This is a genomic window from Mesorhizobium sp. J18, from assembly GCF_007829525.1.
In the GTDB taxonomy this organism is placed as follows: Bacteria; Pseudomonadota; Alphaproteobacteria; order Rhizobiales; family Rhizobiaceae; genus VLJP01.
This window is the reverse complement of the sequence record NZ_VLJP01000017.1, coordinates 1-55,043: the sequence shown is the minus strand read 5'-3', so window position 1 is coordinate 55,043 and position 55,043 is coordinate 1. Positions and strand designations below refer to the sequence as shown.

Genomic DNA, 55,043 nt, shown 5'->3' with positions numbered 1-55,043 from the left:
AAACCGGTTTCCACTTTTGGGGATCGTGCTATAGAGACCCGCGCAAATTCGCACCACGCCAAAACATCACTGGAGACCAACGTCATGGCTTTTCTTGCCGACGCCCTTTCACGCGTGAAGCCCTCCGCCACCATCGCGGTGACCCAGAAGGCTCGTGAACTGAAAGCACAGGGTCGTGACGTGATCGGGCTTGGCGCGGGCGAACCAGATTTCGATACGCCGGACAACATCAAGAAAGCAGCCATCGAGGCGATCAATCGAGGCGAGACGAAATATCCGCCCGTCTCCGGCATCCAGCCGCTGCGCGAGGCGATCGCCGCCAAGTTCAAGCGCGAGAACAATCTCGACTATGACTGGAAGCAGACGATCGTCGGCACCGGCGGCAAGCAGATCCTGTTCAACGCGTTGATGGCGACCCTCAATCCCGGCGACGAGGTCGTCATCCCGGCGCCCTATTGGGTCAGCTATCCGGAAATGGTGGCGCTTTGCGGCGGCACGCCCGTCTTCGCCGAAACGACCATCGACAACGGCTTCAAGCTTACCCCGGCCGCGCTCGACAAGGCGATCACGCCGAAGACCAAGTGGCTTATCTTCAACTCGCCTTCAAACCCCTCCGGCGCGGCTTATACGGAAACCGAATTGAAGGCGGTCGCCGAAGTGCTCCTGAAGCACCCGCATGTCTGGGTGCTGACGGACGACATGTATGAGCACCTGACCTATGGCGATTTCACCTTCCGCACCATTGCGGAGGTGGAGCCACGGCTATACGAACGCACCCTGACCATGAACGGCGTGTCCAAGGCCTACGCCATGACCGGCTGGCGCATCGGCTATGCTGCGGGACCCGTCGAGCTCATTAAGGCCATGGATGTGATCCAGGGGCAGCAGACTTCCGGAGCCTGCACGATTGCCCAATGGGCTTCCGTCGAGGCCCTCACCGGCCCGCAGGACTTCATCGCCCGGAACAAGGAAATCTTCCAGGGCCGGCGTGATCTGGTCGTGTCCATGCTGAACCAGGCCAACGGCATCACCTGTCCGACGCCCGAGGGCGCCTTCTATGTCTACCCGTCCTGCGCCGGAGCAATCGGCCGCAAGGCACCCAGCGGCAAGGTGATCGAGACCGACGAGGACTTCGTCTCGGAGCTTCTGGAGGCAGAAGGCGTGGCGGTGGTGCATGGCTCCGCCTTCGGGCTCGGTCCCAATTTCCGCATCTCCTATGCGACATCGGAGGCGCTGCTCGAGGAAGCCTGCGCACGCATCCAGCGCTTTACCGGCAATCTCAGCTAAGACATCTGCTCCTTGCGGGGCGGACGCGACCTGCGTCCGCCTCGGATTTTGTCAGCATTGATCGCCCCTTCGGCTTGCAACGGACAAGCGGAATTGTTTCTGTCGCGTGAGCGCTGACATGAGGGAGCCGACATGGAACGATATTATCCGGTAGCTGTCGTAACGCTGCTGTGTTGCCTTCTCCTCTTCGGAATGGCGCTCACGGTCGCGAGAACCCATTCGAAAACCGGCATACTTGCTCCCGCCATGACCGGCGATCCGCTGCTTGAACGGGCGGTCCGGGCCCATACCAATTCGCTCGAGTGGCTGCCCGTCTTTCTTCCGTCGATGTGGCTCTTCGCGATCTACTGGAGCGCGTGGTGGGCAGCCGCCTTTGGTGCTCTATGGATCATCGGCCGGATCGTCTATTTCGTCGGCTATCTGGAGGCTCCGACGAAGCGCTATCCGGGCTTCCTGATCCAGGTGGTGGCGACCTTTGCCCTTCTGCTCGGCGCTCTCGGAAGGATCGTCTATCTCTGGCTGACAGGATGAGCCATAGGCTTTCGGCTCCCTGACGTCTCGGGATCATTCCCCATCGTCGGGTATCTTAAGCTTATGGCCGCAGGCCTTGCAGAAGACGGCGTCAACGTCGTGCCGCTGGAGACCGCATTCCGGACAGGGGAAGAAAACCTTGGCCGGTCTGAAGATCGATTGCGCCAGTTTGACGAAGAGCGATATGCCCACGATCATTGTGACGATCGCGGTAAGCTTGCCCCAGGTGCCAGGCAGCACGATGTCCCCGAAGCCGGTGGTGGTGACTGTCGCCACCGTCACGTAAAGCGCGTCTATATAGCCTTCGATCCCCCCCGTCCCGCGGAAGAAGCTCGTGTAAACGAAGCCGGTCACCACGAAGAGGAAGGTGAGAAGGTTCATCACCGCATGGATGGGTTCGCGCCATTCGCCATAACCGTGCCGCTCCAGCGGTCGCCAGAGCGTGCCGCTGCGCGACAGCGACCAGAGCCGCAGAATGCGCAGGAAGCCCAGATTGAATAGCGTGTAGGGAAAAAGCAGCGTGATCAGGATGAATATGTCGACCAGCACCGTCGGCTGGCGCAGCCAGCGCGGTATGTTGGTTGAAGCCAGCGCCCGTGCCGTGATGTCGATGCCCAACAGCGCCGCCACGGAATAATCCAGCCACAGGAATGACGGCCAGTCGCGCAGGGCCGGCGCCAGGATGAAGAAGGCGATGGCGGCGAGATCGACAACGATGATGGCGAGCTGAAAGCGAAGCGCGGCCTTTGTCTGGCCGTGATAGAGCCGGCGCAGGAGGTCGCGCAGGGCGTCGAAGCCGGAGATCGGTTCGGAAACGGTCTTTTCGCTGCTCATCCGGTTCCGGTTCCTCCGTTTCAGATCGTTCTGCTCGACCCTCGCCGTACCGAGACGGCCCTTGCCGAAAGTTCAAAGCCGTGTGACGATAGTTTCGGGATGGGGGTGCCGCAAGAAGCACCCGCCGCGCGACGGCCGCCAAAGGATCACCTGGGGCCGGCCGCCGCTCATGGCGAGATACGTGAGAGGAGGTCGGTAATCATGGGTAAACGCGCCGGAGAAAGATGCACGGGACCGAAATGCATCGCCATTGTCGGTCCCTTCGCCAGCGGCAAGACCACGCTCCTGGAAGCCATTCTCGCCCGCGCGGGGGCAATTCCGAAGCAGAATCCGGTCGGCTCCGGCAACAGCGTAGGGGACCACTCGGCCGAGGCCATGGCTCACGCCATGAGCGTCGAGGCCACCTTCGCCACCACGGATTTCATGGGAGAGAGCCTGACCTTCGTGGACTGTCCCGGCTCGGTTGAATTCGCCTTCGAGATGGAGCCGGTGCTGGCTGCCTGCGATCTGGCCGTGGTGGTGGCGGAGGCCGATGAGAAGAAGATCCCGGCTCTGCAGCTCGTCATGCGGCGGCTCGATGAATTGAGCATTCCGCGCATGCTTTTCCTCAACAAGATCGACAAGGCGAATACCGGCGTGCGTGACACCCTCAAGATGCTGCAGCCGGCAAGCCGTACCCCACTTCTCCTGCGCCAGATCCCCCTGCGCAAGGAGGGGATCGTGATTGGCTCGATCGATCTGGCTCTGGAACGCGCCTACATCTATCGCGAACACGCGCCGAGCGAGATCGACGAGATTCCCGATGACGAAAAGGCCCGCGAAGTGGAGGCTCGGTTCTCCATGCTGGAGACCCTGGCCGACCACGACGACCAGCTGATGGAACAATTGCTGGAAGAGATCGAGCCGCCGCGCGATGCCGTCTTCGACGATCTGTCGGCCGATCTGCGCGAAGGCATTGTCACGCCGGTCCTCATTGGCTCGGCCGAAAAGGGCAATGGCGTCTTCCGGCTTCTGAAGGCGATCCGCCACGACGCACCCGACATATCGGCAACGCGCGGGCGGCTTGGGTTGGAGCCGGCGGGAGATACGATCCTCCAGGTCATGAAGACGATTCACACCTCGCATGGCGGCAAGCTGTCGGTCGCGCGCGTGCTCGCCGGCAGCATTGCCGATGGAGCCGAAGTGCGCAGCGCCAGGGCGAGCGGCAAGGTTTCAGGCATGGCGACCCTGCTCGGCAAGGACCAGACGAAGGTGACCTCGGCTCGTGAAGGCCAGACGGTGGCGCTCGGCAAGCTCGATGATGTCGAGACCGGAGACACGTTGACGACCGGCCGCGGTCCTGCCGCCCAACTGGCCAGGCCGGAGCCGCCGCAGCCGGTATTCGCTATTGCGCTGCGCTCGCGCGAGCGCAAGGACGACGTGAAGCTCTCCGCAGCCCTGCAGAAACTGGTTCAGGAAGATCCGTCGCTCAAGCTGGAGCAGAACCAGGAGAGTGGCGAGACGATCCTTTCCGGCCATGGCGAAATGCATCTGCGCGTGGTCATCGAAAGGCTCGAAGGAAAATACCAGATTCCTGTCGCCTCGCATCCGCCGACGGTTCCCTATTGCGAGACCATCCGCAGCGGAACCACCCAGCGTGGACGCCACAAGAAACAGTCGGGCGGACACGGGCAATTCGGCGATGTCGTGCTCGATATCAAGCCGCTTCCGCGCGGCAGCGGATTCGAATTCACCGACACGATCAGCGGCGGCGTGGTACCGAAGCAGTATATCCCCTCGGTCGAGGCGGGCGTTCGCGATTTCCTCAGGAGCGGCCCGCTCGGCTTCCCGCTGATCGACCTCAAGGTCAATCTGGCGGACGGCTCTTATCATTCGGTCGATTCGTCCGACATGGCTTTCCAGATGGCGGCAAAGCTCGCCATGAAGGAAGGCGTGGCCGCCTGCAATCCGGTGCTTCTGGAACCTATCCTGAAGGTGGAAGTCTACACCCCTTCCGACGCCACCGCCAAGGTGACCGCCATCATCTCCCAGAGGCGCGGCCAGATCCTCGGCTTCGATGCACGGCCGGGCTGGGACGGCTGGGACGTGGTGGAGGCGATGATGCCGCAGGCCGAGATCGGCGACCTCATCATCGAATTGCGATCGGCAACGGCGGGCGTCGCCAGCTACCGCGCAAGCTTCGACCACATGTCCGAACTGACCGGACGCCTCGCCGACGAGGCAACGCATGGCCGCAGCCGCACCAAGGCGGCATAGCGATTGCTCCTGACCTTAGATAACTTGATTGTAAAAAAAGAGCCGGATCAAAGGATCCGGCTCGAAGTGTGGAAGTGCCTATAAGGCGAAACCTCCAGAGGGGAACACTCGCGGGGGCTAATGGGAGGAGAACGCGCCCCGTGAGTGATTTCGATATGGGCGCTCCGTGCTCAAATAACAAGCACTCTAATTTGCAAAGCTCCCATGCAAAAATGCATAAGCCGGTCGGAATACTCCTCCTGTGCCGGCTCAATAGGACCAAGTGCGCGACTTGGAAATCAAAAAGTCCCGAAAAACCTGTAGCTTAGCCTGATTTTTCATCGCATCCGGATAACAGAAATAGGTGTCGAATGACGGCACTTCCGTCTCTGGAAGCAATTGTACCAGATCGTCTTCTTTGCTGACCATATAATCAGGAAGCATGGCGATACCCGCTCCGCGCTTCACCGCGAGCTTGATCGACATGACGTTATTGATCTGTAAAGCAGCGATTCGCTTCGATCCGTCCGGCCTTCCAGCCGTTTCGATCCAGTTCATGTCAGCCAGATGCGAGGGCACCGCTTCGCCGAAGGAGATGATGCGGTGGCGGTCGAGATCGGCCATCGAAGAAGGGCGGCCGTGACGGTTCACGTAGGAGGGCGCCGCATAGAGATGCAGGTGGACGGTAAACAGCCGCCGCTGGATCAGGTCCGGCTCCTGCGGCTGGCGCAGCCTGATGGCGCAATCAGCCTGCCGCATGGTAAGGTCCAGTTCCTCATTGGCGAGAATGAGCTGGATCTGAATATCCGGATAGAGCTCGATGAATTCCGGCAGCCGTTCCGTCAGCCAGCCGGTGCCCAGCCCCACCGTCGTCGTCACCTTGAGAAGGCCGGAGGGCCGGTTCTTGGTCTCCGTCAGCCTGACCTTGACGTTTTCCAGCTTCATCAACACGTCGTGGGCGGTACGATAAAGCAGTTCCCCCTGTTCCGTCAGCACGAGTCCACGCGCATGCCGATGGAACAAAGGCACGCCTACTTCCTGCTCGAGCGCGCTTACCTGGCGCGAGATGGCCGATTGCGAAAGATGCAGAAATTCCGCCGCATGGGTAAAGGAACCCGCCTCCGCCGCGGCGTGGAATACACGTAGCTTGTCCCAGTCGAACGCCATGATCCCCTCGTATCGGCGTATGACCGCATTCTTTGGCGGCCTGTTATTCCGCGGCTTCGCGGTGCGTTTCGAGCCCGGCCAGGTATCTTTCCGCTTCAAGCGCGGCCATGCAGCCTAGCCCGGCGGCCGTCACCGCCTGCCGGTAAACCTCATCCGTCACATCGCCGGCCGCGAAGATACCTGGCACATCGGTCTGCGTCGAATCCGGCGCGGTCCACAGATAGCCGCTCGGCTTCTGTTTCAACTTTCCGACGAAAAGGTCAACCGCAGGAGCATGGCCTATGGCCACGAACACGCCGTCTATGGGCATTTCCGATTTCTGCCCCGTCTTGACATTCTGCAGCCTGATCCCGGTCACCGAAGGCGGCATGGGCGGCTTGCCGGGAGCGCCGATGATCTCATCCACCACCGTGTCCCACAGCACCTTGATATTGTCCTTCTGCCGCAACCGTTCCTGCAGGATGCGCTCGGCGCGGAACTCAGCACGGCGATGGATGACGGTGACGCTCTTGGCGAGGTTCGCAAGATAGAGGGCTTCTTCGACGGCGGTGTTGCCCCCTCCGATGACGACGACATCCTTGCCGCGATAGAAAAAACCGTCACAGGTGGCACAGGCCGAGACACCGAAGCCCATGAAGGTCTGCTCCGACGGCAGGCCCAGCCACTTCGCCTTGGCACCGGTAGCGATGATGAGCGCGTCGCAGCTGTATTCCGTCCCGGAATCGCCCTTGAGCCGGAATGGCCGGCTCTCCGTATCGACTTCCACGATCACGTCATTGACGATCTCCGTGCCCACATGCTCGGCCTGCAGACGCATCTGTTCCATGAGCCACGGCCCCTGGATGACATCGGCGAAACCGGGATAGTTCTCGACATCCGTCGTGATCATCAACTGGCCGCCCTGCTCCAGCCCGGATATGAGCATCGGCTTCAGCATGGCGCGCGCCGCATAGATCGCCGCGGTATAACCGGCGGGACCCGACCCGATGATGAGCACCGGCGCGTGGCGACTGGTCATGGCATGCGATCCTTTCAGATTTCGCGCCGCCCCGGGCAATCCGCCGGAACGCAAATAAAATTTCCGTACCGATCTAAGTATTCCATACCCACTTCTGCAACCTGTATGCCGGTTTTCCAACAACTAGGATTGCGCTACTCCGCCGGCATTGGAACCTGAGGGCAAACTCCAGGCAACGCTTCAAGTCAGGACCCTGCTTGGCGAGCCCCTCCTCTTAGCCTAGTTTCGCAACCCAGGCGCGACAGATTCGTGCACGAAATTCCGAATAGAGGGAAGAATATGCCTCTGAAAGCCGAGTTGGACGCGATAGACTGGAAGATCCTTCGCGAGCTTCAGGATGATGGCCGCATCACCAATGTGGAGCTCTCGCGCCGCGTCGGCATATCTGCCCCGCCCTGCCTGCGCCGGGTCAAGCGGCTGGAGGATGCGGGCATCATCCGCGGCTATCGCGCGCTGCTCAACACACCCGTGCTGGGTTACGACGTGGTGGCCTTCTGCCTCGTCGGCCTGCATCATCAATCCGACGCCGAATTGAAGATCTTCGCCGAGCGATCCAGGAACTGGCCCATCGTGCGGCGCGCCTGGATGGTCTCGGGCGATTCAGACTTCCTGCTCCACTGCGTGGCAACCGATCTCGGCAGCTTTCAGAGCTTTGTTATCGAGGAACTCACCTCCACCCCGAATGTCGATACCGTCCGGACGGCGCTGACCATCCGGCAGGTCAAGGATGAGGGGCTGGTGGCGATCAACGAATAGAAGGGGCGAGCGATCGACGCTTCGCGCAAGGAACGGGCAGGCGCTGCCGTCATACTTTTTCCTGCCAATTTCGGCGAATAATTGCCAAAATCGTGCGGCGTCCATTCTTCGGTGTAGCGTTGATCAGCAAAACAAACAGGCCGATCGGCAGATATCTCGTGAAGCTCTGTTTCGATCTTCTTGCAGGTCGAAAGCATTCTCACGAGCAGGATTGGTGGCCGGGCGTCCGCTTGGCCTTTCCCGAGGGCAATCGTCCGGGAGAGATCGTCTACAAGGGCCGAACGATCGCCGCCCTCTCCCCTTTCGACATCCTTGCTGCTCCAAGGGACGAGATAACGATCATCGGGTCGGGACCATCGATTTCCGGCCAGGACTTCTCCCGGCTTCCCGACCATTCGGCAATCCTGCTGAACGGTGCCATCCACCTGCTCGACGACAGGCTGCGCAATCCGCTTGCCGTCATCGTGGAAGACGAACGGTTCGTCTGGCGTCATTTCAGCAATATGGTGAAATTCATCAAGCCGCAGACCCCGTGCCTTTTCTCGACCGGCACCTTGCGCGCCATCTGCGAAATCGATGCTTCGTGGCTTGCCACCCAGCAGGTGATCCATATCGATTTTCTGCAGAAACCCTATGCGCGTCCACGCCCGTCGAGCGCCGAGCTCGCAGCCATGTCCTTCCTGCGCTGGTCGGCGGATCACTCCAATGCGATCTCCCTGATGCCGCAGCGCGGTATCTTCGCAGGAGGATCGGTGGCAGTGACGGCAGTTCAGATCGCCTTATATCTAAAACCGGCAGTGCTGGGACTGGCCGGGATCGACCTTTTGAACGCAGGCGAGCCGAGATTCTACGAGACCAGCGGGGATTCGGCGAAATCACGCATCCTGCGCGCGCAGGGAAAGATCCTCGACATCTATACGGTTGTACTGAGGGAATGCGAGCCTCGAAACATAAAGCTGGTGAACTACTCGCCGGTCTCTTCCCTGTCGAAAATCGGCGTGCCTTATGACGACCGACTCTGCCGCCAATCCGATACGGACGTGTAGCTAGGGTGACGGCAACGGCGCGCGCCACAGATGCTCATAGACGGCGATCAGATCAGCCGCCTCGCGCTCAAGCGGAAAATTTTCGCGCACATGGATAAGAGCCGCGCGGACTGCCGAGAGGCGCGCCGGCTCGTCCACAAGATAGGTTTCGATCGCGTCCGTCATGGCGGCCAGATCGTCGCGCGCAACGATCCTGCCTGTCTTGCCGTCCACCACCAGTTCGGAAAAGGCGCCAACATCCGTTGCCACGACCGGAATACCGGTCGCCATCGCCTCCAGCGGCGTCAGGCCGAACCCTTCCCAGCGCTGCGGCGCGACGAAAAGCGAGAGCGCGCGGTACCAGCGCGGAATGTCGCCCTGCTCGCCGACGAAATGGATGCGGTCGGCCAGTCCCGCATCGGCGACTCGTCGCTTCAGATCTTCCTCGAAGGCGATATGCGGGCCCGTGGCGCGCCCGGCAATGATAGCCGACCATGTCGGATGGCGCGGCAGAAGCCCGATCATGGCATCGACGAAAAGGTCCGTGCCCTTCTGGCGGCGCAGGCGGCCGAAGCAGCCGACATAGCGCCGGGCGGGATCGAGGCCGACCGCGCGCACCGCTTCGGGCAGATCTTCCGGAGGCGAGAAACGCCCGGTATCGATGCCATGCATGACGACGGTGTTCGGCACCTCGAGATAGGCGGCAGTCTTGCGGCTGGTGGCGATGACCGCATCCATTCGACGGATGAGGAACCGGGTCCAGCCGGTATGCTCGCGCTGCGAGGCGGAGGTGAAGACCAGCCTCAAAGGCGCTCGCAGGATATGGCGGAGGACAAGGCCTCCCAGCATTTCCGTGTTGCGCCGCGCATGCCAGATGCGAAAGGGTCTGTCGGAAGGCCGCCGCAGGAGTGCCGGCGCCTGCCACCAACGGATTTTCGGAAGATCGTCGGGAAGACCGGGACCGAGCGTTGCGATGCCGATCATCCGCGCCTGGAGGGGGACAAGCTGGATGATGGTGCTCGTCACCCCCGAGAGGCGCCGCTTGAAATTGGGCGCCACCACCTCGACCGCGCGCATGTCGACCGAAGCCCGGCGCCCGGAAGATTTCATGCTCACATGAAGTGGACCTTGACGATCTCGTAGCCATGCGCGCCGCCTGGCGCATTGACTTCGACGGAGTCGCCGACGCCCTTGCCGATCAGTGCCCGTGCGATCGGCGAGGAGATGGAGATGCGCCCCGCCTTCACGTCTGCCTCCTGATCGCCCACAATCTGGTAGGTCTTTTCCTGCTCGGTGTCCTCGTCGACGAGAACGACCGTGGCGCCGAACTTCACAGTGTCGCCGGAAAGCTTCGACACGTCGATGACTTCCGCCCGCGCGATCAGATCCTCAAGCTCGCTGATGCGCCCTTCGTTGAGGCTCTGCGCTTCCTTGGCGGCGTGATACTCCGCATTCTCGGAAAGGTCGCCGTGGGAACGCGCCTCGGAAATCGCTTCGATGATCCGCGGCCGTTCTTCCTGCTGCCGCCACCGCAACTCTTCCTTCAATGCTGCGAAACCGCCCATGGTCATCGGGACCTTGTTCATTCCACATTACCTTTCCTGAGTTCGCCACCGGCCTGTTTTCCTGATACGGGACCGGCAGGACGCAAAAAAGAAACGGTCCGGTAGCCTCGCCAACGGAACCGTTCCGATCTGTCTCCGGGCGAATATAGCAATCTTCTGGCGGTTTTCACGCGAAATTTCGCCAGAATGACGTTGGCTGGCCCTGCGTGGCAGAACCGGCCCCGGATTCTTCCTCCTGCGAGGCGCCCGATGCTCAAATTCCCGTCATCGACACAGGGACACCGGAATTTGTCTTGCACCCTTCTCCCCATGGCCTATCTGATCTACCAAAAAGGAGAAGACATGCAGCGATTGATCGTCGGCAGCCTGATGGCCAGTCTTTGGACCGGTGCGGCCCAAGCGCAGATATTCCAGACCGAATTGGTCGATATCCGCGCTGAAACACTTGCCGAGGGTCTGCAATATCCCTGGGGCCTGGATTTCCTGACCGACGGAAACGCCATCGTCACCGAACGCGGCGGAACCATGCGTGTCCTTTCCAAAGGCGAGCTTTCGGCGCCTGTCGAAGGCGCGCCCGAAGTGGCCGCAGTCGGTCAGGGCGGGCTTCTCGATGTCGCTGCAGCGCCGGATTTCGCCGAATCCGGCATGGTCTACTTTTCTTTCTCCGAACCCGGCGAAGGCGGAGCAGGCACGGCCATTGGACGTGGGAAGCTGGTGCAGGATGGCGAAACCTGGCGGCTGGAGGGTGTCGAGACGATCTTCAGCATGGGCAAGAAGACGTCCAAGTCCCAGCATTTCGGATCCAGGCTCGCCTTCCATCCCGACGGCACGCTCTTCTTCACCATCGGCGAGCGCGGCCAAGGCGAACGGGCGCAGGATCCGGCGGATCATGCCGGCTCGGTGCTGCGCATCAATCCGGATGGCAGCGTGCCGGAGGACAATCCCTTCGTGGGACAGGAAAATGCGGCGCCTGAGATCTGGTCCATCGGCCACCGCAATCCGCAAGGCATGGTATTCGATCCGGTGACCAATACGATATGGGTGGTGGAGCACGGCGCCCGCGGCGGCGACGAGGTCAACCATGTCGAGCCCGGCAAGAACTATGGCTGGCCGGTGATCAGCTACGGGGTCCACTATTCCGGCCAGAAGATCGGCATCGGCACCGAGGCCGAGGGTTATGAGCAGCCTGAATATTACTGGGACCCGTCGATCGCCCCGTCAGGCATGGCGGTCTATACGGGCCGCATGTTCCCTGAATGGCAGGGAGATTTCCTCGTCGGCGCGCTCAAATTCGAACTGCTGAGCCGCCTCGAGCGCGGTTCCGACGGCAAGGTGACCGGAGAGGAACAGCTCCTCAAGGGGTCGTTCGGCCGCATCAGGGATGTCAATGTCGCACCGGACGGTTCGATCTGGCTGCTCAATGACGAGGCCAGCGGAGCCATCATCCGGATTTCACGGGCCAGATAACATCAATCAGGCCGTCAGCCGACAAGCGTTAGTCTGCAATCTGCGCGGCCAGTTCGGCATATTCCTCGCAGGCCGTTCCGCAGCGCTTCCCGATTTCCGCCAGCTGCCGTTTCGCCGCGGCAAGATCGCCAAGCTGCAGATAGGCTTCGCCCAGATATTCGCGCGCCAGCACGAAATCCGGATCGATGGTCAGCGCCTCCTGGTAATAGCCTAGGCCGACATTCACCCTGCCCTGCTTGCGATGGGAATAGCCGAGATAATTCAGCACATGCGGATCGCCGCTGTCAGCGGCAAGGCTGAGCACCTCGATCGCTTCTCCGTAACGCTCCTGCATGGCAAGGAAGCGTCCATATTCATAGACGCTGTCGGTATCGACCTCGCTTTTTTGCGGGTCGACGCATTTCTCCTGATTGCGATCCCAGATCTGCCCGCGCGGGCACTGGTTCGTCGTCGTACCGCCGCCACCGCCACCGGCAGCGTGGATTGGCGTCAGCGGAAAAGTAACGAGAATTGCGGCAAGGCTTGCCGTGACGGCTTTCCTCATCCTGCCTCTCCTCCTCGATGGAGGCCCGCACCCGATGCCGCGGGCCGGATCGCCCAATCCTACTCGTCTTTGCGTCTGCCGGCATTCACGTTGGCGTGACGGGCAGGCAAGAAGCATGGCGGTTTGCCGGCAGCGGCGGCGATGATAAGAAAGAAAGTCTGCTTTCGTCTTTCTCCCCTTTCCTCCGGTTTCTCATGACCCGCCTTCAGGCCAATCTTTTGCTTCTGCTTGCGGGCGCCATGTGGGGCATGGGTTTCGTCGCCCAATCGACCGCCATGGCAGCCATCGGGCCGTTTCTCTTCATCGGGCTCAGATTCCTGATCGCAACCATCTCGATGCTGCCTTTCGCCCTGCGTGAAGCAGGCATGGCCAAGATGCCGCTCAGCCGCAGAGACTGGCGTGCCTTCGGTCTCGTCGGTCTCCTGCTTTTCGGCGGCATGGCGGCACAGCAGGTGGGGCTCCTGACGACGAGCGTCACAAATTCCGGCTTCCTCACCGGCCTTTACGTGGTGATGGTGCCGTTCTTCGCCGTCATCATCTTCCGGCAATGGCCCAGCCCTGTCGTCTGGCCGGCGACGGTTCTGGCACTTGCCGGCATCTGGCTGCTCTCCGGCGGAGATATGGTGGCCCTCAAGCCAGGCGACTGGCTGACGATCCTGTGCGCGGCCTTCTGGGCATTACAGGTGATCTTCATCGCGAGGCATGCGGCAGACACCGGACGGCCGGTCACGCTGGCGGTCGCCCAATTCGCCGTCTGCGCCGTGGTGGGGCTGGCAGCAGCTCTGGCCTTCGAGCCGATCGCCTTCGAAATGATCCGTGGCGCGCTGGCCGAACTTCTCTATGCAGGCATCTTCTCCGGCGGCATAGCCTTCACGCTCCAGGTGGTGGGTCAGCGCTACACGACGGCTCCGCAGGCGGCCATCTTCCTTTCCACCGAAGCGGTCTTCGCCGCTCTTTTCGGGGCAATATTCCTAGGCGAACGCGTGCCGCCGGCCGGGCTTGTCGGTTGCGGGCTCATTTTCGCGGCGATCCTTCTGGTGGAGGTCCTGCCGGCGATCCGCGAACAGCGGCCTACGACCTGAAGACCAGCGCCGACCCGGCAATGATGAGCGCGAAACCGGCAAGATGGTTCCAGCCGACGGGTTCGCGCAGATAGAGTACCGAAAAGGCGACAAAAACCGTCAGCGTGATCACCTCCTGGATCGTCTTGAGCTGGGCGGCCGAATAATGGCCGTAACCGATCCGGTTTGCGGGAACGGCCAGGCAATATTCGACGAAGGCAATGCCCCAGCTAGCCACGATGGCGATCAGAAGCGGTGCCGACTTGAATTTCAGATGGCCGTACCAGGCGAAGGTCATGAAAATATTGGAGGTAGCAAGCAGGATTATAGGCGCCACGGCGGGCGACAGCAGATAGCTCATATGCAAGATCCGGGGAAATTTTCCGCGTAATGCGTTATCATGCGGAACCGCAAGGAGATCAAGCCGGTGCAGCAGCCTGTCGAAAAGGAATGGGACCTGACCATTGATCCGGATATGGTCCGCCTGCTGGCGTCCAAGGCTCGCGTGCTCAGCGCCGCCGTCAATGATGACTACGAGGACGGCAAGGAGCATGAGGTGGAGTTCACCGAGGAAGCAGGCGACGGCCACCACCATGACGGACTGGCCGAGGAAGAGGAAGACGACCTGACCGAGGCGGAGTTCCGCGAACTGGTGGGCGACCTCAATGTGGACGAGGCGGCGGAACTGGTGGCAATCGCCTGGATCGGGCGCGGCGACTATGATGCTGACGAATGGAACGAAGCGCTGGCCGACGCGCGCCAGCGCGTCAACAATCGCCTGCCCGGCTATCTCCTCGGCATGCCGATGCTCGGCGACTGGCTCGAGGACGGATTGCAAGCGATCGGCGTGACGAGTGCGTAACCTATTGTGATTCATGGTGCACTTGCCTCTCGTCCACAGGAGAGGCATTTCCGCTATGTGGTCAGATTTCACAATGCCTTGCGGCACACATTTGCGATCATGGCCCTTTTGGCCATTGCTTCCGCGCCCTCGACACTGCAGGCTGAGGACGTGAAGCTGCCCGTACAGGCCCCCATACCCGAAATGCGCGAACCGGCCGAAAAGCCGGATCGGGCAAGCGAAACCCCTCCCCTTCCCACTCCACGGCCGGATATCGACGCGAAGGCGGAGACTCGGAAGGCCGACGAGGCGGCACCGTCCGGCAAACCTGTGGAGAAGAAAGATGCGTCGAAATCGGAGGGACAGGCAGAAAAGAAAAAGGGGGAACCTGCTCCTCCTTCGGCGGAGGAACTGGCCTGCCGGAAGCGTTTGCGTGATCTCGGGGTAACGTTCGAGGAGCGCAGGCCCTTGTCCGACGAGGCCGGCTGCTCGGTCCCGCACCCGATCGCGATCACGTCGCTTGGAAGCAATATCGCCCTGGAGCCCGAGGCAGTCTTGAATTGCGCCTTGGCAGAAACCGCGGCCCGCTTCTTCCAGGAAACAGTCGGACCGGCGGCAGAACAGCATTTCAAACAGCCGCTGACGGCGATCCGCCACGCATCGGCCTATGTCTGCCGGCCGCGCAACGGCAGCTCCAAGCTTTCCGAACATGCCTATGGCAATGCGCTCGACATTGCCTCCTTCGTCTTCAAGGATGGAAGCGAAGTGGAGGTGAAGGCCTATGGCACCTCGAAGGAGGAGAGCGTGAAGGGCAATTTCCTGGCCCAGATCCGCTCCGCCGCCTGCGGCCCTTTCAAAACGGTCCTCGGCCCCGGCACCGACGCGGATCATGCCACGCATTTCCATCTCGATCTCGCCGAACGGCGCAACGAATCGACCTATTGCAGGTAAATGCCCCAATCCCGTCACAAGCCTTACGGCGCTGCTGATCTTTCATTTACCACTGCCCGCTACCCTGTCGGTCTCTACCAGCCGGGGACCGGGAGATGGCCGTCGAAACAGAAAGCGCCCAGGCGCAACCGCACCGGGAAAAGGCGTCGCGCCTGCGCGGCAAGTTTTCTGCGGTATTTCTGGCTGCGGCTAKGGCGGCCGTGGTATCCGCCTGCACCGCCAGTTCGGTCCTGACGCCGCGCCCGGACGTCGATGTCGGCACGACAACTGCAACCATCTCCGGCGGCGGCCTTCAAAATCTGGTGCCCTCGAATCCCTATATGACCACAGCCGCCTATCCGCGAGTCGATCTGCCCGAGGCGCAGGCCAATGTCATGCCGGAGAACGAGGTCGCCTGTCGGCGCGAATTGAGCCGGCTGGGTGTCAGCTATCGCGACCTGGCGCCCATCAATGACGGCGGCGCCTGCCGCATCGATTATCCGGTGGAGGTGAGTTCGCTTTCCGGTGACATCACGATGAAGCCGGCCGCCACGCTGACCTGCCAGATGGCGTTGACCTTTGCCCGCTGGACGAGAAACGAGCTCGCGCCTGCAGCGCGCACCCGATATCTCTCCGGAATCAGGACAATCCGTCAGGGTTCCAGCTATTCCTGCCGGCGCATCGCGGGCACCAGCGTGGCCTCGGAGCACTCCAAGGGCAATGCTCTTGACGTCATGGCGATCGAGCTGAACAACGGCCGTGAGATCGACGTGCGCCGTCCGGGTCTCTTCGCCTTCCGCCAGCGCGGTCTCCTCAATACGGTGCGTGCCGAAGGCTGCGACTATTTCACGACGGTCCTCGGCCCGGGCTACAATGCCGACCATGCCGACCATTTCCATTTCGACATCAAGTACCGCCGAAACGGCTACAGGGCCTGCCGTTGACGCGAGCGACAACCATCGCCTGTTCCGGGCGCGCATGAACTGTGAGGCTCCTTCCTGTCGAAGCGGATGTCTCATCGGCCCGGCACAGGAATACCGTCGAAGCGGCCCGCTATTTCACTGATGTGCCGCCGCATCCCGCCACATCCTCCAAAGCTGTAGCCTGCAACTGCAACAGAATAGCACTTCGCATCGAGCACCATCGAATGCTATGGAAACTTCATGCTCATCGTTGAAATCCTCATCGTTCTTCTGCTGATCGTGTTCAACGGCCTTCTGGCCATGTCGGAGCTTGCAGTGGTCTCGGCGCGGCCGGCGCGGCTGAAGGCGAAGCGCAGCCGCGGGGACAAGGGCGCAGGCCGAGCCCTCGCGCTTTCGTCCAATCCGGGACGCTTCCTTTCAACCGTCCAGATCGGCATCACGCTGGTAGGCGTCCTTTCAGGCGCCTTCTCGGGCGCCACGCTCGGCCAGAGGCTCGGCGGCTGGCTCGTTACGGTCGGTGTGTCACCGCAATTCGCCCACACGATCGGCGTTGGCGTTGTCGTGGCCGCCATCACCTATTTCTCGCTGATCATCGGCGAGCTGGTACCCAAGCAGGTTGCCCTCAAGAATCCCGAGAGGATCGCGATCAAGGTCGCACCTGCAATGACGCTGCTGGCGAAGATCGCGCTTCCGCTTGTCTGGCTGCTCGACGTCTCGGGGAGTTTCGTGCTCCGCCTGCTGGGCCAGTCTTCGGAGGAGAAGACACGCGTCACCGACGAGGAGATCAGGACCCTGATCGCCGAGGCCGAACACACTGGCACGATCGAATCGGACGAGCGGCGGATGATCGCCGGCGTCATGCGGCTCGGCGACCGCAAGGCGCGCGCCATCATGACGCCGCGCGGCGACGTCGACTGGATCGACCTGGCCGGCGATCAACAGGAGCTTGTCGAGCTTTTGAAGGAGACGCGGCATTCCCTCCTGCCGGCCGGCGAAGGGTCGATCGACGAGATCGTCGGCGTCGTCAAGGTGAGCGATCTTCTCGCCGCACAGGTGGCCGGCAAGCCGCTCGCCCCCCGCTCCTACCTTAAGACGGCGCCGATCGTGCACGACTTCGCCGATGCGCTGAACGTGCTTTCCCTGCTGCGGGAAGCGGAGGTCCCCATGGCGCTGGTGCATGACGAATACGGGCATTTCGAAGGCATCGTCACGCCGGCCGACATCCTCGAGACGATTGCGGGCGTCTTCCGCGCCGATGTCGAGGAAGGCGAGTTCGAGATCGTCCAGCGGGATGACGGCTCCTGGCTGCTGCCCGGCTCGATGCCGGCGGACGAGATGGCGGACCATCTCGGCATCGTGATACCGGAGCGGCGCAACTACACCACGCTTGCCGGCTTTCTTCTGGCCCATTTCGAGCACCTGCCAAGGACCGGCGAATGTGTCGATATTTCCGGCTGGCGTTTCGAGGTCGTCGATCTCGACGGGCATCGGATCGACAAGGTGGTGGCGAGCAAGGCGCCTTCCCCACCAGATCAATAATTGCGAAAGAAGCCGGCGGCTTGTAGCCGTCCGGCTCGCTACTTTGACATCCAGCCTCGGTCAGGCCGCCTGGGATTTCTTCTGCGCATCCGCGTCGCGGGCGGTCTTCAGGGCATGGGCCCACCAGGAAAGCTGGTCGAGCATGTCCTTGGCGCCCTGCTGAAGGAAATCGAAATCGGCAAGGTTCTTGCCCTCGTCCTTCACGGCAACCATGACCGGCCACATGATGTGAACGCCGGTGCGCGTCGGCGCCATCTGAAGTTCGACGGCAATCAGGCGGAGCTGCTCGACGGCGCGTGCTCCGCCGGTGCCGCCGTACCCGACAAATGCCACCGGCTTGTTGCTCCACTCGTTATAGGCGTAATCGAGCGCATTCTTCAGCACGGCCGTGGGCGCATGGTTATATTCGGCGGCCACAATGATATAGCCGTCGAGCTCGGCGATCTTCTTCTGCCAGCGCTGCGCCACCTCGTTCTTCGACGGTGCCCAGGCGGGAGAAGCCGGCTCGTCGAAGAATGGCATCGGATAGTCTCGAAGGTCGACGATCTCGACATCCATGTCGTCCCGCGCCTTGGCGACCTCGGCGATCCATGCCGCCGGCTTTTCCGAGAACCGGCCGGCTCGTGTGGTGCCGACAATGATTCCGATCTTGGGTTTGCTCATCAATCTTTCCCTCTAGAATCATTGCTGCCCATCGGAAACCAGGTATCCTATGGGTGACTGGTATCAAACAGATACCCGGCCTATATCGGTGAAACCACAGGCTCGTACAAGGAGGCACTTTATTGACACTCAGTCACCCGGACGAAACCTGCCGCGCTGTGAGCGACGTGCTCTCACGCATCGGCGATAAATGGACGGTGCTCGTCGTCGAGCTTCTGGGCGATGGCCCGATGCGGTTCAGCACGCTCAAGCGGCTGATCGGCAATATTTCGCAGAAGATGCTGACAACGACGCTGCGGGGGCTCGAAAGGGACGGCTTCGTGACGCGGACCGTCTATCCGACCATCCCGCCGCGAGTCGAATATGAGTTGACCGACCTGGGGCGCGAACTCCTGGTGCCGGTCCGCCGGCTGGCCGAATGGGCCAGGCTCAATATCGACCGCATCAATGCCGCGCGCGAACGCTACGACGCCGTATTGGAGGCTGCGGAATAGGCCGGGTTCAGTCTTCTGGAGGCACGGGCGTCGGAACGCCATTGGCATCCAGCGCGACCATGACGAAATCCGCCGAGGTGACCATTTCCATGGTGTGCGAAAGATAGCGCTGTGCCCAGGCTTCGACCTTGAGCGTCATGGAGGTGCGGCCGACCCGTTCTATGCTGGTATAGATGCCAAGCGTATCGCCGATCTTCATCGGTTTTGCGAAGGACATCTCCTTGACCGCGGCCGTCACCACGCGCCCCCTGGCCCTTTCCGCAGCACGGATGCCGCAGGCCAGATCCATCTGGGCCATGACCCAGCCGCCGAAGATGTCTCCCGCTGCATTGGCATCACCGGGCATGGCTTGCGTACGCAGTGTCAGTTCGCCATGAGGCTTCGCGGAATTTTCGGCCATGCAATCTTCCCTCTTGCTGAAACAGGATTCGGCGTAACCTTGTCGGGCGAAGCGGTCAACGTCATCCTGCTGCATAGTGGAATGTTGACGGATAACCGACGTAAGGTGTCGTCTTTGCCGTACCCGCGGCTTTTGACACTCGCCTAATCTTCGATGCCGACGATCGAACGAGGCAAGACGTGACCACCACCATCAAAGCCGCCATCTGCCGCGAATTCGGCAAGCCATTGATCATAGAGAACATCCGGATCGCACCGCCCGGCCCTGGCGAGGTGATGGTCGACATCAAGGCCTGCGCCATCTGCCATTCCGACATCTCCTATGCCGAAGGGGCGTGGGGCGGCGATCTGCCCGCCGTCTATGGCCACGAAGCGGCCGGCGTGGTCAGCCAAGTGGGTACGGGGGTGACCGACTTCAAAAACGGTGACCATGTCGTGGTCACGCTCATCCGCTCCTGCGGCGGCTGTCACTATTGCATGCAGGGCAGCAGGGTCATGTGCGAGGAAGTCTTCCCGCTCGACCAGAAAAGCCCGCTGAGCGACGCTACCGGCGAAGCTTATGTCCAGGCGATGCGCACCGGCGCCTTTGCCGAAAAAGTCGTCGTGCATGAGAGCCAGCTAGTAGCCATCCCGGGAGACATGCCTTTCGCGGAAGCTTCGCTGCTTGCCTGCGGCGTCATCACCGGCTTCGGGGCGGTCGTAAACACGGCCAGGGTGAAGCCCGGCCATCATGTGGCCGTCGTCGGCTGCGGTGGCGTGGGGCTGAACAGCATCCAGGGCGCGGCGATCGCCGGCGCCGGAACGATCGTCGCCATCGACCTCAGCGACAGCAAGCTGGAAGCGGCGCGCCGTTTCGGCGCTACCCATACCGTCAACCCGGCCAAAAGCGACGCGGCAGCGGAGATCAAGGCGTTCACGGCTGGGCGCGGCGTGGATTTCGTATTCGTCACGGTGGGAGCGAAGCCGGCCTTCGATCGCGCCTTCGACTACATCACCAAGAATGGCAGCGTCGTCGTGGTCGGCATGCCGCCGACGGGCGTCCTTGCCGAATACGACCCGGGCACGCTTGCTGCCTGGAACCAGAAGATCCTCGGCTCCAAGATGGGCGAAGCGACGATCGCGACCGACATCCCGCAACTCGTGGAGCACTATCGCGCCGGGCGATTGAAGCTCGACGAGCTCATCACCGGCCGTTACCCTCTCGGCGAGATCAACCAGGCTATCGCGGCGGTGAACGACGGTAAGGCGCTGCGGAATGTGATTGTGTTTTAGGCAGTCGGCAGATCGGCAGTCGCAAAAATTCGCTGTCGACTGCCGATTGCCGACCTGCCGACTGCCGCTCCGGAGGAACTCTTGAAAATCACCGACATCTCCACTTTTGTCGTTGGCAATCCGCCTCCGGGGCTCGGCGGCCGCTACTTCATCTTCGTGAAACTGACGACGGACGGCGGCGTGACCGGTTATGGCGAGGCTTACAACGCCACTTTCGGGCCGCATGTGACGGCGCGCATGATCGAGGACGTGGCCGAACGCTATCTGATCGGCAAAGACCCTCACGATGTCGAAAGCTTCTTCCGCCGCGCCTATTCCTCCGGTTTCAGCCAGCGACCGGACATCTCGATGATGGGCTGCGTCTCGGCGCTCGAAATGGCCTGCTGGGATATCATCGGCAAGGAGGCGGGCAAGCCGGTCTACAAGCTGATCGGTGGACAGGTGCATGAGCGGCTGCGCTCCTACACCTATCTTTACCCGCAGACGGGCAGTGCCGTCCCGGCGGAGGCGGACAATCCCGATCGCAACGTCTATAACGACCCCGATCTGGCGGCCGAGTGCGCCGCCGAATATGTGGCCCAGGGCTTCAACGCCGTGAAGCTCGATCCGGCCGGACCCTATACGGCCTTCGATGGTCACCAGCCCCGCCTCTGTGACATCGACCTTGCCGCCCGTATGATCAAGGCGATCCGTGAAGCGGTGGGCACCAGAGCTGATATCCTGTTCGGAACGCACGGCCAGTTCACCGCCTCCGGCGCACTGCGCATGGCGCGCGCCATCGAACCTTACGATCCGCTCTGGTTCGAGGAACCTGTTCCGCCCGACATGCCGGAAGTGATGGCCGAGGTGGCGCGCGGAACATCCATTCCGGTCGCGACCGGCGAGAGGCTCGCGACGAAATGGGAGTTCGCGCGTGTCATCGAGAACCGGGCCGCCACCATCCTGCAGCCTGATCTCGGTCGCGTGGGCGGCATTCTGGAAGCCAAAAAGATCGCTGCCATGGCCGAGGCGTATCACATACAGGTCGCGCCGCACTGCTATTGCGGGCCGATCGTGGCTGCGGCCAACATTCAGCTCGCCGCGACCCTGCCGAACTTTCTCATCCTGGAATCGATCAAGACCTGGGACGGCTTCCACGAAAAGCTTCTGAAAAGGAAGATCGAATGGGAGGACGGCTGGGTCATTCCGTCAAAAGAGCCCGGACTGGGCGTCGAGCTCGACGAGGCGGTCTGCAAGGCGCATCCTTACGACGGCCAGCGCCTGCACCTCGAAATGGCCCCTGATCCGCTGTTTCCTTGAACTCCCGATTGTCATCCCGGACGGGCGAGAGCCGGGACCCATTCCGTGACGCGGCAAGGTCACGGAATGGATCGCGGACAGCAGCATCGCTTCGCTCCGCCGCTTCCGCGATGACGAAGCGGTATTCTTCAACGAGTTATTTCCGCCACGAGTTCCGCCACGGTGCGGTCGAGCAGCTTCTTTCCCCCGCTTCGCCAGCCGAGCGCACGCAACTTGGTGGCATCCATAACATTGAGGCTGCCCGCATCTGCCGCTTGCGGCAGTGTATTTGCCGAGCCGGTCTCGCGCTGCACCAGAGCTAGAACATCGCGGCGATCAACGAGAATATCCGAGACGTTGAAGATCTCGCCCGCGATTTTGTCGGACGCCCCCTCCAGCATCAGGCGTGTTGCGCCGGCAACGTCCTGGCCATGCACCTCCGTGCCCGCGCGCGGCTCTATGGCCCGGCCAGCAAGGTAGTCCGCGAAAAGCGGCGCCCATTTATGCCGATGTCCCAATCCCGCGCTCCCATACACGCCTGTGACGCGCAGCACCGCTGGGGTGAAATTCCCGCTCGTCAGGTCAAGCAGCACCTTTTCCGCGCCGAGCTTGACTTCGCCATAGAGCGTGTCCGGATGCGGCTCGGTCGTTTCGTAAAGGGTGGCGCCCGGCGGCTGAGTTCCATAGACAGCGCGGCTGGAGAGGAAGACCGCGCGACCGATGCCGGCATTTCTCGCAGCCTCGAAGAGCTTCGCCGTCGCAGCGAGATTTCGCCGGCGGAACCCTTGCGCATCCTCTCCTTCCCCGCCACGGTATTTTCCCGGAAGGTGGTCGAAGGCGGCGTGAACGAAATGCCCGATCCCTTCGAACAGCCGTTCGTAGCCAGCGTCACGGTCGAGATCGAGTTCCGCAAAATCCACATGCCCGGAAAAGAAACCGGCCTCCGGACGGTGCCTGCCCGCAACCATCACCCGGTAACCGGCCGCCAACAAGCCTTCCACGATGAAGCGCCCGACAAAGCCTGTCCCGCCCGAGACAAGCACGCTTTTTGCGTTCCTAGAGCCGAGGATTGGGAAGGGCATCGACATCCGGGATTCCTTCGCCGCTGTGATAGGCATGCCAGAGTTCGATCAGTGGGCCCAGACGGTCGGCCTTCGGATGATCCTTCTCCCAGGGCTTTTCATATTGGTAATGGACGACCGAGATCGACTTCCAGTCCCACAGTTCCGGCAGGTTGAACCAGACATATTGCAGCATGTTGAAGAAGACCGGCAGGCCGTGCCAGTCGGGAAAGAAGGCCTGCAGGAAGGTCTGGTCGGTGCGCCGCCAATAGGCGTCCGGAGCATCGAGCTTCGCCAGCATCCTGGCAAATGTCTCTTCCGAGGGCTTGGCGACGAAAACGCCGGAATTCAGCCGATGAAAATCCGCCAGCGTCTCATAGACGTTGGGAGCGGCGGAAAATTCCGGATAGGCGAACAGCCGGTCGATGTTGCGCAGTACCAACGCGTCGGCGTCTATGAAGATGACCGTTTCATATTCGGTCAATTGCCAGAGCCTCAATTTGGCGAAATTGTCGAGCGGCGTATGGAAGGCCGGCTTCTTGCCTTTGGTGAAAGGGGCATCGGCGTGAATTTTCGCCCTCGCATGGCGCTCATTGAAGGCTGCGGAGGTCGGCAGCAGGTCGGCCGTGACGAGACGCGCCCCCAGGGCCCGCAGCATATCCAGATCCGACGCGCCGACCCCGCCCGTGTGCAGCACGACCATATCTGCCGTCGCGCCTGCCAGTTTCAGCGAACGCAGTAGCGCCGCCGCACCCGTCGCATAATCGGCGTTTGTGACCAGCGTCACATAGGCGTTGTGGCGACCAGTCATCGCTGTTCCTGAAACGCTCCCCTATCAGAAGAATTGCAGCAGGCCGATGGATATCTCAGGAACATGGGTGATCACCATCAGGCAAACGAGGCAGACCAGCACGAAAGGCAGGAGCTTCGGGATCACGCGTTGCAACGGCAATCCCGCCACCTGGCAGGCAGCGAAGAGATTCACGCCGAGTGGCGGCGTGATCATGCCAAGCGCGAGATTGACCACCATGATCAACCCGAAATGGACCGGATCGACACCGAAGGAGATCGCGACAGGGGCAAGGATCGGCGCCAGCACGATGATCGCCGCCGAGGTCTCTATGAACATGCCGACGACGAACAGAAAGATGTTGACTGCCAGCAGGAAGGTCAGGTGGCTGTCCATCATCTCCCCAAGCCACGCACCGATGGTTGCCGGCACACCCGCCCGCGTGATCAGGAACGAGAAGAGGCCGGCCGCAGCAATGATGAACATGATGATGGTCGAGGAAATCACCGAGCGGCGGAGAACCCCGACGATCTCCTTCACGCCCAGGGTGCGGTAGACGAACACGCCGAGAAGAAGGGCGTAGAAGACCGCGACCACCGATGCCTCGGTCGGGGTAAAGACGCCCTGATAGATGCCGCCGACAATGATGACCGGCATGAGCAGGGCCAGGAAAGCCTGCTTGACCGCCGACAGAAGATCGAGCCGGTCGACATGGTCATTGGCACCCCAGCCATTCCAACGGCAATAGAAATAGACGAAGATCATCAGCGCGCCGCCGATCAGCAGGCCCGGGCCGAAGCCGGCGACGAAAAGCGAGCCGATCGAGACCTCGGCACTGACACCATAAAGGATGAGCGGGATCGACGGCGGAATGATGACACCGAGTTCAGCGGAGGTCGCCTGAAGCGCGGCGGCGAAGCTTTTCGGGTATCCATGGCGGGCCATGGCCGGGATGAGGATCGCGCCGATGGCGAAAGTCGTCGCCACGGACGAGCCTGACACCGAGGCAAAGATCATGCAGGTGAGCACGCAGGAGCAGGCAAGCCCGCCCCGCACGCCGCCGACGATCGTCTTGGCGAATTCGACCAGCCGGGCGGAGATGCCGCCCGCTTCCATGAGATTGCCCGCCAGGATGAAGAACGGCACAGCCATCAGCGGGAAGGAATCGATGGAGGTCATCAGCTTCTGTGCCGCAACCAGCAGCGGCAGCGGCGTGAAAAAGGCGATGCCTCCGATCGAGGCCGCAGCTATGGCGATCGCAATGGGTACGCCTGCGGCGAACAGAACCACCATGGCGATAAGCATGAATGTGGACATCGCCGCTCAGACCTCGTGGATTTCCTGCTCGGCGGCAGGGCGGGGAGGATTGACCAGGTCTTCAACCAGGCGTGCCAGCACCGCGACGACGGACAGCGCCGCGCCCACCGGTATGGCCGCATAGACGATGCCTATCGATATGCGCATGCCGGTGATCGGGTCGACGAGGCCGGCCAGCGTCTGCGAACTCGTCCGCTCGGCCATCAGCCAGCCGTACCAGATCATCACGCAGAGCACCGCAAGCGTGACGGCGGCTATAACCAGCGAAAGCAGCCGGCGCACCGCATCGGGGACAAGCTCGAATATGAGATCTATCGAGATCAGTGCGCCCATCCGCAGGGTTGCGACGAGACCGAGATAGACCATCCATATCATCAGCGCCCGCGCCGTGACCTCTGACCAGGTGGACGGGCTTTCGAGCACGAAACGGGTAATGACCTGGTAGAAGGTGACGCAGGACATCAGGGCCAGGAGCACCATGGCGACACTCAGCGAAAGCCGGACCACCCAGCGATCTATGGTCTGAAGAACAGATAGCATCGAGCGCCCTTGTCCGATGCCGGACGCTGATCGCGTCCGGCCTGGTTGCTGGAAGGCGGAAACGGCCTAGTACTTATAGTTGCGGATAGCCTCCAGGCGCTCCTTGCCAAACTGTTCGGCATATTTCGCCATCAGCGGCTCGAGTGCCTTTTCGAAGGCTTCCCGATCGACATTATCGACCACTTCCATGCCCTGGCTGCGCAGCGTTTCGACGCCCGATTCGGCGTCGGCGCGAACCTTCTCGCGCATGGCCTTGGCGGCGACCTTCGCGGCTTCCTTGAAGGCGGTCTTCTCCTCGTCGGTCAGACCGTCCCAGACGACCGGCGAAAGAATGATGAGCGCCGGGGAATAGACGTGATTGGTCAGTGACAGATATTTCTGCACTTCCGAAAATTTCGCCGAGACAATCACGCCGATCGGATTCTCCTGGCCATCGACCGTGCCCTGCTGGAGCGCGGTGAACAGTTCGGGAAAGGCCATGGGCGTCGGCAATATGCCGATCTGGCTGAAGGCTTCCATATGCACTGGATTTTCCATGGTGCGGATCTTGAGGCCGGCGGCGTCCTCGGGCTTCTCCACCGCATGTCTGGAATTGGTGAGATTGCGGAAGCCGTTTTCCGTCCAGGCCAGCGCGATCAGATCATGCTCGGGAAACTTGTCCAGGATCTCCTGCCCGATCGGGCCGTCAAGCACCGCATGCGCATGCTCGTAATCCTTGAAAAGGAAGGGAATGTCGGTAATCAGCGTATCGGGCACGAAATTGCCAACCGGCCCGGTTGAGGTAAGCACGATGTCGACGGTGCCGATCTGGGCGCCTTCGACCATTTCGCGCTCGCCGCCCAGCGCATTCGACGGATAGCCCTTCACAGTGTATTTGCCATTCGTGCGCTTTGCTATTTCTTCCGCCAGCACCTGTGCGCCAACGCCATAATGCGAGGTTTCCGGCAGCGAATAGCCGGCCTTGAGCTCGACCGCGTAAACGGTTCCCGCCATCAGCATGGCCGCACCGAAGGCGATGCCAGCCCATGCTTTCGTCATAAAAATCATCTGGAAATCCTCCCCGATTGATTGATCTTCCCCGTCGCAGGGTTCGCCCGGTCTTTTGGTTTGCCAACGGGCACAATGTCAACTGGCAATAGAGGATAAGGTCGGCGGCACACCGGCTTCGGGAGCCAGCGCACCGCCGTGGAAGGTGGAAGGGAGCTCAGGAGACGCTTTTCAGGCGCTTGCCTTCCGGATCATGTTCCAGCGTCGGCGCAATGTCCCTGGTCCATGCGGAGACGGCGGGAATGCGGCTGCGATCGACGCGATAGGCGTATTTCCTGGCAACGTCGATCACTTCCTCCAGCAGCCCCTCGGCGAGTGTGATCGGGTTGAGGCCGAGCGCCAGGAACTGCTCGTTCTCCACCACCAGATCGTTTTCCGCCGCCTCCTTGCGCGGATTGGGCAGATAGGCCACCTGCCCGCCCGTCAGCCCGGCCACGAGCTCGGCAAGATCACGCACCCGGTGCGTCTCCGTCATCTGGTTGAAGATCTTCACGCGGTCGCCGCGTTGCGGCGGGCTCTTCAGAGCCAGTTCGATGCAGCGCACCGAATCCTGGATATGGATGAAGGCGCGGGTCTGGCCGCCGGTGCCGTGCACCGTCAGCGGATAGCCGATCGCCGCCTGGATCAGGAAGCGGTTCAGCACCGTCCCGTAATCGCCGTCATAGTCGAAGCGGTTGATGAGCTGTTCATGCCGCCTGGTCTGCTCGGTATGCGTGCCCCAGACAATGCCCTGATGCAGGTCGGTGATCCTCAGCCCGTCGTTCTTGGCGTAGAACTGGAACAGAAGCTGATCCAGGCACTTGGTCATATGATAGATCGAGCCGGGATTGGCCGGATACAGTATCTCCTGCTTCACCGTTTCGCCATCCAGCGTGTCTATGCCGACCGGCAGATAGCCCTCGGGGATGGCCGCGCCAACCGTCGAATAGCCGTAGACGCCCATGGTGCCGAGATGGACGAGATGAGCGTCCAGATCGACCGCGACCAGCGCATTGAGCAGGTTGTGCGTCGCGTTGACGTTGTTGTTGACCGTATAGTTCTTGTGACGGTCGCTCTTCATCGAATAGGGCGCGGCGCGTTGCTCGGCAAAGTGGATGATCGCATCCGGCCGGTTTTCGGCCAGCCACGCCTTCAGCACCTCGTAGTCGCGCGCCAGATCGATGAGATGGAAATGGATGCGCCGGCCGGTCTCCTGGTGCCAGATGCGCGTGCGCTCCTGTATCGAGTCCATCGGCGTCAGCGACTGGACACCCAGTTCCGTGTCGATCCACCGCCGGGAAAGATTGTCGAGAATATGGACGTCATGCCCCTGCTCCGACAAATGCAAAGATGTCGGCCAGCCGACAAAGCCGTCGCCGCCAAGGACTGCAATCTTCATCGAATCGTTCCCTTCCTGAATATATGACAGCGATTAGATGCCATATGTGACAGAAATTGTATTCTACGGTTGCAAACCCGATAGGAACATAGCTGCGGTATTTTTTCCCGATGCAGCCGCGGGTGAGTTCATATGTCCGCCATAATAGTGTAATATGTTATTTCGCCCTGATGCAGCAGGCTGGCGCTGGCAATGCGTTTGGGTGCTGCGGGACAAGCGGTATACCGCTTCCGCATTGTGGAGGAGGATCGGTCATGGCTGGTTCCAGAAAGGCCGATATTGGCATTTACGATACCGAGGATTTGGCCCTGATGCAGGATGCTATCGAAGCGGTATGCACCGAACTCGGCATAAAATCCACGGATCGTGCCAAACGCGAGGCAGTCGCAGGCAGAGTCATGCGGACCTGGCGGAATGGCGCACGCATGCCGCTCAACCTCGTGCATGCCGGACTGGACTGCAACGCCTGAGTTGCGGAATTCCGCGCAGCCGCGGGCGGATTCTCGACGAGAAGATTCTTCGCAGGCACGATCTCGAAAAGCTGACTGGATCCAAGGACAGAGCGGGCCGGTTCTGAGCCGGACGGTTTTCGCAGGTCCGCCTTTGTGGCGTTCCGGCTTGCGCCCCACATCCGGCAAGACACATGGACCATGCGCCTCTCCAATGGCAGAATGGACAATGGCGGACAGCAAGATGAGCGATGCCGTTACCGTACCGCGGACGAGAACGAAGCCCAAGACCGAACGGCCGAAGCTTCACAAGGTCATTCTTGTCAATGACGACTTCACACCGCGCGAATTCGTGGTTCGCGTGCTCGAGGCCGAATTCCGGCTGAGCGAAGACCAGGCCTATCGGGTGATGATCACGGCGCATCGCCGGGGCGTCTGCGTGGTGGCCGTCTTTACCAAGGATGTCGCCGAGACCAAGGCCACGCGGGCAACCGACGCTGGCAAACGCGCCGGATACCCTCTTCTGTTTACGACCGAGCCGGAAGAATGACCGCGTAGAAGGCGTCGCGCCGCCCCTGCCCGGCCGAAGATGTATTCCGGTCGGAGAATTGCCCTATTGCGGCGCTCAGAAGCAGTCCGCAACAAGATCTCAGGCTGATTTCACGGTTGCATTCATGCCCCATTCGACCCCGAATGGGTCGCGCAGGAGACCCCAGCGATCGCCCCAGAACATCGTGTCCAGCGGCATGACGACCTCGCAGCCCGCATCGACGGCGCGCTGCCACCACTGATCGATCTCCTCGCTCGCCAGGTGAAGCTGCAGGGTATAGCCCTGCGGTTTCTCGGCCGGATGGCCATGTTCGGGATAACCGTCGGACAGCATCAGCGACGAGCCGTTGACATGCACATGAACATGCATGGTACGGCCCTTCTCGTCCGGCGGATAGAAGAAGACCTGCTCCGCGCCGAAAGCCTTTCCGTAGAATTCAGCCGCCTTCAGCGCGCCGTTGTCTATCGTCAGGTAAGGGGTAAGCCCGCCGAGAACCTTCATCTGCTGCGGGGCGGTTTCTGTCGTATCGCTCATCGTCGGTATCCTCCTGATTGGATCGTGCCGGTGGAAATTGTCTGAAAGACGAACCAAAAAGCGGGAATCCGACGGGCTGGCGCAATTTTTGTTCCTCGATTCCGCTCTTCCCGGTCACGAAAAATTTCGTGAAGAAGATGAAGTTGCGGGAACCGTCGCCCTTCGGTGTCATTCTTCCGTCTGAATGGGCAAGCTATGGACAGCTGAAGGGGCCAGTCCGACAATCGAGTTGAAAGAGAACATGCGACGCCTGGAGATCCTGGACGGCATGCGAGGATATTTCCTCGTATTCATGATGCTGAACCATCTGTCATTCGCCGGTGGTTATTTGCTGGTGAAGTTCAATCACGGCGAACTTGGCTATGTCCAGGACGCACAAGGTTTCGTTTTCTTGTCGGGCCTGCTGGTCGGCATGGTCTATGCCAACCGGATGCGCAAGCAGGGCTATGCAGCCGGTGCGCTCAAGGTGCGCAAGCGTGCCTTCGAACTCTACCGCTACGCGATCGGCTGCATTGCAACAATCGTGATCCTGGGCATGCTATTGAAAGGATCTCAGACTTATTGGGAGCCTTGGCTCTGGGACCTCAGCAAGCCCGATCCCTTCTTCGCGGTCGCCGCGGCGCTGCTGCTCTACCAGCCGACCTATATGGACATTCTGCCGCAATACATCGTCTATCTGCTGGTTTCGCCGCCCCTCATATGGCTGTGCGTGACCGGGCACTGGCGGGCGGTCGTGGCGATGTCCGCCATCCTGTGGCTCGCCGTCCAGGTAGGGCTCAACTACCCGCTGGCGGACGGTATCCGCGCTTTCTTGGCCTGGCTCTATGACGGCGATACCTTCCGCACGGCATTCAACGTCCTTGCCTGGCAGATTGTCTTCATGTCGGGTCTCGTTCTCGGCGCCCTGACCGCGACGGGTCAGATCGACTGGAAAAAGGCGATGGACCCGCAGCGCACCGTCTGGGCCTGGACGGCCCTTGCCGGCGTGCTGATCTTCATGGCCATACGACTCGGCTTCACCTTCAAGATCATGCCCGAGGACATGGCCAAGCAATTTGCCGGCCTGGATGACCGCGTAGAATTCAGCTTCATCTATCTGGCGAATTTCGCCGCCACCGGTTACCTGGTCGCCTGGACGGTGATGGCCGGGCCGAGATCAGAGAATGCAGTCGTGCGCGCGCTTGGCAACGGGCTCAGCCTTGTCTTCAGCCTCTCCTTCCTGAGGCTGCTCGGACGACATTCGCTGCAGGTCTACAGCTTCCACGTGATCCTGGTCTATCTGCTGAAGGCCTTCGATTACCACCATGGGCCCTTCACGGAATGGAGCAAGACGGCAATCGCCCTTACGGCAGTGGCATCGCTCGCCATTCCCGCCCTCTATCGCGAGCGGGACAGATTCTTCGGCAAGCGGGAGGCCCCGGCAAAGGCTTGATTCTATCGCCCGGGCCGACCGGTCTTGCCCGGGCGGCGTTTCTGACGCCGCTCATCCGCCGGATCCTCGTATGAGCCGATGCCCGTCCGTTCCCGGCGGACGGGTTTTGCATCTTCAGCTCTTGGCGACGAAACGGATTGCGGCTTGMCCGGCCGTGCCCGGCCAAGCGGCTTTTCCGTCCGGCCGACGGTCATCTCGTCGAGCGTATTCTTGCGGAATAGCGACGCCCTATGGTCCTCCGGAACGCCGTAATCGGAGCTGTGTGCCTCCGAGGCACTCTGCTTCTTGAAAAGGGAGCGCGGAGCATCGCCGGCGCGCCCGGCATAGCTGCCCGAGCGGCCCATATCGTCAAGCTCCGGCTTGGCGAAGAGGGTGGATTTGCCGCCCTGCCCCTCCGCCGTCCTGTGCCTTTGCCGGCCCTTGTTGTGCTGTCCCTTGCGCCGTCCGGAATCCGGACTTTCCAGTTCCACCTCGCGGGCAAGCGGATCGTCGGCAATGGCGAGTTCCGTCTCGCGCAGTCGCTTGATCTCGTCGCGCAGGCGCGCCGCCTTCTCGAAATCGAGGTCGGCAGCGGCATCGCGCATCTGCTTTTCCAGATGCTCCAGATGGGCTGCCATATTATTGCCTACAAGAGCGCCCTCCTCGGCAAAACCGGAAATGTCAGCGCGCACATGGTCGCGCTCGTAGACCGAGTCCAGGATATCGGCGATGTTCTTCTTGACGCTTTCCGGCGTGATGCCGTGCTCGGCATTGTATTCGAGCTGCTTCTCGCGCCGCCGGTTGGTCTCGTCCATCGCGCGCTGCATGGAGCCGGTGACGGTATCGGCATAAAGGATGACCTTCCCGTCGACATTTCGCGCCGCCCGGCCGATCGTCTGGATCAGCGAGGTCTCGGACCGGAGGAAGCCCTCCTTGTCGGCATCTAGGATGGCGACAAAGCCGCATTCGGGAATGTCGAGGCCCTCGCGCAGAAGATTGATGCCGACCAGCACGTCGAAGGCGCCGAGGCGCAGGTCGCGCAGGATCTCGATGCGCTCCAGCGTGTCGATGTCGGAATGCATGTAGCGGACGCGGATGCCCTGCTCATGCAGGTATTCCGTCAGGTCTTCGGCCATGCGCTTGGTCAGCACCGTCACCAGCGTGCGATAGCCCTTGGCCGTGGTTTCCCGAATCTCGCCCAGCACGTCATCAACCTGGGATTTGGCGGGACGCACCTCGACCGGCGGATCGATCAGGCCGGTCGGACGGATGACCTGCTCGGCAAAGACGCCGCCCGACTGCTCCATCTCCCAGGCGCCCGGGGTCGCCGAAACAGCGATGGTGAGCGGCCGCATCGCATCCCATTCCTCGAAGCGCAGCGGCCGGTTGTCCATGCACGACGGCAACCGGAAGCCGTATTCGGCCAGAGTGGCCTTGCGCCTGAAGTCCCCTCGGTACATGCCGCCGATCTGCGGCACCGTCACATGGCTCTCGTCGATGAAGATCAAGGCGTTGTCGGGGATGTATTCGAACAGTGTCGGAGGCGGCTCACCCGGCGCACGGCCGGTCAGATAGCGCGAATAGTTCTCGATGCCGGCGCAGGAGCCGGTCGCCTCCAGCATTTCCAGATCGAAGCGCGTGCGCTGCTCCAGCCGCTGCGCCTCCAGCAGACGGCCGGCCCGCGTCAGTTCCTCAAGTCGGAACCTGAGTTCCTCCTTGATCGACTTGATGGCCTGGTTGAGTGTCGGGCGCGGCGTCACATAGTGCGAATTGGCGTAGATCTTCACCGATTTCAGCGCATCGGTCTTCTTGCCCGTCAGCGGATCGAATTCGGTGATGGATTCGATCTCGTCCCCGAACATGGTGATGCGCCAGGCCCGGTCCTCGAGGTGGGCCGGAAATATCTCGATCGTGTCGCCGCGCACACGGAACGAGCCGCGCGTGAAATTGACATCCTGGCGCTTGTATTGCTGCTCCACCAGATCGGCCAGGAGCTGACGCTGGTCGAGCCTGTCGCCGACCTGCATCTGGAAGGTCATGGCCGTATAGGTCTCGACCGAGCCGATACCATAGATGCAGGAAACCGAGGCGACGATGATCACATCATCGCGTTCGAGCAGGGATCGCGTCGCCGAGTGGCGCATGCGGTCGATCTGCTCGTTGATGGAGGATTCCTTCTCCACGAAGGTATCAGTGCGCGGAACGTATGCCTCCGGCTGGTAGTAGTCGTAATAGGAGACGAAATATTCGACGGCATTGTTCGGGAAGAAGGACTTGAACTCGCCGTAAAGCTGGGCGGCCAGCGTCTTGTTGGGCGCCAGGATCAGCGCCGGGCGCTGCGTCTCCTCTATCACCTTGGCCATGGTGAAGGTCTTGCCCGAGCCGGTGACGCCGAGCAGCACCTGGGTGCGTTCATTCTCCCTTACACCCGCCACGAGATCGGCGATCGCCGTCGGCTGGTCGCCGGACGGCTCGAATGCGGTCTCCATCTTCAGCGCGATGCCGCCCTCGGATTTCTCCGGTCGGTCGGGCCGGTGAGGAGTCCAGATCTGGCCGTTCTTGTGCAGCGGATTGCCGCCTTCGATCAGCTTCGAAAGCGCGGCGACGGTCGCCGTCACGCCCGACGAATTGAGGGTTTCGGCCTCCTCCAGCGACACGTCCAGTCCCGCCACCGGATTGAGCCCGGCCGCCGCGCGTTCCTTCGCCGTTGCCGCGCCACCCATGGAAGTGCCGCGGGCGGTCCTGCTCGGCGCCGTGGAGCGCTCGGGTACCTTACGCGCCGCCTTACCCTCCCCTTTGTCCCCTTTGTAGGAAGGGTGGTCGGACACAATCCGACCGGGCGGGGATGAGGTTGAGGGGGAAGCCTTTTCCGCCTCGCGCGCGATCTCGTCGGCCCAGCCTGAAATCGAACCCGTCAGCGGCGCGCCTTCGAATTCCGCCTGCGGCGCTTCCTCGAATCCGTTTGGCGCGCCTGAACGCTCGTTGCCGCCGTTCACGACGGATTTCTTCTCAGGGGTTTTGGCCATGACCCGAATATGGAGAGACTCTTTGCGATTGCAAAGAGTGTAATCGCCAGGACGGACCGGCAGCATGGCCCTTCCTGACAAGAGGCTGTCAGGAAGGGCATCGTGAGGAGAGATCCTTTGGGGTCAGAAAATCGACCAGCCTGGCTGCCCCCGGAGAAAGATCCCGCCATGGCTCCTCGACAAGGAGGCGAGCCAGGGCCGCCGTCGGGAATTTGTGCCGCATCCTCTTCATCAGCTTCTTGTCGGAGCCGGTTCCGGCAAGGCGCGCGGCAAACTCCTCCAGGGCCGGATTATGCCCCACCAGAAGGGCGCGCGCGGCCGACTCCGGAGCTTCCCTGACAAGCTGGAGGAGATCATCGGCCAAATCCGTGTAGATCTGCGGATGGAACACCGCCTCCGGAACACCGGAAAGTTCTGCCGAGACCAGTTCCCAGGTCTGCCGCGTGCGCAATGCCGGCGAAACCATTACATGATCCGGCAGCCATCCGCGCCTTGCGATTTCCCGCGCCATGAATGGCGCCGCGCGCCTGCCCCTCTCCGCAAGATGACGATCGAAATCGTCGAGCTGCGGATCGTCCCAGCTCGACTTCGCATGGCGAAGGAGAAGCAGCTCTTTCATCGTCGCTCCATACCGGCAAACCTGGAACTCTCTATGGCTGGAGCCTGCTTTCGGCAACAGGCAGCTGGAACAGCAGCCGCAGCCTGCTGTCGGACATGGCTTCCACCTTGCCCGAAATGTGTTTTTGTGGCATATCTATAGCCGTTCGGGTGTTACTGACCCGGAGAACTGGAAGCGTTTTTTGGACGACCCTTTTCCCGATTTACGTGAACTCGACCGCTGCGAAACTGTGCATGTCGCACAGACGCATTCTCTCGAAGGGAAAAGGAGTTTCCCATGTCCCAGACCGGCACTGTAAAATTCTTCAATTCGTCCAAGGGCTTTGGCTTCATCACGCCGGATGACGGCGCGAAGGACGTCTTCGTTCACATCTCTGCTGTCGAGCGTTCCGGCATGCATACGCTCGTCGACGGCCAGAAGGTTTCCTTCGACGTCGAGCCCGACCGCATGGGCAAGGGTCCGAAGGCAGTCAACCTCGCGGCCGCATAATCAGACGATCCGGACCAAACCGGCCATTCGAGGCGTGGCGTCGCATCGCCACGCCTTTTTCATTGAATTCATTCCGCTCCAGGCACGGCCTTCAGGAAAGTTTCACTTGCCGAAAGCCGCAAAATAAAGGAACAATTCCGCGTTCGGGCATTTGCCGGCCCGGAGACTGGAATAGCATGCCCCAGGATCAAGAACCGACAAAGGCACCTGGGAGGCTCGCGAAACGATGGGAATGCGACAAGGCCCCTGTGCGAAGCTGACTGTTTCTTCTCCCCCAGTAAAGGACCGAGACTCATGAGGGCCAAGCCCTCGACGCAACGATGGGAGAAAAAGGAGTTCTTCCCATGCCTCAGACGGGAACCGTAAAATTCTTCAATCATGCCAAGGGCTTCGGCTTCATCACGCCGGATGACGGGCAGAAGGACGTTTTCGTTCATATCTCCGCCGTCCAGGCTTCCGGACTGCCGGGTCTCGAGGATGGGCAGAAGGTGACCTTCGATACCGAACCCGACAAGCGCGGAAAGGGCCCGAAAGCGGTGAATCTTTCCATCGGCTGAAGTTTCCCGCCGCATATTGGCTTCCATTCGACGCCCTCGCCTCTGCGAGGGCGTTTTTGATTGGGCGCGTTGCGATCCCGGAAAAGTCGGGGCCGTTCGTTCAGCCTGCGTTCAGGAAAACCGACCTAAATCTTGCCTCCATGGCATGCTGGATTGCCTTCCATTCCAGTGGCTTATTGGAGATGAACAATGAACCGCTTCTTCAAGTCAGTCGTTTTGAGCGCGGCGGTCGCCGCGACGGCGCTTACCGCCATTCCGGCCAATGCCGGCGATCATTGGCGCCATCGACATCACCATCATGGCGGCGACGCGCTTGCCGCCGGGGCGATCGGGCTTGCAGTCGGCGCCATTGCCGGTGCTGCGCTCTCGCAGTCCCGCCCTGCCCCGGTCTATGTCGACAGGTATTACCCGCCTGCGCCGCCGGCCCGTTATCACTACCGACCGGCCCCTGATGTGGTCTATGTGCGCGAGACGCCCGAGCCCTGGACGCGGAGCTGGTATCGCGAATGCTCGATACGGTACCGGAGTTTCGATCCAGGCACCGGCACCTATCTCGGCTATGACGGCCGTGAGCATTTCTGCACGCTGAACTGAGCCGAAATCGCGCCCGTGCAAGTTTCAGACGAGGAACGGATTTGTCCGCCGTTCCTCGCCGAAACGTCCGCCGGGACCATGCCCGCACAGGAAGCCAATGTCGTCGCCGAGCGGCAGCAGCTTTTCCTTTATCGACCGTATGAGGGCAGCGTGATCGCCGCCCGGCAAATCGGTCCGCCCGATCGAGCCGTGGAAGAGCACATCGCCCACATGGGCGAATTTGGCGGCTGGATTGTAATAGACCACATGGCCCGGTGCATGGCCCGGGCAGTGCAGCACCTGAAAACTATGCTCCCCGAAGGAAACGGTTTCGCCTTCGGTCAGGAAACGGTCCGGCGTGCAATCACGCACCGGGTCCGTCAGCCGGTACATGCGCGCCTGGCTGGCCAAATTCAAAAGCATCTCCCGGTCGTCCTCATGCGGGCCGAGAATGTCGACGCCAAGGGCATCCTTGAGGTCCATCACCCCGCCGGCGTGATCGATATGGCCATGGGTCAGCCAGATCGCCTGGATGGCGATGCCGTTCTTCTCGATCGCAGCGCGGATGCGATCGACCTCGCCGCCCGGGTCGATGACGACGCCAACCTTCTCGTCCTTGTCGAACAGGATGGTGCAGTTCTGCTGGAACGGCGTTACCGGAATGACGCCCGCTCGCATTTCACCCATCGCGATCTCCCTTATTGACTTGCGATGGTTTTAGAACCGGTGGTGCATGCAGGTCCATTGGCGCAGGCAAGAAAAAAACGGGCGGCTGGCGCCGCCCGTCGAGAAACAGGGGCGAAAATCAGGCTTTCTTGGTGGCGCCCATGACAGCGCCGATAATAGCCGTGAGCACGCCGCCACCGGCAAGGCCGCCAATGGCATCTCCGAGCAGTCCGCCCAGTGCGCCGCCGTCTCCGGCCATTCCGGCAAGTGCCGCGCCGCCGCCGACGCCGCCGATAACGCCACCGATGATCCGCGCGACGTGACCGGTCGCCGCCTTCTGTATGGCCGCACCAACGGCTTCGCCGCCAATGATACCGGCAATGGCCTGGACGATGATTGGGAGAAGCGCTTCCATCTCATTCCCTCCTATGGACGCCGGCTCTGCAAGCCGACGCAAGGATCATCGCCTGATTCTTCTAGGAGTCAAATGCAACGATGCTAATTGACGGAGGAATTACTTCCGGCCTCAAGGCCGGAAGTCTCTCGACTTGCAGTATGACGCGTCGACCGAAGAAGGAATCTATTCGGCAGCGACGCGATGCTTGGGTTGAACCTCGCTCATGTAGTCATTCATGAGCAGACGGGTGATTTCACCCACCTGGAAGGTGTAAGGGCCGATTTCCGAGACAGGCGTGACTTCCGCCGCGGTACCCGAAAGGAAGCACTGCTCGAAGCCCTCCATTTCCTCGGGCATGATGGCCCGTTCGACGACCTCGATGCCGCGCCTGCGGGCAAGGTCGATGACGGTGCGGCGCGTGATGCCGTCGAGGAAGCAGTCGGGCTCCGGCGTATGGAGCTTGCCGTCCCTGACGAAGAAGATATTGGCCCCGGTGGCTTCCGCGACGCGGCCGCGCCAGTCGAGCATCAAGGCATCCGCATATCCTTTGGCCTCGGCGGCATGCTTGGAAAGCGTGCAGATCATGTAGAGCCCGGCCGCCTTGGACTTCGAGGGAGCCGTACGCGGATCCGGACGGCGATATTCGGCGATATCGAGACGGATGCCCTTCAGCCTCTGCTCGGGGTCGAAATAGCTCGGCCACTGCCAGATGGCGATGGCGCAATTGATACGGTTGTTCTGTGCCGAAACACCCATCATCTCGCTGCCGCGCCAGGCGATCGGACGCACATAGGCGTCCGCGAAGCCCTGCTTCTTGAGCAGCATGCGGCAGGCATTATTGATCTCTTCCGCCGAATAGGGGATGCGGAAACCGAGTATTCTCGCCGATTCCAGCAACCGTTCGCTATGCTCATTGAGCTTGAAAATCTCGCCGCCATAGGCGCGCTCGCCCTCGAATACGGCGCTGGCATAGTGAAGGCCGTGCGTAAGTACGTGAATCTTCGCATCCGCCCACTTTACGAATTCACCGTTGAACCAGATGAAGCCGTCGAGCTGATCGAAGGGAACCGATGCCATGTTTCTCTCCCACGGACGTGATGTCCGAGTTATGGTTGAAATCGCGCGTCCTTGAGGGCGTCACGAGCTGGAACAGCGTAAGCCGAAGCACAGGCGTTTTGAAGGAAATTCCGAAAAAATCGGCTCCGCAATGCCTTTTCGTTCGCAATCCGCCGAAAAGCTTGCCAAAAATTATCAATGCTTGAAATTTATGTCAATATGGCTGACATAAATTCGAAAACTCCGGGGAAATGATGAACCAGACGACGATGGGCAAACCGGTCAAGGAGGCGTTGACGAATGATGATGGCGTGGATTTCGCCCTCATCGAACTCTTCTTCTTCGCCTATCGCGACTTCACCTCCGATCCGGATGCCATACTGACGGAATACGGGTTCGGGCGCGCTCACCATCGTGTGCTGCACTTCGTCAACCGTCGGCCCGGACTGACCGTGGCGGAACTGCTGGACGTTCTGCGCATCACGAAGCAGAGTCTCGCCCGCGTCCTGAAGCAGCTCATAGATACCGGGCATGTCATCCAGGTCCAGGGGCCTCGCGACCGGCGCCAGCGCGAACTCTACCCGACGAACAAGGGGCGCGCGCTGGCTATGGCTTTGGCCGTGCCACAGTCCCGCCGTATCCGTGCGGCACTGCGGGAAGCTCAACCAGCGGATCGTGCTATGATCGAACGATTCTTGAAAGCCATGGTAAATCCGGAATTGCGGACCCAGGTGGATAAACTGCCAAGCCGTGCAGAAGCGCCGGCCGGTGAGGGGAAGGAAAATGATCGAGGCTGACATCACCGAAAGCCGGGAGGCTCCGCTTGACGACGCGCCACATCTGCTGGTCGTCGATGACGATACCCGCATCCGAACGCTGCTGAAGCGTTTCCTCAGCGAAAGCGGCTTCCGCATCACCGTGGCCGGCACGGCAGCGGAGGCGCGGCGGAAGCTGGCCGGCCTCGATTTCGATCTTATCATCCTTGATGTGATGATGCCCGGCGAGAATGGCGTCGACCTGACCAAGGCGCTGCGCGCCGAAAAGGATGTTCCGATCCTCATGTTGACGGCGCTTTCGGAGACCGACAGCCGCGTGGCGGGCCTGGAGGCCGGTGCCGACGACTATCTCCCGAAGCCTTTCGATCCGCGCGAGCTGATCCTCCGGGTCAACAATATCCTGCGCCGCGGGGGACCGCAGACAATGCCGAAGGTCGAGCAGATCGTCTTCGGCCCCTATACGTTCCAGATCTCACGGCGCGAATTGAAGCGGGGCGGGGAGATGCTCAAGCTCACCGACCGCGAACAGGAGATCATGGCGATTTTCGCCGAACGTGCCGGCGAGACGATTCCACGCCATGAGCTTGTCGGAGGCGACTCCGAGGTGGGCGAACGCACCATAGACGTGCAGATCAACCGTCTGCGCCGCAAGATCGAGCGCGATCCGTCCAATCCCATCTGGCTGCAGACCGTGCGCGGCGTCGGTTACCGGCTGAGCGTGGAATAGGGTCCGGTTTGGCCCGACAGTTCCGGTCGATCGCTTGCCGCCGGGAAGCGGCGACAAAACCGGTTTCACCTTTGCCGATCGCGTCTTAGATTGCCTGACAGAAACGGCCTGACAGAGTGGGCTTTGGGGCCGCGGCACCGGTCCGAACAGGAAAGCGGATGGCGAATTCCGAGATATCGGAGGAAAGGGAAACGTCGCAGGCCCCATCTTCATCGGGCATCGTGCCGGCGCTGCGCGAGGGTTGGAGACAATTCTGGCGCATCGTTTCGCGCTACATGCCGAAGCGGCTCTATGCGCGCTCGCTCATCATCGTGATCGCGCCGATGATCCTGTTGCAGTCGGTCATCGCCTTCGTCTTCATGGAACGTCACTGGCAGATGGTGACGCAGCGCCTGAGCCAGGCTGTCACCCGCGATATAGCGGCGATCATCGACATGATCGAAACCTATCCGCAGGAGGAGGAGATTGCGCAGGTGATCCGCATCGCGCAGGAGCGGCTGGCGCTGAAGATCGACCTTATGCCGCCCGATCCCCTACCCGCGCCTGCGCCGAAGCCCTTCTTCTCGATCCTCGACCAGACCCTGAGCGAGGAGATCACCCGCCAGATCAACCGTCCCTTCTGGATCGACACGGTCGGCAACTCGAACATCGTGGAGATCCGTATCCAGCTTGAAAACAGCGTGCTGCGTGTCTTCGCGCGCCGCAGCCAGGCCTATGCCTCGAACACGCACATCTTCCTGCTGTGGATGGTCGGCACGTCGCTGGTCCTGCTGACGATCGCGATCGCTTTCCTGCGCAACCAGATCAGGCCCATCCTGCAGCTTGCCGAAGCTGCGGAAAGCTTCGGCAAGGGCCGCCCGATGCCGAGCGACTTCCGGCCGCGAGGCGCCGAGGAAGTGCGGCGCGCCGGCCTTGCCTTCATTCAGATGCGCGAACGCATCGAAAAGCAGATCGAGCAACGAACGGCAATGCTGACCGGTGTCAGCCACGATCTGCGTACGATCCTTACCCGCTTCAAGCTGCAACTGGCGCTGGCCAGCCCCAAGGCGGATATCGAGGCGCTGGACCAGGATGTCGAAGACATGCGCCTGATGCTCGAAGGCTACCTTTCCTTCGCGCGCGGGGAAGTGATGGAAGATCCTGGCAGTTTCGATCTCGCCGCCTATTTCGAGAAGCTCACGGAAGAGGCGCGGCTCAGGAAACGCAAGTTGAGGACATCACTGTCCGGGAGCTCGAAAGCCTATGTTCGGCCCAACGCCTTCAACAGGCTTCTGGACAATATCATCGGCAATGCATTCCGCTATGCGAAGAACGTGCATGTGGATGCCCGGTACTCGATGGGGTCCCTGGTCATCACGGTCGATGACGACGGTCCCGGCATTCCGCCCGAAAAGCGTGAGCACGTCTTCAAGCCTTTCGTCCGGCTCGACGACGCACGCAATCAGGACAAGAGCGGGACGGGCCTCGGCCTATCGATCGCGCGGGACATTGCCCGCAGCCATGGCGGCGACATCATGCTGGAGGATAGCCCCTTGGGCGGTTTGCGGGCGGTGATCCGCGTCCCCGCCTGAAGTTCAGGATTTTCCCTTCTTCTTCGCGCCGGATTTCTTGCCGAGCACATTGCCGGCAAGGGAAGCCACTCCCGAAGCTGCCACGACGACCCCGCCCACCACGCCTTCCACGACCTTGGTGGCAACGGAAGAATCGGACTTGCGCGCTCGTGATTTGGAGGTAGCGGCCGAGGACACAGCCACGGCCTTGGGCACTGTCTTGGACTTGGTAGCCTTGCTTGCGGCCGTGGCCGATGATGAGCTGGTGGTTTTCGCTGCAGCTTTCTTCTGCACTGCAGCACGACCGGCACTTGTAGCCTTGGCAGCAGATGACTTGCCGTTAGTGGCCTTCGATGCCTCGCCTTTGGCAGTGGCTTTGCTTCGCGCGGCAGCGGATTTGGCCGCCGGTTTCTTTGCCGCCCTCTTTCCCGTCTTGGTCGATTTCGCTCCAGTCGCCATAGCAGGACCCTCCACGACTATTTGCCGACGCAAAAAGAACGAAACAGCGCGAAAATCGTTCCGGGAGGGCTCCGTGGACTACAGTCTCTTAGAAAAGCTTTCCTCCGTCAGGCACCTTTCTTTCGACCGCTGCCAGAACCACATCCCCCTCCGAATCCGGGAATCCGAGGGTGAGGACTTCGGACATGAATTTGCCGATCTGGCGCGGTGGGAAATTGACGACGGCCATGACCTGCCGGCCGACCAGCGTTTCGGGCGAATAATATTTGGTGATCTGTGCGGAAGACTTCTTCACGCCGATGGACGGCCCGAAGTCGATCTTCAGCTTGATTGCCGGCTTGCGGGCCTCGGGATAAGGCTCCGCCTCCACGATGGTGCCGACGCGGATGTCGACCTTTTCGAAATCCGCATAGCTGATTTCAGGCCTCGGTTCTGCTGCGCCGCTCATGCCGTCCCGTAAGTCTCGAAAAGAACGCTGTTCAGTGCATCTCGGGCCGAAGAGCCCGACCAGAGGACGAACTGGAAGGCCTGGAAATAGCATTCGCATGCTTCCAGGGCGCTGTTGAGCAGCACTTCCACCTGCTGGTTCGTCGGTTCGACGCCGCCCGAAAGAAGCAGCGCCTGGCGGAACATGATTGCTCCTTCCTGCTCCCATAAATCGAAGTGGCCGAACAGCATCTGTTCGTTGATGAGAGAAAGAAGGCGCATGACCTCCAGGGCCCGGCTTTCGGGGACCTTCAGGTCGAAAGCGCAGGCGACATGCAGCGCCTCGAATTCCTCCATCCAGGAGAAAGAGACGTGGTAGTCGGTCCATGTGCCGGCGACGGAAATGGCGATCTCGTCGTCTCCGGTCCGTTCGAAGCTCCAGTCGTGCGTATGTGCGACGTGCTCGATGACATCTACCGGATGGGCATCGCGTGCAATGTCGAGTTCAAGAAGGCTCATCAATCTGCTTTCCATTCCTGAAGCGCTGCCATGCGCTTGCCTGTAGGCATACGCGACTATTCGGTCAGATACGCTGCTGGCGAGAGCATGAAGTGACACGTCCCCCAGCCGGGCCCACCACTACCCGGCGCATGACCCGTTTCGAATCATGCAACAAATTCAGTGTATTGATGACGAGTCGCGTGACCAGCCCCTTTTTCGCATTTGCAGAACTGGCATGTGGATAGAGGCTGCGAAAAAGATTCAGCGGGAACGCATAAGCGATTCTCGGCAAAGCGTTTTTCAAGCTCGAATCAGATGACGTGTCTCTGCAATTATTTTTTTGTTCGCGACCTGGAAACCGGCTTTTCGACGGCTTCGGCTTCCCCGGCGGCCGTCTTGGCCAGTTGCGCCTCGAGCGCCTCGAGACGGGCAGCAAGCCTCAGGTTCTCTTCCCGCGCCTTGATCACCATGTCACGCATGGCGTCGAATTCCTCACGCTGGACCACGTCCATGGAATTCAGGATCCGCTCGGCCTGGCTGCGGAATGCGGTCTCCACTTCCCGCCGCACGCCTTGCGCCGCACCGGCCGCATCGGTCATGAGCTTGGCGAATTCATCGAGAATCCGATTGGGTCCGTGTCCGTTCGTCATTGCCTGTGCCTCGCTTTGGTCCCAGGGTCGGGACCTAATCGACGTAGTGCCGGGGGGCGGCGAATGCAAGGCGGAACTTGTTATATGCCTGCCTTGACCCCGGCGGCGCGCTTGCGCATATCTCGCCCATCCGATTGCCGCGCCGGGAGGTCCCGTTGACAGAATATCTTCTCGTGCCGCTCGCCGCCCTGCCTTTCCCGAATATAGATCCCGTCCTCATCCGCATCGGCCCGATCGCCATCCACTGGTACGGCATCGGCTATGTCGTCGGCATCCTGTTCGGCTGGTGGTATGGCAGGCGCCTCGTCTCCAATCCGAAACTGTGGGCTCACCAGACGCCGCCCATGAAGCCGGAGGACCTGGACGATTTTGTACTGTGGGCGGCAATCGGCATCGTGCTCGGCGGCCGGATCGGCTATGTGCTTTTCTACGATCTGTCTCGCTACCTGCAGAATCCGCTCGATATGTTCGCGGTCTGGGAAGGCGGCATGTCCTTTCATGGCGGCCTCCTCGGCACCACCCTGGCAATGCTGCTTTTCGCCCGCTCACGCGGCATAAATCCGTTCAGCCTGCTCGATGTCGTTGCGGCCGGGGCGCCGGTCGGGCTCGGCCTCGTGCGGGTGGCAAACTTCATCAATTCCGAGATATGGGGCCGCCCGACCGACATGCCCTGGGGCGTAGTCTTTCCGAATGGCGGCCCGGAGCCGCGCCMTCCSAGCCAGCTCTATGAAGCCGCGCTGGAAGGCCTCCTCCTGTTCTGCATCCTGCGCCTGATGACCCACGGCTTCCTGCGCCTGAAGAAACCGCGCTTCGTCGGCGGCGTCTTCATTCTCGTCTACGGCTTGTCGCGCATATTCGTCGAGTTCTTCCGAATGCCGGACCCGCAGCTCGGCTATCTTCTCGGCGGCTGGCTGACCATGGGCATGATCCTGTCGCTGCCGATGGTGCTGATCGGACTTTGGGCGATCGCCACGGCACGGGCGCCGGAAACCGCACCCGCAAGGCCATGACCGCTCTCAAGACGAAGATCTCGCGCCTGATCGAGGCTTCAGGGCCGATCGGCGTGGCCGACTACATGATGCTCTGCCTGTTCGATCCCGAGCATGGCTATTACACCACGCGGGAACCCTTCGGAGCCGAAGGGGACTTCACCACCGCGCCGGAGATCAGCCAGATGTTCGGCGAGCTGGTCGCAATATGGCTCTATTCCGCATGGAAGGCCTGCGGCGGTCCCCTGCCCGCTACCCTGGCCGAAATCGGACCCGGACGCGGCACGCTGATGAAGGACATGCTGCGGACATTCGCCCGCCTCGATCCGCAATTTGCGGCCGGCATCGGCTTTGCAATAATCGAGGCAAGCCCGCGGCTTGCCGAGTTGCAGAAGCAAACGCTTGCCGGCGTCCCCACACGTCCCGAATGGTTCGGCCATGTCGACCAACTGCCGGACAGGCCGCTCTTCATCGTTGGCAACGAACTTTTCGACGCCCTGCCCGTCCGCCAGTATGTCAAATCCGCTGACGGCTGGCGCGAACGGGTGATCGGACTGCAAGATGACGGCAGCCTCGCCTTCATGGCCGGAGCGGGAAGCGTGGATGCGGCCCTGCTTCCGCCGGATGCGACAAGCGCCTCCGAAGGTTCCGTGGTCGAGCTGGCGCCGGCGCGTTCTGCACTGATGGAGGCGATAGCGGCGCGGCTGGAGCGCGACAGCGGTGCAGGGCTTTTCATCGACTACGGCTATGAGAGGCCGGCGGTCGGCGACACTTTGCAGGCCGTCCGGCGACACGCCTATGACCACGTGCTTGCCCATCCGGGCGAAGCGGATCTGACAGCCCATGTGGATTTCGCGGCACTTGCCGAAGCGGCACGAGCCAACGGCCTCGACGCTCATGTGATGACGCAGGGAGATTTTCTCCTCGCCATGGGTCTTCTCGAACGCGCCGGCCGTCTGGGGGCCAGTCGGGATGCTGCCGAACAGGAACGGATTCGCGGCGAAGTCGACCGGCTGGCCAGTCCCGAGGCCATGGGGACGCTCTTCAAGGCCTTGACGGTCGTACCCAAAGGGGCGGCAATTCCGCCTTCCGTGGCGGATGGGACAGGCGACAAAATGGCCAGGACAGCTCCCGGTGGAACGGTCCGGGCTACGGCCGGGCCACGGATTGACTTGGCGAAGCCGCTGCCCCACCATCCCGCGCTCTCGAAATCGGATAGTCAAGGCCGCTGATGCTGGATCAAACGAGACCGGACCCTCTCCGGTCGCCATTGCTGGAACATGCGGGGGCAAATGCCATCCGGCATGGTTTCTTCACGCGTTCCGGCGGCGTGTCGGAAGGCCTCTACAAGGGTCTGAATGTGGGCCTGGGATCACGCGACGATTCGCAGGCAGTCACTGAAAACCGCCGCCGCGTCGCCTCATGGCTGCGGGTCGAACCGGAAAATCTCGTCACCTTGTATCAGGTGCACTCGCCCGATGTCCTGCATGTGGAAGCACCGTTTGCCGGCGAACGCCCGAAGGCCGACGCCATGGTGACCGCCACGCCGGGAATCGCCCTCGGCGCACTGACGGCCGATTGCGGACCTGTTCTTTTCGCCGACACTGAAGCCGGCGTGATCGGCGCCGCCCATGCAGGCTGGAAAGGCGCCTTGACCGGAGTGCTGGAAAACACCGTGGCAGCCATGGAAAGGCTCGGCAGCAGGCGTGAGCGCATCGTCGCCGTGCTCGGACCGGCGATCAGCGCCGCCAATTACGAGGTAGGCCCGGAATTTGTCGACCGCTTCGTGTCGGCAGATGCCTCCAACGCCCGCTATTTCCGACCGTCAGACCGGGAGGGCCATGCTTTTTTTGATCTGAACGCCTATTCTCTAGACCGACTCGCAGCGGCGGGAGTAAGCACCGGACATATCGACCGCTGCACCTATGCCGATGAAGAACATTTCTATTCCTACCGCCGTGCCACTCATAAGGGCGAGGCCGATTATGGCCGGCAAATATCGGCGATAGTTCTGGAGGAGCGCTGATGGCACTTCATTTCGACCGGGCCGAATTCGATGCTCGGCGCGACCGACTCGTCATCGAGATGGCCGAACGCAAGCTCGACGCCATGCTGCTTTTCGCTCAGGAAAGCATGTATTGGCTGACCGGTTACGACACTTTCGGCTACTGCTTCTTCCAGTGCCTCGTCGTGAAGGCCGACGGTTCGATGGTCCTGCTGACGCGCTCTGCCGATCTGCGCCAGGCGCGGCACACTTCGACCATCGACAACATCATGCTGTGGACCGACCGCCAGAATGCCAATCCGGCAATCGATCTGCGCAACCTGCTCAACGACCTCGACCTGCTCGGCTGCCGGATCGGTGTCGAATATGACACCCACGGCCTGACCGGCCGCAATGCCCGTCTGCTCGACGAGCAATTGCAGACTTTCGGCAAGATCGAGGATGCCTCCGATCTCATCAGCAGACTGCGGCTCCTGAAAAGCCCCGCCGAGATCCAGAAGGTCCGCAAGGCGGCTGCACTTGCCGATGATGCGCTTGATGCCGCCCTTCCCTTGATCAAGCAGGGCGGCGACGAAGCCGATATTCTTGCCGCCATGCAGGGAGCGATCTTCGCTGGCGGCGGCGATTATCCCGCCAACGAATTCATAATCGGCTCTGGCAACGACGCTCTCCTGTGCCGCTACAAGGCAGGGCGCCGCAAGCTCACCAAGAACGATCAGCTCACGCTCGAATGGGCCGGTGTCTTTCATCACTATCATGCCGCCATGATGCGCACGGTCGTGATCGGCAAGGTCTCCAAGCGTCATCAGGAGCTCTTCGAGGCGGCGCGGGACGCCTTGCTGGCGGTGGAGAAAGCCATGACGACCGGCAACACCTTCGGCGACGTGTTCGACGCCCATGCCCGCGTCATGGAAGCTCATGGCCTCACCAAGCATCGGCTGAATGCCTGTGGCTATTCGCTCGGGGCCCGCTTCTCCCCGTCCTGGATGGACGCACCCATGTTCTATTCCGGCAACACGGAACCGATCGCTCCCGACATGACCTTGTTCGCGCATATGATCATCATGGATTCGGAAACCAATACCGCCATGACGCTGGGGCGGACCTATCTGACCACGGATGGCGAGCCGAAACCGCTCTCACGCCATGATATCGACCTGATCACGCGCTGATTTGCCGATGAGGGACGCGGGGAGAAGTTACGAATGGAACGTTCCAGGGCCATTGCAGGCGGGCTGATCATAAGCGTCAGCCTTCTTTCCGGATGCACCAGCAGCCAATCTGCGCTCGATCAGACGGGCAGCGGTTCTGCGCCGTCGGCAAAGACAGGCTATGGCTCATCCGGGATCAATCCGCTGACGGCGGAACAGGACCGGGATATCTCGGCTCTTAGTTCCCAGGCGGCAGCATCCGGCGCTGATCGGACGGCGGCCATTCCCGCCGACATCCGCATCCAGCTCGCCCCGGTGATCGGAGCGCCGGAAAATGCGCTGACACCCCTTTCCAGCCGTCTTGCCGCTCGCGCCAGCGAACGCGGCATTCCGATTTCTCCTTCCGGCGGAACCATGTCGATGAAGGGATATTTCTCCGCCATCTCGGAAGAAGGCGAAACCACCGTGATCTACGTTTGGGACATCGTCGGGCCGGATGGAAAGCGGCTGCACAGGATGCAGGGCAAACGGAAAGAGCCGTCCAGGCGCGGCGAGGGCTGGAGCGCCGTGACTGCTCCGACGATGGAAGCGATTGCCGATCAGACGGTCAACGAGCTCGCCGTCTGGCTTTCCGGGCGATCAGCCTAGGTCCGTTATCCGGGCTTTTGCGATCTTTTTCAGGGATTCCGGAGGGAATTCGGACATCAGATGCTTGCAATACGGGCTGACCCCGCTAAAAGCCCTTCATCCAGATGATGGCGTTCGCCGGGAACAATCCATGAAGCTCTTTGCGGGCAATTCCAACCGGGTGCTGGCCGAGGCCGTTGCCCGCTATCTCAACATTCCCCTCGGAAAGGCCAGCGTCAGGCGCTTCGCCGACGACGAGATATTCGTCGAGATCCAGGAAAATGTGCGCGGCCAGGACGTATTCGTCCTGCAGTCGACCTCCCACCCGGCAAACGATCACCTGATGGAACTGCTCATCATGATCGACGCCTTCCGCCGGTCGTCGGCTCGCCGCATCACGGCTGTGCTCCCCTATTTCGGCTATGCGCGGCAGGATCGGCGCACTTCGGGCCGCACACCGATCTCGGCCAAGCTTGTGGCCAACCTCATCACCCAGGCAGGAGCAGACCGCGTGCTGACGCTTGATCTGCATGCCGGGCAGATCCAGGGCTTCTTCGACATTCCGACTGACAACCTCTACGCCGTGCCCGTCATGGCCCGTGACGTGAAGGCCAAATACAATCTCGAAAATGTCATGGTGGTGTCGCCGGATGTCGGCGGCGTGGTGCGTGCGCGGTCGCTCGCAAAGCGCATCGATGCACCCTTGGCCATCGTCGACAAACGCCGTGACCGACCGGGCGAGTCGGAAGTGATGAACGTGATCGGCGATGTTCACGGCAAGGACTGCCTGCTGATCGATGACATCGTCGATTCCGGCGGCACCCTGTGCAATGCCGCCGAGGCTCTCCTTGCCAACGGCGCCACGAGCGTCACCGCCTATATCACCCATGGCGTACTCTCCGGCGGCGCCGTCGCACGCATTACCGGGTCTAAGCTGAAGGAACTGGTCATTACCGATTCAATCCAGCCGACGCCGGATGTCCAGACCGCGAGAAACATCCGCACGATCACGATCGCCGATCTCATCGGCGAAGCGATTTCCCGCACGGCGGCCGAGGAATCTGTCTCCAGTCTCTTCGACTGACCGACCGGCCGCGGGCCTCAAGGCCCGCCAGCGCGCCGAACAGGAATTGTTCGCTTTTTTCAGGGCATCGATCGCCGCTCCTTGCACTGTCGGAAGGCTTCCGCTATAGACGCCGCGTCCGCGCAGACACCCTTGGAGGCAACGCGGATGAAGGCGGCACCCGCTCCATTGAACCAGACCGGACGTCTCGCACAGGCGAAACAGGCGTTTCCGGCATGGATCGTGCGGCGGAAGACCGCTTTCGACGTTTATGGAACGGAATTCGTACCCGCCTGTAAACGCTCCAAACAACACGCGAAAGGAAAGCCATGAGCCAGGAAACCTACGAGCTCAAGGCCGAGGCGCGCGAACGGGTCGGTAAGGGGTCCGCCCGGGAACTTCGGCGCAACGGCAAGATTCCAGCCGTCATCTACGGCGACAAGCAACCCCCGCTCTCGATCGCGCTCCCTTACAAGGACGTGCATCTGAAGATTCATGCCGGTGGCTTCATGACGACGATCGCCACGATCGATGTCGGCGGCAAGAAGATCCAGGTGCTTCCGAAGGACTATCAGCTCGATCCGGTCCGCGATTTCACGATGCATGTCGATTTCCTGCGTGTCAGCAGGGACACGATCGTGACGGTCAACATCCCGGTCCACTTCCTGAACGAGGAAGCCTCTCCGGGCATCAAGCGCGGTGGCGTCCTGAACATCGTCCGGCACGAGATCGAGTTCACCTGCCCTGCAACGGCGATCCCCGACGCGATCGAGGTCGACCTGACCGGTCTGGATATCGGCGATTCCGTCCATATCTCTGCGGTCAAGCTGCCGGAAGGCGTGACCCCGACCATCACCGATCGCGACTTCACCATCGCCACGGTTGCGGCGCCTGCCGTTCTGCGGTCCGAGGACGAAGAAGCGGCCGAAGCTGCTGTGGAAGCTGAAGAAGAGGAAGCCGAAGAGGCGGAAGAGGGCGAAAGCGAGGAATAATCCTCGCCTTTTCCGGCAGGAACCATGCTGCTCATTGCAGGGCTCGGCAATCCGGGCCGGGAATATGCAAACCACCGACACAATGTCGGCTTCATGGCGGCGGATGCCATTCACCGCCGCCATTCCTTTTCGCCATGGACGAAGAAGTTCAGCGCCCTTGTCTCGGATGGGCGTCTCGGAGGCGAGAAGGTCGTGCTGATCAAGCCGCAAACCTTCATGAACCTTTCAGGTCAGGCTGTTGGCGAGGCGATGCGCTTCTACAAGCTCGCGGCTTCCGATCTGATCGTCTTCTATGACGAACTTGACCTGGCGCCCGGCAAGCTGCGGGTGAAGACCGGCGGTGGCGCGGGCGGCCACAATGGAATCCGCTCCCTAGATGCTCACTGCGGCAAGGAGTACCGGCGGGTGCGCATCGGCATCGGCCATCCCGGCTCGAAGGAGCGGGTAACCGGCCACGTCCTCGGTGATTTCGCCAAGGCCGATCATGAATGGCTCGACCCGTTGCTCGATGCCGTTGCCGACAATATCGCGATGCTGGTCGAAGGCGACGAAAACGGCTTCATGAACAAGGTCAGCCTCGCGGTCCCGCGTGGGCAGGCCGCCAAGGCCGATCCGGCGCCTTCCGGCAAAACCAGAGGTCAGAGCCATATCCACCAGGCGCGGCCGAAAGAGCCGTCCGTCGAGCTTCCGGAAAGCGGGCCGATGGCTGCCATGCTGAGGAAGCTCTTCGGCAACAAGAAGTGATCCCTGAATGGCCGCGACGGACGTGATCTATATGTTCGCCATGTCGCTGGACGGGTTCATTGCCCGCCCCGATGGCGCGATAGACTGGCTGGACGACTATCCGGCCGATGCCGATTTCGATTTCGATGCCTTCATGGCATCGCTCAGCGGTATCGTGATGGGACGCAGCACCTACGACGTCGTTCGCCGGCACGAGGCGTGGCCTTATGCGAAATGGCCTTGCACCGTCGCCACCACGCGTGCGATCGACGACCTGCCGGACAAGACAGAGGCTGTAGCAGGCTCGCCTGCCGCATTGCTCGATAATCTCCGCAGCCGCGGCGCAAACGGACGCACCTGGGTGCTTGGCGGCGGCGATCTCGTGCGCCAGTTCATTGAAGCCGATCTGCTTGACACGGTCGAGGTGGGCACCATTCCTGTGGTCTTGGGGAACGGCATTCTGGCATTCGGCAATCCGCTCGCCGATGTCTGGCTGGATCTCGAATTCGCCAAGCCGCTTGCCAATGGCGCTGTGCATTCACGATATGGCTTGCGCCGGGGGACATCCAAGGCTTGACGATCGTAGATCCTTTCGCCCATAGCCCTGAGCAAATTCTGACTTCTCTGTAGGATAATAACATCATGGGCTTCAAATGCGGCATTGTCGGCCTGCCCAATGTCGGCAAGTCGACCCTCTTCAACGCGCTGACGAAAACCGCGGCGGCGCAGGCGGCCAACTATCCCTTCTGCACCATCGAGCCGAATACCGGCGAGGTCGCCGTACCCGATCCGCGCCTGAAGGCGATCGCCGGGATCGCGGGATCGAAGGAGATCATCCCGACCCGCATCTCTTTCGTCGATATCGCCGGCCTCGTGCGCGGCGCCTCGAAAGGCGAAGGTCTCGGCAACCAGTTCCTCGCCAATATCCGCGAGGTTGATGCCATCGTGCATGTGCTGCGCTGCTTCGAGGATGACGACATCACCCATGTGGAAGGCCGCATCGATCCGGTGGCCGATGCCGAGACGGTCGAAACGGAGCTGATGCTGGCGGACCTGGAAAGCCTGGAACGGCGCATCTTGCAAATACGCAAGCGCGCCACCGGCAAGGACAAGGAAGCCCTGACGGTCCTGCCAATGATGGAGAAGGCGCTGGAGCTTCTCCAGGACGGCAAGCCCGTGCGCATGCTCCTGCCTGGCATTGCTGCGGAAGACCTGCGCATCCTGCAGGGCCTCAACCTGCTGACCTCCAAGCCCGTCCTCTATGTCTGCAACGTCGCCGAAAGCGATGCGGCGGAAGGCAACGAACATACGCAGGCGGTCGAAGCCATGGCTGCGGCGCAAGGCGCCAAAACGGTCGTCATCTCGGCCGCGATCGAAGCCGAGGTCGCGCAGCTTCCCGACGACGAAGCCGCCGAATATCTGGAGGCCATGGGTCTGGAGGAGCCGGGGCTCGATCGCCTGATCCGCGCCGGCTATGAACTGCTGAACCTCATCACTTTCTTCACGGCCGGCCCCAAGGAGACCCGCGCCTGGACCGTGCGGCGCGGCGCCAGGGCACCGCAGGCGGCGGGCGAGATCCATACGGATTTCGAGCGTGGCTTCATCCGCGCTCAGACGATCGCCTATGACGATTTCGTTTCGCTTGGCGGCGAGGTTGCCGCCCGCGAGGCAGGCAAGGCGCGTGACGAGGGCAAGGAATATGTCGTTCAGGATGGCGATGTGATGCTGTTCAAGTTCAACACCTGAACAGGGCCAAGGGGGTTCGCTCGGCTGATCGAGGAGAATGCCGTCATGATCAAGGCTTTCGTGGTGGAGCAGGAGCGCCTGCGGCTTGTGGACGATTTCTCTGCCAATCGCGACAGGGTGGTATGGGCCGATCTCCTGACCCCCTCACGGGACGAAGAAGACCTCGTAGAGGATTGGCTTGGCATCGGCGTGCCCTCCCGCGAGGAGATGGAGGAGATCGAAATCTCCAGCCGCCTCTATGTGGAGGAGGGCGTTTATTTCATGACAGCCACGCTGCCGGCGCACGCGGATGACGACAATCCAGTGATGGCCCCCGTCACCTTCGTTCTTGCGGGCCAGCGGCTGGTGACCATCCGCTATCATGAGCCACGGGCGTTCACGACCTTCCCTCAGCGGGCGGAGAAGGCGGCGACCGGTTGCACGGCCGGCGACACGATTCTGGCCGGCCTCCTCGAAGCTATAGTCGACCGGCTGGCCGATGTGCTGGAGGGTGTCGGCAACGAAGTGGAATCGATCTCCAACAGCATATTCTATGCACGCGAGACGAAGGCTTCGAAACGCGACCGCGACTTCCACAAGCTGCTGAAGGCGATCGGCCGCAAGGAAGGGCTGGTTTCGCATATCCGCAACAGTCTCATGACGCTACAGCGCCTTTCCGGATTTCTCGCCAACGCCACGATCACGCCGAAAAATGCCAAGGACATGCGGGCGCGCGTGAAGACCCTTTCCCGCGACGTGATCTCCCTGAGCGACCACGCGGATTTCCTGTCGCAGAAGATCACTTTCCTGCTCGATGCGACGCTTGGCATGATCAGCATCGAGCAGAACGCCATCATCAAGATATTCTCCGTTGCGGCCGTCGTCTTCCTGCCGCCGACGCTGGTCGCTTCGGTCTATGGCATGAATTTCGACTTCATGCCGGAGCTCAAATGGCTCTACGGATATCCGATGGCCCTTGCCCTGATGGTCGTCTCGGCGATCGGCCCCTTCTGGTTCTTCCGCCATCGCGGCTGGTTGTAGCGGCTTTGCCCATGCACGGGCTTGCGGCCTGTCGCGGAAGCCGCCATTGTGATTGTGCAGCTTTGAACGGATTTGGGAAATGACCGATTTCAAATGGGCCTATGAGGATCTAGAGGAAGGCCGCACCATAGAGTTCGAGCCGAAGATCGTCACGGCGGAGGAAATCATTGAATTCGCCAGCGAATTCGATGCCCAGCCGATGCATCTCGATGAAGAGGCCGGGAAAAACAGCATCCTTGGAGGACTGGCGGCCTCTGGCTGGCACACCTGCGCGATGTTCATGCGCATGATGTGCGATGCCTTTCTTCTCGATTCCACGTCTCAGGGCGCGCCCGGCGTGGAATATGCACGCTGGAAGAAGCCGGTGCTCGCCGGCGACACCTTGTCCGGGCGCTCGACCATAACCGCGCGGCGGCGCTCCAGGTCGCGGCCCGATCTCGGTTTCGTCACCTGCCGGCACGAACTGACCAACCAGCATGGGGAGATTGTGCTGGAACTGGAAAACACCGGCATGTTCCTGTTGCGTGATCCCGGAGCCGCTGCATGAGCCTCGAAGACTACTTCCGCATCGGCGAGACGATCGAACTCGGCTCGCATGTGTTTCATCCGGATGAGATCAAGCGTTTCGCCGCGAAATACGATCCTCAGCGATTCCACATGGATGAGGCGGCGGCCGAGCACAGCGTGTTTGGCAGATTGTGTGCCTCGGGCTGGCACACCTGCGCCATGTGGATGAAATACAATCTCGCCCATCGTGAGGATTACGAGAAACGGCCATGGACCGGAGAAGGACCGCCACCGGAATTCGGCCCCTCTCCCGGCTTCCAGAATCTGAAATGGCTGAAGCCCGTCTATGCAGGCGAAACGATCACCTTCACGCGCAAGGCGGTGAAGCACCGCGCCCTCGCCTCACGGCCGGGCTGGCGCGTGCTGACACTGATTTGCGGCGCCGTCGATTCAAAGGGCGACAAGGTGCTCGAGTTCGAAAGCGCCGTTCTGGTGAAGGCGGAATAAGAGCCGCACGGCTTTACACGGCCATGATCTTGCAGGGATGACTGCAGGAACTTGCAGGGGTGAGGCTGCCGTCTTGCCGAAGCCGCAACGGGCAGGCATGTGCCGCGGTTTACCCTCCCCTCGAGGGGAGGGTCGGCGAGCAACGCTGTGAAGGAAGAACACGCGGGGATAGATTCTTCGCCCTCTCCGCGCCAAGCCRTTGYYKCCMTTCMCCATTCACYRVTCCCCATTCACCATTTCATCCCCGCCTTCCTAACCTGCGCTATCCTTGCCCCATCCCTTTCCGCGGGAAAGCGGGTCGCGACGGCGGTCCCGCGGGAAAGGGACCGGCGCCT

General features: G+C 61.3%; 61 protein-coding genes. 36 read left to right on the top strand and 25 right to left on the bottom strand.

Going from position 1 to position 55,043, the window contains the following annotated elements; all coding sequences use genetic code 11:
* Positions 1-84: 84 nt before the first annotated feature.
* Together L598_RS08810 and L598_RS08805 are read left to right on the top strand one after the other, a co-directional pair.
* Entirely contained in the window at positions 85-1,287 is a 1,203-nt protein-coding gene (locus tag L598_RS08810) for a pyridoxal phosphate-dependent aminotransferase (RefSeq protein ID WP_144861670.1), read from the top strand.
* 132 nt (positions 1,288-1,419) lie between these two features.
* A complete protein-coding gene (locus tag L598_RS08805) occupies positions 1,420-1,818 on the top strand; it encodes an MAPEG family protein (protein ID WP_144861668.1) in 399 nt (132 codons plus the stop codon).
* Between the two features lie 33 nt (positions 1,819-1,851).
* Here L598_RS08805 and L598_RS08800 read toward each other — a convergent pair whose 3' ends face one another.
* Entirely contained in the window at positions 1,852-2,652 is an 801-nt protein-coding gene (locus tag L598_RS08800; protein WP_144861666.1) for an ion channel, read from the bottom strand.
* Between the two features lie 201 nt (positions 2,653-2,853).
* Here L598_RS08800 and L598_RS08795 point away from each other — a divergent pair, with 201 nt between their 5' ends.
* Positions 2,854-4,908 carry an elongation factor G gene (locus L598_RS08795; RefSeq protein WP_144861665.1) on the top strand — a complete coding sequence of 685 codons (2,055 nt, stop codon included), beginning with the start codon at positions 2,854-2,856 and terminating at the stop codon, positions 4,906-4,908.
* Between the two features lie 249 nt (positions 4,909-5,157).
* On the opposite strand, the gene L598_RS08790 is transcribed toward L598_RS08795, so the two are convergent.
* Positions 5,158-6,054 (bottom strand): LysR family transcriptional regulator, encoded by an 897-nt coding sequence (locus tag L598_RS08790; protein WP_144861663.1) that lies wholly within the window; start codon positions 6,052-6,054, stop codon positions 5,158-5,160.
* A gap of 43 nt (positions 6,055-6,097) precedes the next feature.
* Positions 6,098-7,072, bottom strand: coding sequence for a thioredoxin-disulfide reductase (trxB, locus tag L598_RS08785; protein WP_144861661.1), 975 nt, complete (start codon positions 7,070-7,072; stop codon positions 6,098-6,100).
* A gap of 279 nt (positions 7,073-7,351) precedes the next feature.
* On the opposite strand from trxB, the gene L598_RS08780 reads away from it, so the two are divergent.
* The gene (locus L598_RS08780) at positions 7,352-7,828 is read left to right on the top strand and encodes an Lrp/AsnC family transcriptional regulator (RefSeq protein ID WP_144861659.1); all 477 of its coding nucleotides are present in this window, start codon (positions 7,352-7,354) and stop codon (positions 7,826-7,828) included.
* Between the two features lie 119 nt (positions 7,829-7,947).
* A complete protein-coding gene (locus tag L598_RS08775; protein ID WP_144861657.1) occupies positions 7,948-8,874 on the top strand; it encodes a glycosyl transferase in 927 nt (308 codons plus the stop codon).
* Here L598_RS08775 and L598_RS08770 read toward each other — a convergent pair whose 3' ends face one another.
* Complete coding sequence (locus L598_RS08770) at positions 8,875-9,963, bottom strand: glycosyltransferase family 4 protein (RefSeq protein ID WP_144861688.1); 1,089 nt, start codon at positions 9,961-9,963, stop codon at positions 8,875-8,877. It abuts the gene before it with no gap.
* A 2-nt stretch (positions 9,964-9,965) separates the two neighbouring features.
* On the bottom strand, positions 9,966-10,439 hold the full coding sequence (gene greA, locus L598_RS08765; protein WP_144861655.1) for a transcription elongation factor GreA: 474 nt from the start codon (positions 10,437-10,439) through the stop codon (positions 9,966-9,968).
* A 321-nt stretch (positions 10,440-10,760) separates the two neighbouring features.
* Here greA and L598_RS08760 point away from each other — a divergent pair, with 321 nt between their 5' ends.
* Complete coding sequence (locus L598_RS08760) at positions 10,761-11,885, top strand: PQQ-dependent sugar dehydrogenase (protein WP_144861653.1); 1,125 nt, start codon at positions 10,761-10,763, stop codon at positions 11,883-11,885.
* 28 nt (positions 11,886-11,913) lie between these two features.
* Here the strand turns inward: L598_RS08760 and L598_RS08755 are convergent, their stop codons facing one another.
* Positions 11,914-12,429, bottom strand: a complete 516-nt coding sequence (locus tag L598_RS08755) for a tetratricopeptide repeat protein (RefSeq protein WP_144861651.1) — start codon at positions 12,427-12,429, stop codon at positions 11,914-11,916.
* A gap of 194 nt (positions 12,430-12,623) precedes the next feature.
* Between L598_RS08755 and L598_RS08750 the strand changes: the two genes are divergently transcribed.
* Positions 12,624-13,511 (top strand): DMT family transporter, encoded by an 888-nt coding sequence (locus tag L598_RS08750; protein ID WP_144861649.1) that lies wholly within the window; start codon positions 12,624-12,626, stop codon positions 13,509-13,511.
* Here the strand turns inward: L598_RS08750 and L598_RS08745 are convergent.
* The gene (locus L598_RS08745) at positions 13,501-13,851 is read right to left on the bottom strand and encodes a DMT family protein (RefSeq protein WP_144861647.1); all 351 of its coding nucleotides are present in this window, start codon (positions 13,849-13,851) and stop codon (positions 13,501-13,503) included. The genes L598_RS08750 and L598_RS08745 overlap by 11 nt on opposite strands.
* 66 nt (positions 13,852-13,917) lie before the next feature.
* On the opposite strand from L598_RS08745, the gene L598_RS08740 reads away from it, so the two are divergent.
* The 4 genes from L598_RS08740 (at position 13,918) to L598_RS08725 (ending at position 17,723) form a co-directional block, all read left to right on the top strand.
* Complete coding sequence (locus L598_RS08740; protein WP_144861686.1) at positions 13,918-14,352, top strand: DUF3775 domain-containing protein; 435 nt, start codon at positions 13,918-13,920, stop codon at positions 14,350-14,352.
* Positions 14,353-14,409: 57 nt separating this feature from the next.
* Positions 14,410-15,282, top strand: a complete 873-nt coding sequence (locus tag L598_RS08735) for an extensin family protein (RefSeq protein ID WP_144861645.1) — start codon at positions 14,410-14,412, stop codon at positions 15,280-15,282.
* Between the two features lie 95 nt (positions 15,283-15,377).
* On the top strand, positions 15,378-16,205 hold the full coding sequence (locus L598_RS08730) for an extensin family protein (protein ID WP_144861643.1): 828 nt from the start codon (positions 15,378-15,380) through the stop codon (positions 16,203-16,205).
* A 219-nt stretch (positions 16,206-16,424) separates the two neighbouring features.
* The gene (locus L598_RS08725; protein WP_144861641.1) at positions 16,425-17,723 is read left to right on the top strand and encodes a hemolysin family protein; all 1,299 of its coding nucleotides are present in this window, start codon (positions 16,425-16,427) and stop codon (positions 17,721-17,723) included.
* A gap of 60 nt (positions 17,724-17,783) precedes the next feature.
* Here the strand turns inward: L598_RS08725 and L598_RS08720 are convergent, their stop codons facing one another.
* Positions 17,784-18,386, bottom strand: coding sequence for an NAD(P)H-dependent oxidoreductase (locus tag L598_RS08720; protein ID WP_144861639.1), 603 nt, complete (start codon positions 18,384-18,386; stop codon positions 17,784-17,786).
* 122 nt (positions 18,387-18,508) lie between these two features.
* Between L598_RS08720 and L598_RS08715 the strand changes: the two genes are divergently transcribed.
* A complete protein-coding gene (locus tag L598_RS08715) occupies positions 18,509-18,880 on the top strand; it encodes a helix-turn-helix domain-containing protein (protein WP_144861637.1) in 372 nt (123 codons plus the stop codon).
* Between the two features lie 7 nt (positions 18,881-18,887).
* Here L598_RS08715 and L598_RS08710 read toward each other — a convergent pair whose 3' ends face one another.
* A complete protein-coding gene (locus L598_RS08710; protein WP_144861635.1) occupies positions 18,888-19,280 on the bottom strand; it encodes an acyl-CoA thioesterase in 393 nt (130 codons plus the stop codon).
* 179 nt (positions 19,281-19,459) lie between these two features.
* On the opposite strand from L598_RS08710, the gene L598_RS08705 reads away from it, so the two are divergent.
* Together L598_RS08705 and L598_RS08700 are read left to right on the top strand one after the other, a co-directional pair.
* Positions 19,460-20,551: a Zn-dependent alcohol dehydrogenase gene (locus L598_RS08705; protein ID WP_246658685.1), complete on the top strand. Its 1,092-nt coding sequence runs from the start codon at positions 19,460-19,462 to the stop codon at positions 20,549-20,551.
* An 81-nt stretch (positions 20,552-20,632) separates the two neighbouring features.
* Positions 20,633-21,850 (top strand): mandelate racemase/muconate lactonizing enzyme family protein, encoded by a 1,218-nt coding sequence (locus tag L598_RS08700; protein ID WP_144861633.1) that lies wholly within the window; start codon positions 20,633-20,635, stop codon positions 21,848-21,850.
* Positions 21,851-21,978: 128 nt separating this feature from the next.
* Here the strand turns inward: L598_RS08700 and L598_RS08695 are convergent, their stop codons facing one another.
* The 6 genes from L598_RS08695 to L598_RS08670 all read right to left on the bottom strand — a co-directional run bounded on the left by L598_RS08695 (position 21,979) and on the right by L598_RS08670 (position 27,962).
* Entirely contained in the window at positions 21,979-22,917 is a 939-nt protein-coding gene (locus L598_RS08695) for an NAD(P)-dependent oxidoreductase (RefSeq protein ID WP_246658684.1), read from the bottom strand.
* Positions 22,886-23,701, bottom strand: a complete 816-nt coding sequence (locus tag L598_RS08690; protein ID WP_144861631.1) for a glycosyltransferase — start codon at positions 23,699-23,701, stop codon at positions 22,886-22,888. Before L598_RS08690 ends, L598_RS08695 begins: the two co-directional genes overlap by 32 nt.
* A 24-nt stretch (positions 23,702-23,725) precedes the next feature.
* A complete protein-coding gene (locus L598_RS08685; RefSeq protein ID WP_144861629.1) occupies positions 23,726-24,997 on the bottom strand; it encodes a TRAP transporter large permease in 1,272 nt (423 codons plus the stop codon).
* A gap of 6 nt (positions 24,998-25,003) precedes the next feature.
* A complete protein-coding gene (locus L598_RS08680; RefSeq protein WP_144861627.1) occupies positions 25,004-25,537 on the bottom strand; it encodes a TRAP transporter small permease in 534 nt (177 codons plus the stop codon).
* A gap of 66 nt (positions 25,538-25,603) precedes the next feature.
* On the bottom strand, positions 25,604-26,584 hold the full coding sequence (locus L598_RS08675) for a TRAP transporter substrate-binding protein (protein WP_144861625.1): 981 nt from the start codon (positions 26,582-26,584) through the stop codon (positions 25,604-25,606).
* A gap of 157 nt (positions 26,585-26,741) precedes the next feature.
* Entirely contained in the window at positions 26,742-27,962 is a 1,221-nt protein-coding gene (locus tag L598_RS08670; protein ID WP_144861623.1) for an NAD-dependent epimerase/dehydratase family protein, read from the bottom strand.
* A 254-nt stretch (positions 27,963-28,216) separates the two neighbouring features.
* Here L598_RS08670 and L598_RS08665 point away from each other — a divergent pair, with 254 nt between their 5' ends.
* Both L598_RS08665 and clpS read left to right on the top strand, forming a co-directional pair.
* On the top strand, positions 28,217-28,432 hold the full coding sequence (locus L598_RS08665; protein WP_144861621.1) for a hypothetical protein: 216 nt from the start codon (positions 28,217-28,219) through the stop codon (positions 28,430-28,432).
* A 223-nt stretch (positions 28,433-28,655) separates the two neighbouring features.
* Complete coding sequence (clpS, locus tag L598_RS08660; protein WP_144861619.1) at positions 28,656-28,961, top strand: ATP-dependent Clp protease adapter ClpS; 306 nt, start codon at positions 28,656-28,658, stop codon at positions 28,959-28,961.
* A gap of 99 nt (positions 28,962-29,060) precedes the next feature.
* On the opposite strand, the gene L598_RS08655 is transcribed toward clpS, so the two are convergent.
* Positions 29,061-29,495 carry a glyoxalase/bleomycin resistance/extradiol dioxygenase family protein gene (locus L598_RS08655; RefSeq protein WP_144861617.1) on the bottom strand — a complete coding sequence of 145 codons (435 nt, stop codon included), beginning with the start codon at positions 29,493-29,495 and terminating at the stop codon, positions 29,061-29,063.
* Between the two features lie 241 nt (positions 29,496-29,736).
* Here L598_RS08655 and L598_RS08650 point away from each other — a divergent pair, with 241 nt between their 5' ends.
* Entirely contained in the window at positions 29,737-30,927 is a 1,191-nt protein-coding gene (locus tag L598_RS08650) for an OpgC domain-containing protein (RefSeq protein WP_144861615.1), read from the top strand.
* A gap of 2 nt (positions 30,928-30,929) precedes the next feature.
* Here the strand turns inward: L598_RS08650 and uvrB are convergent, their stop codons facing one another.
* Together uvrB and L598_RS08640 are read right to left on the bottom strand one after the other, a co-directional pair.
* Complete coding sequence (gene uvrB, locus L598_RS08645) at positions 30,930-33,932, bottom strand: excinuclease ABC subunit UvrB (RefSeq protein ID WP_144861613.1); 3,003 nt, start codon at positions 33,930-33,932, stop codon at positions 30,930-30,932.
* 88 nt (positions 33,933-34,020) lie between these two features.
* Positions 34,021-34,551, bottom strand: coding sequence for a histidine phosphatase family protein (locus L598_RS08640; protein ID WP_144861611.1), 531 nt, complete (start codon positions 34,549-34,551; stop codon positions 34,021-34,023).
* A 276-nt stretch (positions 34,552-34,827) separates the two neighbouring features.
* Here L598_RS08640 and L598_RS08635 point away from each other — a divergent pair, with 276 nt between their 5' ends.
* The 3 genes from L598_RS08635 to L598_RS08625 all read left to right on the top strand — a co-directional run bounded on the left by L598_RS08635 (position 34,828) and on the right by L598_RS08625 (position 36,191).
* Positions 34,828-35,040 (top strand): cold-shock protein, encoded by a 213-nt coding sequence (locus tag L598_RS08635; RefSeq protein ID WP_144861609.1) that lies wholly within the window; start codon positions 34,828-34,830, stop codon positions 35,038-35,040.
* Between the two features lie 344 nt (positions 35,041-35,384).
* On the top strand, positions 35,385-35,597 hold the full coding sequence (locus L598_RS08630; protein ID WP_144861607.1) for a cold-shock protein: 213 nt from the start codon (positions 35,385-35,387) through the stop codon (positions 35,595-35,597).
* A 189-nt stretch (positions 35,598-35,786) separates the two neighbouring features.
* Positions 35,787-36,191 (top strand): BA14K family protein, encoded by a 405-nt coding sequence (locus tag L598_RS08625; RefSeq protein WP_144861605.1) that lies wholly within the window; start codon positions 35,787-35,789, stop codon positions 36,189-36,191.
* A gap of 24 nt (positions 36,192-36,215) precedes the next feature.
* On the opposite strand, the gene L598_RS08620 is transcribed toward L598_RS08625, so the two are convergent.
* From L598_RS08620 to L598_RS08610, 3 genes are all read right to left on the bottom strand, one after another.
* Complete coding sequence (locus L598_RS08620; protein WP_144861604.1) at positions 36,216-36,857, bottom strand: MBL fold metallo-hydrolase; 642 nt, start codon at positions 36,855-36,857, stop codon at positions 36,216-36,218.
* Between the two features lie 118 nt (positions 36,858-36,975).
* On the bottom strand, positions 36,976-37,251 hold the full coding sequence (locus tag L598_RS08615) for a hypothetical protein (protein ID WP_144861602.1): 276 nt from the start codon (positions 37,249-37,251) through the stop codon (positions 36,976-36,978).
* Positions 37,252-37,416: 165 nt separating this feature from the next.
* Positions 37,417-38,310 (bottom strand): branched-chain amino acid aminotransferase, encoded by an 894-nt coding sequence (locus L598_RS08610; RefSeq protein ID WP_144861601.1) that lies wholly within the window; start codon positions 38,308-38,310, stop codon positions 37,417-37,419.
* Positions 38,311-38,540: 230 nt separating this feature from the next.
* Here L598_RS08610 and L598_RS08605 point away from each other — a divergent pair, with 230 nt between their 5' ends.
* From L598_RS08605 to L598_RS08595, 3 genes are all read left to right on the top strand, one after another.
* Positions 38,541-39,086, top strand: a complete 546-nt coding sequence (locus tag L598_RS08605) for a MarR family transcriptional regulator (RefSeq protein WP_144861599.1) — start codon at positions 38,541-38,543, stop codon at positions 39,084-39,086.
* Positions 39,073-39,792 (top strand): response regulator transcription factor, encoded by a 720-nt coding sequence (locus L598_RS08600; RefSeq protein ID WP_144861597.1) that lies wholly within the window; start codon positions 39,073-39,075, stop codon positions 39,790-39,792. Before L598_RS08605 ends, L598_RS08600 begins: the two co-directional genes overlap by 14 nt.
* Before the next feature lie 275 nt (positions 39,793-40,067).
* Entirely contained in the window at positions 40,068-41,363 is a 1,296-nt protein-coding gene (locus L598_RS08595) for an ATP-binding protein (protein WP_246658686.1), read from the top strand.
* Positions 41,364-41,366: 3 nt separating this feature from the next.
* On the opposite strand, the gene L598_RS08590 is transcribed toward L598_RS08595, so the two are convergent.
* The 4 genes from L598_RS08590 to L598_RS08575 form a co-directional block, all read right to left on the bottom strand.
* The gene (locus L598_RS08590; RefSeq protein WP_144861593.1) at positions 41,367-41,801 is read right to left on the bottom strand and encodes a hypothetical protein; all 435 of its coding nucleotides are present in this window, start codon (positions 41,799-41,801) and stop codon (positions 41,367-41,369) included.
* 88 nt (positions 41,802-41,889) lie between these two features.
* Positions 41,890-42,249, bottom strand: a complete 360-nt coding sequence (locus L598_RS08585) for a tRNA-binding protein (RefSeq protein WP_144861591.1) — start codon at positions 42,247-42,249, stop codon at positions 41,890-41,892.
* Positions 42,246-42,746 (bottom strand): YbjN domain-containing protein, encoded by a 501-nt coding sequence (locus L598_RS08580; protein WP_144861589.1) that lies wholly within the window; start codon positions 42,744-42,746, stop codon positions 42,246-42,248. The genes L598_RS08585 and L598_RS08580 overlap by 4 nt, the downstream gene beginning before the upstream one ends.
* A 314-nt stretch (positions 42,747-43,060) precedes the next feature.
* Positions 43,061-43,378: an accessory factor UbiK family protein gene (locus tag L598_RS08575; RefSeq protein WP_144861587.1), complete on the bottom strand. Its 318-nt coding sequence runs from the start codon at positions 43,376-43,378 to the stop codon at positions 43,061-43,063.
* Between the two features lie 155 nt (positions 43,379-43,533).
* On the opposite strand from L598_RS08575, the gene lgt reads away from it, so the two are divergent.
* The 13 genes from lgt to L598_RS08510 all read left to right on the top strand — a co-directional run bounded on the left by lgt (position 43,534) and on the right by L598_RS08510 (position 54,708).
* On the top strand, positions 43,534-44,388 hold the full coding sequence (lgt, locus tag L598_RS08570; protein WP_144861586.1) for a prolipoprotein diacylglyceryl transferase: 855 nt from the start codon (positions 43,534-43,536) through the stop codon (positions 44,386-44,388).
* The gene (locus L598_RS08565; RefSeq protein WP_144861584.1) at positions 44,385-45,599 is read left to right on the top strand and encodes a class I SAM-dependent methyltransferase; all 1,215 of its coding nucleotides are present in this window, start codon (positions 44,385-44,387) and stop codon (positions 45,597-45,599) included. Before lgt ends, L598_RS08565 begins: the two co-directional genes overlap by 4 nt.
* A complete protein-coding gene (pgeF, locus tag L598_RS08560; protein ID WP_144861582.1) occupies positions 45,599-46,393 on the top strand; it encodes a peptidoglycan editing factor PgeF in 795 nt (264 codons plus the stop codon). Before L598_RS08565 ends, pgeF begins: the two co-directional genes overlap by 1 nt.
* Positions 46,393-47,544 carry a Xaa-Pro peptidase family protein gene (locus L598_RS08555; RefSeq protein ID WP_144861580.1) on the top strand — a complete coding sequence of 384 codons (1,152 nt, stop codon included), beginning with the start codon at positions 46,393-46,395 and terminating at the stop codon, positions 47,542-47,544. The genes pgeF and L598_RS08555 overlap by 1 nt, the downstream gene beginning before the upstream one ends.
* A 33-nt stretch (positions 47,545-47,577) precedes the next feature.
* Entirely contained in the window at positions 47,578-48,171 is a 594-nt protein-coding gene (locus tag L598_RS08550) for a hypothetical protein (RefSeq protein WP_144861578.1), read from the top strand.
* Between the two features lie 130 nt (positions 48,172-48,301).
* A complete protein-coding gene (locus L598_RS08545) occupies positions 48,302-49,234 on the top strand; it encodes a ribose-phosphate pyrophosphokinase (protein WP_144861576.1) in 933 nt (310 codons plus the stop codon).
* Between the two features lie 308 nt (positions 49,235-49,542).
* Positions 49,543-50,205: a 50S ribosomal protein L25/general stress protein Ctc gene (locus tag L598_RS08540; RefSeq protein ID WP_144861574.1), complete on the top strand. Its 663-nt coding sequence runs from the start codon at positions 49,543-49,545 to the stop codon at positions 50,203-50,205.
* 24 nt (positions 50,206-50,229) lie between these two features.
* The gene (pth, locus tag L598_RS08535; protein ID WP_144861572.1) at positions 50,230-50,949 is read left to right on the top strand and encodes an aminoacyl-tRNA hydrolase; all 720 of its coding nucleotides are present in this window, start codon (positions 50,230-50,232) and stop codon (positions 50,947-50,949) included.
* Between the two features lie 7 nt (positions 50,950-50,956).
* Positions 50,957-51,505 carry a dihydrofolate reductase family protein gene (locus L598_RS08530; RefSeq protein ID WP_144861570.1) on the top strand — a complete coding sequence of 183 codons (549 nt, stop codon included), beginning with the start codon at positions 50,957-50,959 and terminating at the stop codon, positions 51,503-51,505.
* Positions 51,506-51,570: 65 nt separating this feature from the next.
* Positions 51,571-52,674: a redox-regulated ATPase YchF gene (gene ychF / locus L598_RS08525; RefSeq protein ID WP_144861568.1), complete on the top strand. Its 1,104-nt coding sequence runs from the start codon at positions 51,571-51,573 to the stop codon at positions 52,672-52,674.
* A gap of 45 nt (positions 52,675-52,719) precedes the next feature.
* Positions 52,720-53,694: a magnesium/cobalt transporter CorA gene (gene corA, locus L598_RS08520; RefSeq protein ID WP_144861566.1), complete on the top strand. Its 975-nt coding sequence runs from the start codon at positions 52,720-52,722 to the stop codon at positions 53,692-53,694.
* Between the two features lie 79 nt (positions 53,695-53,773).
* Entirely contained in the window at positions 53,774-54,241 is a 468-nt protein-coding gene (locus L598_RS08515; protein WP_144861564.1) for a MaoC family dehydratase, read from the top strand.
* Entirely contained in the window at positions 54,238-54,708 is a 471-nt protein-coding gene (locus tag L598_RS08510; protein WP_144861562.1) for a MaoC family dehydratase, read from the top strand. The genes L598_RS08515 and L598_RS08510 overlap by 4 nt, the downstream gene beginning before the upstream one ends.
* Positions 54,709-55,043 lie beyond the last annotated feature (335 nt).

Bases quoted from the DNA above. Each gene is read 5' to 3' on its own strand.
- L598_RS08810 (WP_144861670.1), top strand. From the start codon at position 85: ATGGCTTTTCTTGCCGACGCCCTTTCACGCGTGAAGCCCTCCGCCACC.
- L598_RS08805 (WP_144861668.1), top strand. From the start codon at position 1,420: ATGGAACGATATTATCCGGTAGCTGTCGTAACGCTGCTGTGTTGCCTT.
- L598_RS08800 (WP_144861666.1), bottom strand. From the start codon at position 2,652: ATGAGCAGCGAAAAGACCGTTTCCGAACCGATCTCCGGCTTCGACGCC.
- L598_RS08795 (WP_144861665.1), top strand. From the start codon at position 2,854: ATGGGTAAACGCGCCGGAGAAAGATGCACGGGACCGAAATGCATCGCC.
- L598_RS08790 (WP_144861663.1), bottom strand. From the start codon at position 6,054: ATGGCGTTCGACTGGGACAAGCTACGTGTATTCCACGCCGCGGCGGAG.
- trxB (WP_144861661.1), bottom strand. From the start codon at position 7,072: ATGACCAGTCGCCACGCGCCGGTGCTCATCATCGGGTCGGGTCCCGCC.
- L598_RS08780 (WP_144861659.1), top strand. From the start codon at position 7,352: ATGCCTCTGAAAGCCGAGTTGGACGCGATAGACTGGAAGATCCTTCGC.
- L598_RS08770 (WP_144861688.1), bottom strand. From the start codon at position 9,963: ATGAAATCTTCCGGGCGCCGGGCTTCGGTCGACATGCGCGCGGTCGAG.
- greA (WP_144861655.1), bottom strand. From the start codon at position 10,439: ATGAACAAGGTCCCGATGACCATGGGCGGTTTCGCAGCATTGAAGGAA.
- L598_RS08760 (WP_144861653.1), top strand. From the start codon at position 10,761: ATGCAGCGATTGATCGTCGGCAGCCTGATGGCCAGTCTTTGGACCGGT.
- L598_RS08755 (WP_144861651.1), bottom strand. From the start codon at position 12,429: ATGAGGAAAGCCGTCACGGCAAGCCTTGCCGCAATTCTCGTTACTTTT.
- L598_RS08750 (WP_144861649.1), top strand. From the start codon at position 12,624: ATGACCCGCCTTCAGGCCAATCTTTTGCTTCTGCTTGCGGGCGCCATG.
- L598_RS08745 (WP_144861647.1), bottom strand. From the start codon at position 13,851: ATGAGCTATCTGCTGTCGCCCGCCGTGGCGCCTATAATCCTGCTTGCT.
- L598_RS08725 (WP_144861641.1), top strand. From the start codon at position 16,425: ATGCTCATCGTTGAAATCCTCATCGTTCTTCTGCTGATCGTGTTCAAC.
- L598_RS08720 (WP_144861639.1), bottom strand. From the start codon at position 18,386: ATGAGCAAACCCAAGATCGGAATCATTGTCGGCACCACACGAGCCGGC.
- L598_RS08710 (WP_144861635.1), bottom strand. From the start codon at position 19,280: ATGGCCGAAAATTCCGCGAAGCCTCATGGCGAACTGACACTGCGTACG.
- L598_RS08695 (WP_246658684.1), bottom strand. From the start codon at position 22,917: ATGTCGATGCCCTTCCCAATCCTCGGCTCTAGGAACGCAAAAAGCGTG.
- L598_RS08690 (WP_144861631.1), bottom strand. From the start codon at position 23,701: ATGACTGGTCGCCACAACGCCTATGTGACGCTGGTCACAAACGCCGAT.
- L598_RS08685 (WP_144861629.1), bottom strand. From the start codon at position 24,997: ATGTCCACATTCATGCTTATCGCCATGGTGGTTCTGTTCGCCGCAGGC.
- L598_RS08680 (WP_144861627.1), bottom strand. From the start codon at position 25,537: ATGCTATCTGTTCTTCAGACCATAGATCGCTGGGTGGTCCGGCTTTCG.
- L598_RS08675 (WP_144861625.1), bottom strand. From the start codon at position 26,584: ATGATTTTTATGACGAAAGCATGGGCTGGCATCGCCTTCGGTGCGGCC.
- L598_RS08670 (WP_144861623.1), bottom strand. From the start codon at position 27,962: ATGAAGATTGCAGTCCTTGGCGGCGACGGCTTTGTCGGCTGGCCGACA.
- L598_RS08665 (WP_144861621.1), top strand. From the start codon at position 28,217: ATGGCTGGTTCCAGAAAGGCCGATATTGGCATTTACGATACCGAGGAT.
- clpS (WP_144861619.1), top strand. From the start codon at position 28,656: ATGAGCGATGCCGTTACCGTACCGCGGACGAGAACGAAGCCCAAGACC.
- L598_RS08655 (WP_144861617.1), bottom strand. From the start codon at position 29,495: ATGAGCGATACGACAGAAACCGCCCCGCAGCAGATGAAGGTTCTCGGC.
- L598_RS08650 (WP_144861615.1), top strand. From the start codon at position 29,737: ATGCGACGCCTGGAGATCCTGGACGGCATGCGAGGATATTTCCTCGTA.
- L598_RS08640 (WP_144861611.1), bottom strand. From the start codon at position 34,551: ATGAAAGAGCTGCTTCTCCTTCGCCATGCGAAGTCGAGCTGGGACGAT.
- L598_RS08635 (WP_144861609.1), top strand. From the start codon at position 34,828: ATGTCCCAGACCGGCACTGTAAAATTCTTCAATTCGTCCAAGGGCTTT.
- L598_RS08630 (WP_144861607.1), top strand. From the start codon at position 35,385: ATGCCTCAGACGGGAACCGTAAAATTCTTCAATCATGCCAAGGGCTTC.
- L598_RS08625 (WP_144861605.1), top strand. From the start codon at position 35,787: ATGAACCGCTTCTTCAAGTCAGTCGTTTTGAGCGCGGCGGTCGCCGCG.
- L598_RS08620 (WP_144861604.1), bottom strand. From the start codon at position 36,857: ATGGGTGAAATGCGAGCGGGCGTCATTCCGGTAACGCCGTTCCAGCAG.
- L598_RS08615 (WP_144861602.1), bottom strand. From the start codon at position 37,251: ATGGAAGCGCTTCTCCCAATCATCGTCCAGGCCATTGCCGGTATCATT.
- L598_RS08610 (WP_144861601.1), bottom strand. From the start codon at position 38,310: ATGGCATCGGTTCCCTTCGATCAGCTCGACGGCTTCATCTGGTTCAAC.
- L598_RS08605 (WP_144861599.1), top strand. From the start codon at position 38,541: ATGATGAACCAGACGACGATGGGCAAACCGGTCAAGGAGGCGTTGACG.
- L598_RS08600 (WP_144861597.1), top strand. From the start codon at position 39,073: ATGATCGAGGCTGACATCACCGAAAGCCGGGAGGCTCCGCTTGACGAC.
- L598_RS08595 (WP_246658686.1), top strand. From the start codon at position 40,068: ATGCCGAAGCGGCTCTATGCGCGCTCGCTCATCATCGTGATCGCGCCG.
- L598_RS08590 (WP_144861593.1), bottom strand. From the start codon at position 41,801: ATGGCGACTGGAGCGAAATCGACCAAGACGGGAAAGAGGGCGGCAAAG.
- L598_RS08585 (WP_144861591.1), bottom strand. From the start codon at position 42,249: ATGAGCGGCGCAGCAGAACCGAGGCCTGAAATCAGCTATGCGGATTTC.
- L598_RS08580 (WP_144861589.1), bottom strand. From the start codon at position 42,746: ATGAGCCTTCTTGAACTCGACATTGCACGCGATGCCCATCCGGTAGAT.
- L598_RS08575 (WP_144861587.1), bottom strand. From the start codon at position 43,378: ATGACGAACGGACACGGACCCAATCGGATTCTCGATGAATTCGCCAAG.
- L598_RS08565 (WP_144861584.1), top strand. From the start codon at position 44,385: ATGACCGCTCTCAAGACGAAGATCTCGCGCCTGATCGAGGCTTCAGGG.
- pgeF (WP_144861582.1), top strand. From the start codon at position 45,599: ATGCTGGATCAAACGAGACCGGACCCTCTCCGGTCGCCATTGCTGGAA.
- L598_RS08555 (WP_144861580.1), top strand. From the start codon at position 46,393: ATGGCACTTCATTTCGACCGGGCCGAATTCGATGCTCGGCGCGACCGA.
- L598_RS08550 (WP_144861578.1), top strand. From the start codon at position 47,578: ATGGAACGTTCCAGGGCCATTGCAGGCGGGCTGATCATAAGCGTCAGC.
- L598_RS08545 (WP_144861576.1), top strand. From the start codon at position 48,302: ATGAAGCTCTTTGCGGGCAATTCCAACCGGGTGCTGGCCGAGGCCGTT.
- L598_RS08540 (WP_144861574.1), top strand. From the start codon at position 49,543: ATGAGCCAGGAAACCTACGAGCTCAAGGCCGAGGCGCGCGAACGGGTC.
- pth (WP_144861572.1), top strand. From the start codon at position 50,230: ATGCTGCTCATTGCAGGGCTCGGCAATCCGGGCCGGGAATATGCAAAC.
- L598_RS08530 (WP_144861570.1), top strand. From the start codon at position 50,957: ATGGCCGCGACGGACGTGATCTATATGTTCGCCATGTCGCTGGACGGG.
- ychF (WP_144861568.1), top strand. From the start codon at position 51,571: ATGGGCTTCAAATGCGGCATTGTCGGCCTGCCCAATGTCGGCAAGTCG.
- corA (WP_144861566.1), top strand. From the start codon at position 52,720: ATGATCAAGGCTTTCGTGGTGGAGCAGGAGCGCCTGCGGCTTGTGGAC.
- L598_RS08515 (WP_144861564.1), top strand. From the start codon at position 53,774: ATGACCGATTTCAAATGGGCCTATGAGGATCTAGAGGAAGGCCGCACC.
- L598_RS08510 (WP_144861562.1), top strand. From the start codon at position 54,238: ATGAGCCTCGAAGACTACTTCCGCATCGGCGAGACGATCGAACTCGGC.